Annotated in this window: 46 protein-coding genes and 7 tRNA genes; 41 read left to right on the top strand and 12 right to left on the bottom strand. The window is 60.7% G+C overall.

The window, feature by feature from the left end:
- The first annotated feature begins 210 nt into the window (after positions 1 to 210).
- The 4 genes from argC to ACESWY_RS08395 all read left to right on the top strand — a co-directional run bounded on the left by argC (position 211) and on the right by ACESWY_RS08395 (position 5,100).
- Positions 211 to 1,281, top strand: a complete 1,071-nt coding sequence (argC, locus tag ACESWY_RS08410; RefSeq protein WP_373093452.1) for an N-acetyl-gamma-glutamyl-phosphate reductase — start codon at positions 211 to 213, stop codon at positions 1,279 to 1,281.
- Between the two features lie 135 nt (positions 1,282 to 1,416).
- Positions 1,417 to 2,685, top strand: coding sequence for a bifunctional glutamate N-acetyltransferase/amino-acid acetyltransferase ArgJ (gene argJ / locus ACESWY_RS08405; RefSeq protein WP_373093450.1), 1,269 nt, complete (start codon positions 1,417 to 1,419; stop codon positions 2,683 to 2,685).
- An 81-nt stretch (positions 2,686 to 2,766) separates the two neighbouring features.
- Positions 2,767 to 3,747 carry an acetylglutamate kinase gene (gene argB / locus ACESWY_RS08400; protein ID WP_117583122.1) on the top strand — a complete coding sequence of 327 codons (981 nt, stop codon included), beginning with the start codon at positions 2,767 to 2,769 and terminating at the stop codon, positions 3,745 to 3,747.
- A 69-nt stretch (positions 3,748 to 3,816) separates the two neighbouring features.
- Positions 3,817 to 5,100, top strand: coding sequence for an aminotransferase class III-fold pyridoxal phosphate-dependent enzyme (locus ACESWY_RS08395; protein ID WP_373093448.1), 1,284 nt, complete (start codon positions 3,817 to 3,819; stop codon positions 5,098 to 5,100).
- Positions 5,101 to 5,371: 271 nt separating this feature from the next.
- Here the strand turns inward: ACESWY_RS08395 and ACESWY_RS08390 are convergent.
- Positions 5,372 to 5,447: transfer RNA gene (locus ACESWY_RS08390), tRNA-Val, on the bottom strand.
- 187 nt (positions 5,448 to 5,634) lie between these two features.
- On the opposite strand from ACESWY_RS08390, the gene asnB reads away from it, so the two are divergent.
- The 19 genes from asnB to ACESWY_RS08295 all read left to right on the top strand — a co-directional run bounded on the left by asnB (position 5,635) and on the right by ACESWY_RS08295 (position 30,379).
- Entirely contained in the window at positions 5,635 to 7,515 is a 1,881-nt protein-coding gene (gene asnB / locus ACESWY_RS08385) for an asparagine synthase (glutamine-hydrolyzing) (protein ID WP_161115110.1), read from the top strand.
- Between the two features lie 111 nt (positions 7,516 to 7,626).
- Complete coding sequence (locus ACESWY_RS08380) at positions 7,627 to 9,189, top strand: Mur ligase family protein (RefSeq protein WP_373093446.1); 1,563 nt, start codon at positions 7,627 to 7,629, stop codon at positions 9,187 to 9,189.
- Between the two features lie 107 nt (positions 9,190 to 9,296).
- Entirely contained in the window at positions 9,297 to 10,208 is a 912-nt protein-coding gene (locus ACESWY_RS08375; protein WP_055252310.1) for an HAD family hydrolase, read from the top strand.
- 51 nt (positions 10,209 to 10,259) lie between these two features.
- On the top strand, positions 10,260 to 11,144 hold the full coding sequence (gene murI / locus ACESWY_RS08370; RefSeq protein WP_035137557.1) for a glutamate racemase: 885 nt from the start codon (positions 10,260 to 10,262) through the stop codon (positions 11,142 to 11,144).
- A gap of 54 nt (positions 11,145 to 11,198) precedes the next feature.
- Entirely contained in the window at positions 11,199 to 11,924 is a 726-nt protein-coding gene (gene rph, locus ACESWY_RS08365; protein WP_195232425.1) for a ribonuclease PH, read from the top strand.
- Between the two features lie 140 nt (positions 11,925 to 12,064).
- Positions 12,065 to 12,706, top strand: coding sequence for an RdgB/HAM1 family non-canonical purine NTP pyrophosphatase (gene rdgB / locus ACESWY_RS08360; protein WP_022094898.1), 642 nt, complete (start codon positions 12,065 to 12,067; stop codon positions 12,704 to 12,706).
- Positions 12,707 to 12,709: 3 nt separating this feature from the next.
- Positions 12,710 to 13,156: a D-aminoacyl-tRNA deacylase gene (gene dtd / locus ACESWY_RS08355; RefSeq protein ID WP_373093443.1), complete on the top strand. Its 447-nt coding sequence runs from the start codon at positions 12,710 to 12,712 to the stop codon at positions 13,154 to 13,156.
- A 113-nt stretch (positions 13,157 to 13,269) separates the two neighbouring features.
- Positions 13,270 to 13,566 carry a Veg family protein gene (locus ACESWY_RS08350; protein ID WP_006234957.1) on the top strand — a complete coding sequence of 99 codons (297 nt, stop codon included), beginning with the start codon at positions 13,270 to 13,272 and terminating at the stop codon, positions 13,564 to 13,566.
- A gap of 2 nt (positions 13,567 to 13,568) precedes the next feature.
- Positions 13,569 to 14,465, top strand: a complete 897-nt coding sequence (ispE, locus tag ACESWY_RS08345) for a 4-(cytidine 5'-diphospho)-2-C-methyl-D-erythritol kinase (protein WP_373093440.1) — start codon at positions 13,569 to 13,571, stop codon at positions 14,463 to 14,465.
- 49 nt (positions 14,466 to 14,514) lie between these two features.
- Positions 14,515 to 14,591, top strand: a tRNA-Pro gene (locus tag ACESWY_RS08340).
- Between the two features lie 112 nt (positions 14,592 to 14,703).
- Entirely contained in the window at positions 14,704 to 14,979 is a 276-nt protein-coding gene (gene tatA, locus ACESWY_RS08335) for a twin-arginine translocase TatA/TatE family subunit (RefSeq protein WP_022094895.1), read from the top strand.
- Positions 14,980 to 15,085: 106 nt separating this feature from the next.
- Complete coding sequence (gene greA, locus ACESWY_RS08330; protein WP_006234960.1) at positions 15,086 to 15,556, top strand: transcription elongation factor GreA; 471 nt, start codon at positions 15,086 to 15,088, stop codon at positions 15,554 to 15,556.
- Positions 15,557 to 15,635: 79 nt separating this feature from the next.
- Positions 15,636 to 17,600 carry a lysine--tRNA ligase gene (gene lysS / locus ACESWY_RS08325; RefSeq protein WP_117629265.1) on the top strand — a complete coding sequence of 655 codons (1,965 nt, stop codon included), beginning with the start codon at positions 15,636 to 15,638 and terminating at the stop codon, positions 17,598 to 17,600.
- A gap of 447 nt (positions 17,601 to 18,047) precedes the next feature.
- On the top strand, positions 18,048 to 19,616 hold the full coding sequence (locus tag ACESWY_RS08320) for a threonine/serine exporter family protein (protein ID WP_373093437.1): 1,569 nt from the start codon (positions 18,048 to 18,050) through the stop codon (positions 19,614 to 19,616).
- Between the two features lie 313 nt (positions 19,617 to 19,929).
- Positions 19,930 to 20,478, top strand: coding sequence for a DUF2798 domain-containing protein (locus ACESWY_RS08315; protein WP_373093435.1), 549 nt, complete (start codon positions 19,930 to 19,932; stop codon positions 20,476 to 20,478).
- A 281-nt stretch (positions 20,479 to 20,759) separates the two neighbouring features.
- On the top strand, positions 20,760 to 25,199 hold the full coding sequence (locus ACESWY_RS08310; RefSeq protein ID WP_195520833.1) for an acyl-CoA dehydratase activase: 4,440 nt from the start codon (positions 20,760 to 20,762) through the stop codon (positions 25,197 to 25,199).
- Positions 25,183 to 25,872 carry a TetR/AcrR family transcriptional regulator gene (locus tag ACESWY_RS08305; protein ID WP_373093433.1) on the top strand — a complete coding sequence of 230 codons (690 nt, stop codon included), beginning with the start codon at positions 25,183 to 25,185 and terminating at the stop codon, positions 25,870 to 25,872. Before ACESWY_RS08310 ends, ACESWY_RS08305 begins: the two co-directional genes overlap by 17 nt.
- 192 nt (positions 25,873 to 26,064) lie before the next feature.
- Positions 26,065 to 28,707: an ATP-dependent Clp protease ATP-binding subunit gene (locus tag ACESWY_RS08300; RefSeq protein ID WP_373093431.1), complete on the top strand. Its 2,643-nt coding sequence runs from the start codon at positions 26,065 to 26,067 to the stop codon at positions 28,705 to 28,707.
- Between the two features lie 214 nt (positions 28,708 to 28,921).
- Complete coding sequence (locus ACESWY_RS08295; RefSeq protein ID WP_373093429.1) at positions 28,922 to 30,379, top strand: aminoacyl-histidine dipeptidase; 1,458 nt, start codon at positions 28,922 to 28,924, stop codon at positions 30,377 to 30,379.
- 80 nt (positions 30,380 to 30,459) lie between these two features.
- On the opposite strand, the gene ACESWY_RS08290 is transcribed toward ACESWY_RS08295, so the two are convergent.
- Positions 30,460 to 31,038 carry a manganese efflux pump MntP gene (locus ACESWY_RS08290; RefSeq protein WP_373093428.1) on the bottom strand — a complete coding sequence of 193 codons (579 nt, stop codon included), beginning with the start codon at positions 31,036 to 31,038 and terminating at the stop codon, positions 30,460 to 30,462.
- Between the two features lie 374 nt (positions 31,039 to 31,412).
- Here ACESWY_RS08290 and disA point away from each other — a divergent pair, with 374 nt between their 5' ends.
- The 17 genes from disA to rplA all read left to right on the top strand — a co-directional run bounded on the left by disA (position 31,413) and on the right by rplA (position 42,266).
- The gene (disA, locus tag ACESWY_RS08285; protein ID WP_006234973.1) at positions 31,413 to 32,453 is read left to right on the top strand and encodes a DNA integrity scanning diadenylate cyclase DisA; all 1,041 of its coding nucleotides are present in this window, start codon (positions 31,413 to 31,415) and stop codon (positions 32,451 to 32,453) included.
- Positions 32,453 to 33,181, top strand: a complete 729-nt coding sequence (gene ispD, locus ACESWY_RS08280; protein ID WP_373093426.1) for a 2-C-methyl-D-erythritol 4-phosphate cytidylyltransferase — start codon at positions 32,453 to 32,455, stop codon at positions 33,179 to 33,181. Before disA ends, ispD begins: the two co-directional genes overlap by 1 nt.
- On the top strand, positions 33,171 to 33,665 hold the full coding sequence (gene ispF / locus ACESWY_RS08275; protein WP_006234975.1) for a 2-C-methyl-D-erythritol 2,4-cyclodiphosphate synthase: 495 nt from the start codon (positions 33,171 to 33,173) through the stop codon (positions 33,663 to 33,665). The genes ispD and ispF overlap by 11 nt, the downstream gene beginning before the upstream one ends.
- Positions 33,666 to 33,668: 3 nt before the next feature.
- Complete coding sequence (cysS, locus tag ACESWY_RS08270; protein ID WP_373093424.1) at positions 33,669 to 35,135, top strand: cysteine--tRNA ligase; 1,467 nt, start codon at positions 33,669 to 33,671, stop codon at positions 35,133 to 35,135.
- 143 nt (positions 35,136 to 35,278) lie between these two features.
- Entirely contained in the window at positions 35,279 to 36,193 is a 915-nt protein-coding gene (gene rlmB / locus ACESWY_RS08265) for a 23S rRNA (guanosine(2251)-2'-O)-methyltransferase RlmB (RefSeq protein WP_373093422.1), read from the top strand.
- 3 nt (positions 36,194 to 36,196) lie between these two features.
- Positions 36,197 to 36,874: an NYN domain-containing protein gene (locus ACESWY_RS08260; RefSeq protein ID WP_006234978.1), complete on the top strand. Its 678-nt coding sequence runs from the start codon at positions 36,197 to 36,199 to the stop codon at positions 36,872 to 36,874.
- 224 nt (positions 36,875 to 37,098) lie between these two features.
- Positions 37,099 to 37,173 (top strand) — tRNA-Thr (locus ACESWY_RS08255).
- A 711-nt stretch (positions 37,174 to 37,884) separates the two neighbouring features.
- Positions 37,885 to 37,966: transfer RNA gene (locus ACESWY_RS08250), tRNA-Tyr, on the top strand.
- Positions 37,967 to 37,976: 10 nt separating this feature from the next.
- Positions 37,977 to 38,052 (top strand) — tRNA-Thr (locus ACESWY_RS08245).
- Between the two features lie 3 nt (positions 38,053 to 38,055).
- Positions 38,056 to 38,132 (top strand) — tRNA-Met (locus ACESWY_RS08240).
- Positions 38,133 to 38,228: 96 nt separating this feature from the next.
- A complete protein-coding gene (gene tuf / locus ACESWY_RS08235; protein WP_035137538.1) occupies positions 38,229 to 39,419 on the top strand; it encodes an elongation factor Tu in 1,191 nt (396 codons plus the stop codon).
- 279 nt (positions 39,420 to 39,698) lie between these two features.
- Positions 39,699 to 39,848, top strand: coding sequence for a 50S ribosomal protein L33 (gene rpmG, locus ACESWY_RS08230; protein WP_022093895.1), 150 nt, complete (start codon positions 39,699 to 39,701; stop codon positions 39,846 to 39,848).
- Between the two features lie 13 nt (positions 39,849 to 39,861).
- Positions 39,862 to 39,937, top strand: a tRNA-Trp gene (locus tag ACESWY_RS08225).
- A gap of 76 nt (positions 39,938 to 40,013) precedes the next feature.
- Positions 40,014 to 40,352: a preprotein translocase subunit SecE gene (gene secE, locus ACESWY_RS08220; protein WP_035137537.1), complete on the top strand. Its 339-nt coding sequence runs from the start codon at positions 40,014 to 40,016 to the stop codon at positions 40,350 to 40,352.
- A gap of 3 nt (positions 40,353 to 40,355) precedes the next feature.
- Entirely contained in the window at positions 40,356 to 40,892 is a 537-nt protein-coding gene (gene nusG, locus ACESWY_RS08215) for a transcription termination/antitermination protein NusG (RefSeq protein WP_099432095.1), read from the top strand.
- Between the two features lie 120 nt (positions 40,893 to 41,012).
- Complete coding sequence (gene rplK / locus ACESWY_RS08210; protein WP_022093893.1) at positions 41,013 to 41,441, top strand: 50S ribosomal protein L11; 429 nt, start codon at positions 41,013 to 41,015, stop codon at positions 41,439 to 41,441.
- A 117-nt stretch (positions 41,442 to 41,558) separates the two neighbouring features.
- A complete protein-coding gene (gene rplA / locus ACESWY_RS08205) occupies positions 41,559 to 42,266 on the top strand; it encodes a 50S ribosomal protein L1 (RefSeq protein WP_373093418.1) in 708 nt (235 codons plus the stop codon).
- Between the two features lie 125 nt (positions 42,267 to 42,391).
- On the opposite strand, the gene ACESWY_RS08200 is transcribed toward rplA, so the two are convergent.
- The 10 genes from ACESWY_RS08200 to ACESWY_RS08155 all read right to left on the bottom strand — a co-directional run bounded on the left by ACESWY_RS08200 (position 42,392) and on the right by ACESWY_RS08155 (position 54,434).
- Entirely contained in the window at positions 42,392 to 43,102 is a 711-nt protein-coding gene (locus ACESWY_RS08200) for a metallophosphoesterase family protein (protein ID WP_006234987.1), read from the bottom strand.
- Positions 43,099 to 45,015, bottom strand: a complete 1,917-nt coding sequence (locus ACESWY_RS08195) for a BMP family ABC transporter substrate-binding protein (RefSeq protein WP_373093415.1) — start codon at positions 45,013 to 45,015, stop codon at positions 43,099 to 43,101. Before ACESWY_RS08195 ends, ACESWY_RS08200 begins: the two co-directional genes overlap by 4 nt.
- Before the next feature lie 91 nt (positions 45,016 to 45,106).
- A complete protein-coding gene (locus ACESWY_RS08190; RefSeq protein ID WP_195544454.1) occupies positions 45,107 to 45,874 on the bottom strand; it encodes a mechanosensitive ion channel family protein in 768 nt (255 codons plus the stop codon).
- A 129-nt stretch (positions 45,875 to 46,003) separates the two neighbouring features.
- Complete coding sequence (locus tag ACESWY_RS08185) at positions 46,004 to 48,028, bottom strand: bifunctional metallophosphatase/5'-nucleotidase (RefSeq protein WP_373093413.1); 2,025 nt, start codon at positions 48,026 to 48,028, stop codon at positions 46,004 to 46,006.
- Positions 48,029 to 48,186: 158 nt separating this feature from the next.
- Complete coding sequence (locus ACESWY_RS08180) at positions 48,187 to 48,981, bottom strand: ABC transporter ATP-binding protein (RefSeq protein ID WP_373093411.1); 795 nt, start codon at positions 48,979 to 48,981, stop codon at positions 48,187 to 48,189.
- Positions 48,974 to 49,897, bottom strand: a complete 924-nt coding sequence (locus tag ACESWY_RS08175) for an ABC transporter permease (protein WP_006234992.1) — start codon at positions 49,895 to 49,897, stop codon at positions 48,974 to 48,976. Before ACESWY_RS08175 ends, ACESWY_RS08180 begins: the two co-directional genes overlap by 8 nt.
- 203 nt (positions 49,898 to 50,100) lie before the next feature.
- Positions 50,101 to 51,081: an ABC transporter substrate-binding protein gene (locus ACESWY_RS08170; RefSeq protein ID WP_022093885.1), complete on the bottom strand. Its 981-nt coding sequence runs from the start codon at positions 51,079 to 51,081 to the stop codon at positions 50,101 to 50,103.
- A 160-nt stretch (positions 51,082 to 51,241) separates the two neighbouring features.
- The gene (locus tag ACESWY_RS08165; RefSeq protein WP_373093408.1) at positions 51,242 to 52,027 is read right to left on the bottom strand and encodes a hypothetical protein; all 786 of its coding nucleotides are present in this window, start codon (positions 52,025 to 52,027) and stop codon (positions 51,242 to 51,244) included.
- A 258-nt stretch (positions 52,028 to 52,285) separates the two neighbouring features.
- Positions 52,286 to 53,689 carry an asparagine--tRNA ligase gene (gene asnS, locus ACESWY_RS08160; protein ID WP_022093883.1) on the bottom strand — a complete coding sequence of 468 codons (1,404 nt, stop codon included), beginning with the start codon at positions 53,687 to 53,689 and terminating at the stop codon, positions 52,286 to 52,288.
- 181 nt (positions 53,690 to 53,870) lie between these two features.
- A complete protein-coding gene (locus tag ACESWY_RS08155) occupies positions 53,871 to 54,434 on the bottom strand; it encodes a PTS sugar transporter subunit IIA (protein WP_022093882.1) in 564 nt (187 codons plus the stop codon).
- A gap of 243 nt (positions 54,435 to 54,677) precedes the next feature.
- Between ACESWY_RS08155 and ACESWY_RS08150 the strand changes: the two genes are divergently transcribed.
- Entirely contained in the window at positions 54,678 to 55,580 is a 903-nt protein-coding gene (locus ACESWY_RS08150; RefSeq protein WP_373093405.1) for an alpha/beta hydrolase, read from the top strand.
- Positions 55,581 to 55,794 lie beyond the last annotated feature (214 nt).

Genomic DNA, 55,794 nt, shown 5'->3' with positions numbered 1-55,794 from the left:
TATTGCCCGGCGCCGTCAGGAGCGCCGGGCAATACGGGGCCCGCTCCATTTGTCAATTCCTTCAAGCGAATGTGTCGGGAATGTTTCAATGCATGAATATGCAAGCCATTTACGTGTTAATGCATCTTTTGGTGCTAAAGTTTCAACCCACTTCATAACGACCGCTGCGAAATGCGCATCGGTGCATAAATCGCAGACAAGGAGTCTGATATGTCTTTGAAGGTTGGAATCGTCGGCGCGGCTGGATATGCCGGAGCCGAGCTCATTCGCCTCGTGCTCGGCCATCCCGAGTTTGAACTTGTTGCCATTACGTCCAACGCCGATGCCGGCCAACCGTTGTCTGCGGTGTACCCGAGCTTCACCGGCGTAAGCGATCTTGTCTTCACGACGCATGACGCGCCTGAGCTTAAATCCTGCGACGTCGTCTTCTTGGCCGTGCCGCACACGGCTGCCATGGCACAGGTGCCCGCGCTCCTTGCCGCGGGCGTTTCCTGTTTCGATCTTTCGGCCGATTATCGTCTGAGCGACGCGTCCGTCTTTGAGGCATGGTATGCCGCCGAGCACACGAGCCCCGAGTTGCTCAAGACCCGCGCTTTCGGCCTGCCCGAGCTGTTCTGCCAGGACTTGGAGACCGCTGCATCCGACTACGCTGACGGCAAGTCCGTGCTGGTCGCCTGCGCCGGTTGCTATCCCACCGCAACGAGCCTTGCCGCCGCGCCCGCCGTGCGCGCCGGCTGGGTTGCCCAGAGCGGCCCCGTGATCGTTGACGCTATCAGCGGTGTAACGGGTGCCGGTAAGTCCTGCAACGCCCGTACGCATTTTTGCAGCGCCGACGAGAACTTGGAGGCCTACGGCGTGGGCAAGCATCGCCACACGCCCGAGATTGAGCAAATCCTTGGCCTGACCGATCGTGTCGTCTTTACCCCGCATCTGGCACCGCTCAAGCGCGGTCTGCTCTCCACGGTGACGATGCCGCTTACGCCGCAGGCTATCGATACCTTGACCCTTGAGGACGTCGTCGACCATTACAAGAAGTTTTACGCCGGCCGCACCTTTGTGCGCGTGCTCGATGCCGGCCAGCAGCCCAAGACGGCTTCGGTCGTCGGCACCAACGCCGCCCAGATCGGCCTCGCGCTCAACAAGCGCGCGGGCGTGCTGGTGGCGACGGGCGCCATCGACAATCTGTGCAAGGGCGCTGCGGGCCAAGCGGTCCAGTGCGCCAATATCGTCTTTGGCTTTGACGAGCGACGAGGCTTGCCCACAGTGGCGTGCCCGGTGTAGCACATTCGATTGTTAACGATTTGGTAGTCGGGCATCGAGTGGGGCGCCACTCTTAAGCCGGTCTCATGATCACGACTGGCATGGCGCACCAACCGATGTCCGTTTTTTTGTTTGACATAAGGAGTCATAAAGACGATGAATACCGAGCTGTTTGATATCAAGATTCGCGCCGTCGAGGGTGGCGTCACGGCTGCGGCTGGTTTTAAGGCTGCAGGCATCCACGCTGGGTTCCGCAAGAACCCCGAGCGCCTGGATTACGCGCTTGTCGTGCCCGATAAACCCTGTCCCGGTGCCGGCGTGTTTACCACCAATCGCTTTTGCGCGGCGCCCGTGCAAGTGAGCCGTGCCAACCTGGGTGGTGCCGACAAGGGCTACGGTATCATCGCCGGCGTTTCGGTCAACTCTGGCAATGCCAACGCCGCCACGGGTGAGACCGGCCTTGCATGCGCGCGCGAGACGTGCAGCATCGCATCGCAGGTCATCGGCTGCGAGCCCCAGCAGATTCTGGTTGCCTCCACGGGTGTGATTGGCCAGATTCTGCCGATCGACACGTTTGAGACCGCCATCCCTGCTGCCTACGAGGCGCTCTCCGCCCACGGTGGCGCCGATGCCGCTCGCGCCATCATGACGACCGACACGCACTCCAAGGAGTACGCGGTGTCCTACGTCAGTGAGGCTGCGGGTCATGCAGACAATGTCTATACGGTAGGCGGAATGTGCAAGGGTTCGGGCATGATCATGCCCAACATGGCCACCATGATCGCAGTTATCACCACCGATGCCCCCGTCGACCCGGCGGCACTTCATGCCCTGCTGCTCTCGACCGTCAAGCAGACCTTTAACAAGGTAACGGTCGATTCCGACACCTCGACCAACGACACCTGCATCATGCTTGCCTCCGGCGCCGCTGCCGCAGATGCCGAGTCTATCGTCGAGGGCTCCGATGCCTTTGACGAGTTGGCATTTGCCGTGCACGAGGTGTGCGAGAGCCTGGCGCGCAATATCGCCGCCGATGGCGAGGGCGCATCCAAGCTTGTTACGGTCAACGTTACCGGCGCCGCCAACGACGAGGAGGCCGATATCGCCGCCCGTGCCGTTGCCAACTCGCCACTCGTTAAGACCTGCATCGCCGGCCACGACTGCAACTGGGGCCGTGTTGCCATGGCGCTCGGTAAGTGCGGCGTGAAGTTTAATCAGGAAGACGTTTCCATCGACATGATGGGCATGCCCGTCTGTCGCGACGGTCTGACTGTTCCCTTTGACGAGGACGAGGCTCTACGACGTTTCGAGGCGCCCGAGATCGTGATCTCGGCCGACCTGGGCGCAGGCGACGCGGCAACGACCGTGTGGACCTGCGACCTCACGCATGAGTACATCTCCATCAACGGCGACTACCGTTCCTAGATTCCAGGCACGCTGCGCATCTTGCCGCGATTGCGGACAGCGGAGCACGGCGCGATAACGATACGAAAGACGAGGCAGATTATGAAATTCGCACGCGATTGTCGTTCGAGCGAATCCAACGAAGCAACCGCGCAGCTGCTGTTCGAAGCGCTGCCGTGGATTAAGAACCTGACCGGCAAGACGGTTGTTATCAAATATGGTGGAGCCGCCATGGTTGATGAGCAGCTGCGCCGCGACGTGATGAGCGACATCGTTTTGCTCAAGATCATCGGTATGCGCCCCGTCATCGTGCACGGCGGCGGCAAGGCTATCAACGAGGCGCTGAGCCATTACGATATTCCCGTTGAGTTTAAGAACGGCCAGCGCGTGACCACGCCGGCGACTATGGATATCGTGCGCGAGGTGCTGGGCGGCAAGGTTAACCAGGAGCTGGTTGCTGCCATCAACCACCACGGCAACCTGGCCGTGGGCGTGTCGGGCAGCGATGCCGGCACGCTCATCGCCGAGCCGCTCGACCCCGAGCTCGGTCGCGTGGGCAAAGTGACGCACGTCAACACCGACTATATCGAGCGCTTACTCGATAGCGAGTACATCCCCGTCATCGCTACCGTCGCGGCGGGGGAGGACGGCGGTTTCTTCAACATCAACGCCGACACCGCCGCCGGTGCCGTTGCCGCGGCGCTCCACGCGCATAAGGCGATCTTTTTGACCGATGTCGATGGCCTGTACAAGGACTTTAGCGACAAGGACTCGCTTATCTCCAACCTAACGCTCGACGAGGTCAACGAAATGCTCTACGGCGGCGAGGTCGATAAGGGCATGATTCCCAAACTGCGCGCGGCCGTCGATGCGCTTGCCGGCGGCGTATTTCGTGCTCACATCATCAACGGCACCACGCCGCATTCGCTGCTGCTGGAGCTGCTGACCGATGCCGGCGTCGGTACCGTGATCCATTCCACCGAGACGGCTTACGAGTTCGATACGCATCCGCATCCGCTTTCGACGTTTGCTGCGCGTCTGACCGAAAACCTTGACGAGGTCGAGAAGCTTCAGACGGTCTAGCTGACCCGCAGCCGCCCAATTCCTGCACCCATAGCCCCGCGCCGTCTGGCGCCCAACGAAAGGCATCCCATGTCACTTGCAGCTCAGCAATCGCTTGAATCCCATTACGTTATGCATACCTTTGGCCGCTCTCCGGTCGAGTTTGTCGAGGGTCACGGCATGAAGCTCACCGGCGACGATGGCCGTGAGTACCTCGACTTTCTTGCCGGCATCGGCGTGTGCAGTCTAGGTCATGGCGACCCGGCTGTGCTCTCGGCGCTCGAGGCACAGACCAAAAAGCTCATGCATGTCTCCAATTACTTCTACATCGAGCAGCGTGGACAGGTCGCGGCGCTGCTGTCCAAGCTTGCTAACGACGACGTAGATGGTGCGCGCGTGCTTGCCGATGCCATTGTCGCCGGCGATGAGACCACGGCAGCTGCTCTTGGTGCCCCGGCTGCGGATGAGCAGGTTTGGGAGACCTTCTTTGCCAACTCTGGCGCCGAGGCCAACGAAGGCTCGATGAAGCTCGCGCGCCTGTACGCCAAGCGTGCCGGTAATGGCGGCAACACCATCGTGTGCATGCGCGGCGGCTTCCACGGCCGTACGCTCGAGACCATTGCCGCCACCATGCAGGATTGGCTGCAGGACAGCTTCCGCCCGCTGCCGGGTGGCTTTGTGGCCTGCACGCCCAACGATGTGGACGAGCTGCGTGCGATCTTTAAGCAGCTGGGGAGCGAGATTTGTGCCGTGATGCTCGAGCCGATCCAGGGTGAGAGTGGCGTGCACCCCATGACCGAGGAGTTTATGGCGGCAGCGCGCGACCTGGCGCACGAAGTGGGCGCCGTGCTTATCGCCGACGAGGTCCAGTGCGGCATCTTCCGCTCCGGCAAGCCGTTTGCATTCCAAACCTATGGCGTGGAGCCCGACATCATGAGCCTTGCCAAGGGCATTGCCGATGGCGTGCCCATGGGTGCCGTAGTGGCAAAGAAGGAGATTGCCGACGTGTTTAAGCCGGGGGACCACGGCTCGACCTTTGGCGGTAGCTGCTTGGCCGTCGCGGCGTGCGCCGCGACGCTCTCCGCGCTCGTGCGCGGCGATTATGCCGACCATGCTGCCAAGGTGGGTGCCTATATGGAGCAGGTGCTGGCTAAGCTTCCGCATGTGGTAGAGGTTCGTGGCCGTGGCTTGATGCTCGGCTGCGATCTGGACGATACTGCGGGTGATGCTCACGACGTTGTGGCCCGTGCATTGGGGGCTGGTGCCGTGATTAACGCTACGGGTGCCCATACGCTGCGTTTCCTGCCGCCGCTCGTCTGCGAGGAAGCCGACGTGGACAACCTGATCGAGATTTTGTCGGACGTTTTGGCGTAGCGAGAGTAAAACATAGCCAGTTTGAACGGGTTCCAGATCGTCGGTGCGTCATTTGATGCATGGTTGGACGGTCTGGAACCCTTTTTGCCATAAATCTGCAATGGCCAGGAGAGCCTTTGGACAAAAATGCCAAATATGAGTACTGTCACCAGTTGAATGTCATATTTGGCATTTTTGGCCACGGCCTTCGTGGCAGACGTGTTGGTGGGTCGAATCCCATGCGCCGGGCCAAACAAAAACGGTCCCCTTTCGAGGACCGTTTCCAATTCAATGGTGGGCGATGAGGGATTCGAACCCCCAGCCTTGTGCGTGTAAAGCACCTGCGCTAACCGTTGCGCCAATCGCCCGTGCGGAGAGAGTATAGCAAAACAATCGCCCCATTCACCTCATATCCATTAAAGGTAACCGGCGCGTGTCGGCGCGGAGCTGATTCAGTTGAGATTGCCTGAACATTCCGTCCCTCTTTACGCCCTCGGGTATACTCAAAAGCTACTGATTCGATTTGATGCCCAGCAACAGCAGAGGGGATAGTATATGTGCGGTTTTGTCGGTTTTGTCGGTGGGACGGATAACCAATCCGAGGTGCTCACCAAGATGATGGACCGCATCGTCCATCGCGGTCCCGACATGGGCGGTCAGTTTATCGACGGCCGCGTTGCCCTCGGCTTCCGCCGCCTGTCGATCCTCGACCTGACCGAGGCTGGCGCCCAACCCATGGCCAACGAGGACGGTAGCGTCGTCATTGTCTTCAACGGCGAGATCTACAACTTCCAAGAACTCCGTTCCGAGCTCGAGGCCAAGGGCTACAAGTTCCACTGCGGCGCCGACACCGAGAGCCTCCTGCACGGCTACGAGGAGTGGGGCGAGGCCGTCCTCGATCGCCTGCGCGGTATGTACGCCTTCGTCATCTGGGACAAAAAGAAGAATAAGCTTTTTGGCGCCCGCGACATCTTTGGCATCAAGCCGCTCTATTACTATCCCATGGCCGATGCGGGCGACGGCGCTCCGGGCGTGCTCTTTGGTTCCGAGATCAAGAGCTTCCTGGACTACCCGCACTTCCACAAGGCGGTCAACAAAAAGGCTCTGCGTCCGTACATGACGCTGCAGTATTCGGCGACTGAGGAGACTTTCTTCGAGGGTGTCTACAAGCTGCCGCCGGCGCACTACTTTACTGTCGATATCCCGACCGGCAAGATGAACATCGAGCGCTACTGGGATTGCGATTACTCTGCCGTCGAGAAGCCGTTCGAAGAGTATGTCGATGAGCTGGACGAGGTCGTGCACGAGAGTGTCGAGGCCCATCGCATCGCCGACGTCAAGGTCGCGTCGTTCCTCTCCGGTGGCGTCGACTCCAGCTACATCGCCGCTTGCCTCATGCCCGACAAGACCTTCTCGGTGGGCTTTGACTACAAGAACTTTAACGAGACCAACTACGCCAAGGAGCTTTCCGATAAGCTCGGCGTCGAGAACGTTCGCAAGATGATTACTGCCGACGAGTTCTTCGGTGCGCTCGAGGACATCCAGTATCACATGGACGAGCCGCAGTCCAACCTGTCTTCCGTGCCGCTGTGGTTCTTGGCCGAGATGGCCCGCAAGGACGTCACCGTCGTGCTTTCGGGTGAAGGCGCCGACGAGCTCTTTGGCGGCTACGCCTACTACGAGGACACGGTCCCGGTGCGCAAGTACAAAAAGATGGTGCCGCTGCCCATCCGTCGCGCGCTCGGTAACCTGGCGCTGCATATGCCGTACTTCAAGGGACATAACTTCCTGGTCAAGGGTGCCGAGATCCCCGAGAAGTCGTTCCTGGGACAGGCTCTGGTATGGCCGGAGCGCGAGGTCGACGGCGTGCTCAAGCCCGAGTACAACACCGGCGACGGCGCCTTCGAGCTTGCCGCTCCCATCTATGCGCGCGTGAAGGGTCAGCCCGAGCTGGTCAAGAAGCAGTACCTGGACATGAACATGTGGCTCCCGGGCGACATTCTGCTCAAGGCCGACAAGATGTGCATGGCACACTCACTGGAGCTGCGCGTGCCCTTCCTGGACCGCAAAGTCATGGAGTTCGCCGAGCACATTCCCGACCGCTACCGCATCAACGAGAACGGCAACAAACAGGTACTCCGCCACGCTGCCAACAAGTCGCTGCCCGATGAGTGGGCCACCCGTCCCAAGGTGGGCTTCCCGGTGCCGATTGTCTACTGGCTGCGCGAGCAAAAGTGGTACGACTATGTCAAGGAGTACTTCACCGCGCCGTGGGCAAGCGAGTTCTTCAATACCGACGAGCTCATGCACCTGCTCGATCTGCACTTTGCGGGCAAGGGCGATTTCCAGCGCAAGATCTATACGCCGCTCGTGTTCCTAGTGTGGTACAAGCGCTTCTTTATCGACGAGGGCCAGCCTTCTGTTCAGGCTGCCTAGTCTCGGCCTACGAATGCCTGCGCGTAACGGCTCCTCCGGGAGCCGTTTTTGCGTGGGTGCGTTTCAGTTACTATAAAACCGTCCCTGCCAAATGGCTGAGAAAGGTGAAAGATGCACCATTCGGATTCCGCGACCGTGACCACGGTCGATACGCTTGCCAAGCTTCTCGATGTGTGCGGCGAGCTGCGCGCATCAGAGCAGGTTGACGAGCGTGCCGTGACCGGCTGCTCGTTTGATTCGCGCGCGGTCTCGGCAGGTGACGTATTCTTTTGCAAAGGTGCTGCCTTTAAGCCCGCGTTTTTGAGCATGGCGCTCGATGCGGGCGCCGTCGCATTTGTGTGCGAGGAGTCGCTGGTCGAGTCTCTGGAGCCGCTGGCGAAGGAGAGCGGTGCTGCGATGCTGGTTGTTGATAGTGTTCGCACGGCCATGGCCCTGTTGCCGCCGGAGGTCTACGACCGTCCCGACCACGACGTCAAGATCGTGGGCATCACCGGCACCAAGGGAAAGACCACGGCCGCTTTTATGCTCCAGTCCATCATCAAAGCGGCGGGCGAGTCCTGCGGCATGATCGGCTCGGTGAGTACCGACGATGGCATCGAGTGCTACGAGAGCACCAATACTACGCCCGAGGCCCCCGAGGTCTGGCGCCATATCGCCAACTGCCGCATGTCCGGTCGCCAGTCCATGGTCATGGAGGTCTCGAGCCAGGCGCTCAAGTACCAACGCGTCGAGAATCTGCCGTTTGACGTGGCGTGCTTCCTCAACATCGGCCGCGACCACATCTCGCCGATCGAACACCCCACGTTTGAGGATTATTTTGAGAGCAAACTCAGGATCTTTGACCAGGCAAAGACCGCCGTGGTGAATCTGGGCACCGATGAGGTTGACCGTGTGCTAGAGGCAGCGTCGACGGCCGAGCGCTTGGTGACCGTTGGCGTCGAGCATCCCGAGGCAAGCCTGTGGGCGAGCGATGTCCGCATGCTCGGCTTTAACATCGAGTTCAACTTGCACGGCATGAGCGCCGACGAGCCCGAGGCGGGGGAGAAGGTCCTGCTGGGTATCGCGGGCGACTTTAACGTGGAAAACGCGCTGGTCGCTATCGCCGCTGCGCGCGAGATCGGCATCGGTATCGAGGCTATCAAGAAGGGCCTCTCCAAACTGCGTGTGCCGGGCCGCATGGAGGTCGTGGAGTCGAAGGACGGCCGCGTGATTTGTGTCGTCGACTACGCGCACAACCAGCTTTCGTTCCGTTCGCTTTTCTCGTCGGTCAAGCGCGCGTTTCCCGCTAGCCCCGTCATTGCGCTGTTTGGCGCCGCCGGCGGCAAGGCGCAGGAGCGCCGCGAGCAATTGCCACGCGAGGCCGCACCGTATTCCGACCTGATGATCTTTACGAACGAGGATCCAGCTCACGAGGACCCGATGAAGGTCTGTCGCGAGCTTGCCGAGCATGTTCCCGACGATACGCCGAACAAGATCATCCTCGACCGCGAAGCCGCTGTGCATGCGGCGTTCAAGGCGGCGCGCGAGGAGTACGTCAACCCCGATGCTCCCACCATTGTCTTGCTGCTGGCAAAGGGTGACGAGGAGCTCATGCACGTGGGTGACGAGTTCGTGCCCATCGAGAGCGACCTTTCGTTGGCCAATCGCCTGATCGATGTTACCCAGTTTGACTAATGAACCATGATGGCGGCGGCGCCCTGAGTGCGCTGTCGCCATAAGCGTGTTCCCTCAATCAAAACATGCCGTCCAAGTCCAAACCCTTCTACGTAAACGGAGTAACCATGTCCCACAATACCCTGCCGACCGTCGCTGAGCTTTCGGGCGAGATGCGCGAGCGCTTGGCCAAGGTCAAGTACGTCTTTACCGACCTGGATGCCACGATGCTCGCACCCGGCTCGTGCGTGCTGCGCGACAACGACGGCAACCCCTCGACCAAACTCGTCGAGGCCGTCGTGGCGCTCGCTCGCGCTGGTATTCAGGTGGTTCCCACCTCGGGCCGCAACCGTACCATGATCCACGAGGACGCGCGCGTGCTCGGCCTCAACTCCTACATTGGCGAGATGGGCGGCCTGGTCATGTATGACCTCAAAGCCAACGATTGGGAGTATCTGACCGGCGACATGCCCTACGACCCCTCTTGCGGCCTCACGCCGCACCAGGTGATCGAGCAGACCGGCGTGTGCGAGAAGATCCTCGCCCGCTGGCCGCACAAGATCGAGTATCACAACGACATGTCGACCGGCTACAAATACCGCGAGGTCACCGTCGGCATGCGCGGCGATGTGCCCGACGATGAGGTTCAGGCCATCCTGGACGAGGCCGGCTGCGGTCTGGTGTGGGCCTGTAACGGTCACCTGACGCATCTGTCCAAGCCGACGACGCTCGAGCTCGATCGCGTCGAGGACGGTCGCGCATTCAACATCAATCCGGCGGGTCTCAACAAGGGCGTCGCCATTGCGCGCTTCTGCGAGCACCTGGGGATCGAGCGCGAGGAGACGTTGGCGCTCGGCGACTCCGAGTCCGACTTCTACATGGCCGATCACGTGGGCACGTTCTGCCTGGTCGAGAATGGCCTGACGAGCGCCGGCGCGCCCGAGTTCCTGGCTGCTTGCGAGAACGCTTTCGTTACGCGCGGCAAAATTGTCGACGGTTGGGCGGCGACGGCAGAGCTGCTGGTCGCGGCGCGTTCGTAGCGCGCCGCCGCCGCACTTGGACATGTCTTTTCGAGAGAGACTGGTGAGGTAATGTCCGATATCGAGAATCCGGCAGGCGACACGCGCCCGATTGGCGTGTTCGATTCTGGTTTGGGCGGTCTGACGGTTGCGCGCGCCATCGCGACGGCGCTGCCGCACGAGTCCGTCTACTACTTTGGCGACACCAAGCGCTGCCCCTACGGCACCCGCACCGAGGATGAAGTGCGCTCGTTTGCGTTGCAGGCGGGTCGTTGGCTTTCGAAGCACGACGTCAAGATTATGGTCATCGCCTGCAACACGGCGACCGCTGCGGCCTTGCGTCTGGCCCAGCAGGTGCTCGACGTTCCCGTGATCGGTGTGATCGCGCCGGGTGCCCGTGCAGCAATCAACAGCACGCGTACGCGTCGCGTGGGCGTGCTCGCCACCAACCTCACCATTCGCTCGGGCGCTTACACGCGCGCCATTCAGGATCTAGATGCCGGCGTCGATGTATACGGCTGTCCTGCCTCGAGCTTTGTCGAGGTTGTCGAACACGAGCTCGCCTCGGGTGCACATCTGCAGGAACAGTGGCTTGAGAACGAGGACATCTTCGATACGCCTGCCGTGCGTGCGCTGGTGGGTGCCACGGTTGAGCCGCTGCGCGACCACGGTATCGATACCGTGGTGCTCGGCTGTACGCATTTTCCGCTGTTGGTGGGACCTATCCGGCATGCGCTGGGGCCTGGGGTGCGCGTCGTGAGTTCCGCCGAGGAAACCACGCGCGAGCTGACCGATATCCTCACGCGCCGCGAGCAGCTGGCGGGCGACGCCGCCGAGCCGCAGCATCGTTTTGCCACGACGGCCGATAACATTGCCGAGTTTGCGGTGGCGGGCAGCTTTATCTTTGGTCAGCCGCTCAAGAGCATCGAACATATCGATATCGATGAGCTGAAATAGATGTGAGGCAGCCGCCAAAGCCTTCGCCACATATTTTGCCGAAAGGATATTTCTATGGAGTACATGCAGGTCAACCGCGCCAACGGTCGCGCCGCCAACGAGTTGCGCCCCGTTAAGCTCACCCGTGGCGTCATGAAGCACGCCCACGGCTCGTGTTTGGCCGAGTTCGGCGACACGCGCGTGCTGTGCGCCGCCACTATCGAGGAGGGCGTGCCGGGCTGGCGAAAGGGAGCTAAGGCCGGCTGGGTGACCGCGGAATACGCCATGCTGCCGGCGTCGACCGGCAAGCGCTGCAAGCGCGAGCACGCCAACCGCAAGGGCCGCTCCATGGAGATCGAGCGCCTCATTGGCCGCAGCCTGCGTACCGTCGTCAACATGAAGGCGCTCGGCGAGTACACCGTCACCGTCGACTGCGATGTGATTCAGGCCGATGGCGGCACGCGTACAGCGAGCATCACCGGCGCCTGGGTGGCGCTGCACGACGCCCTCGCCATGTGGGTCGAGGCGGGCAAGATCGAGCGCATCCCGCTTATCGGCCAGGTGGCTGCCATCTCCATGGGCGTTGTCGACGGCAATACGCTGCTTGACCTCGATTATTCCGAGGACAGCCATGCCGAGGTCGACATGAACCTCGTCGCCACCGACACCGGCGAGATGATCGAGCTCCAGGGCACCGGCGAGCAGGCGCCCTTTGACCGCAAACGCCTCAACGCCCTGCTCGACCTGGGCGACAAGGGTATCGCCGAGCTCATCGAGCTTCAGCGCCAAGCCATCGCCTAACCTGCCAAAAGGGACAGGTTTATTTTGGTAGGTTTTATCTGCTGAAATGCTGCGTTGAAAGGTCCGATCGCCTGAGAGGGGAGAGGTCAAGTGCCCAAACGCCCCTCACGCGGCTTGCTATAGAGACAAGGAGGCCAGTCATGGCACTTGAGAAGATTGACATCGACACCCTCGACCCGGCGGCGACCATCGTCGTGGCAACGGGCAACGCCCATAAGCTCACCGAGATCGAGGCCATTTTGGGCAAGGTCATGCCCGAGGTGCGCTTTGTGGCGCTCGGCCAGCTGGGTGATTTTGAGGATCCCGAGGAAAACGGCACGACGTTTTTGGAGAACGCCATCATCAAGGCCCAAGCCGCGGTTGAGGAGACGGGCCTTATGGCCATTGCCGACGATTCGGGCTTGGTCGTCGACGCGCTGGACGGTGAGCCCGGTGTGTATAGCGCGCGCTATGCGGGCGTGCACGGCGACGATGCCGCCAACAACGCCAAGCTTCTCGTTAACCTGGAAGGCGTGGCAGATGAGGACCGCACCGCGCGCTTTATGAGCGTCGTCGCGCTCATCGACACGGACGGTCTGGTTACCTATGGCGAGGGCGCCTGCGAGGGCGTTATCGCGCACGAGGGCCGCGGCGACCATGGTTTTGGCTATGACCCGCTGTTCCTGCCGGTCGACACGCCGGGCAAGACCATGGCCGAGCTGACGGCTGACGAGAAGAACGCCATCAGCCATCGTTTCCACGCGCTCGAGCATCTGTCCGCCAAGCTGACGGGCGAGGAGTAGGCCATGCGTGCGGTGGTGCAGCGCGTGCTCAACGCCGGCGTGACGGTCGACGGCGAGTGCGTGGGCCGCATTGGACGCGGCTACCTGGTGCTGCTGGGTGTGGGCCATGGCGATACGCGTGCCGAGGCCGACAAGCTGTGGGGCAAGCTTCGCGGGCTGCGTATCAACGAGGACGAGAACGGCAAGACCAATCTGGCACTTGCCGATGTCGACGGCGAGGTGCTCGTGGTGTCGCAGTTCACGCTGTTCGCCGACTGCCGCCACGGTCGCCGTCCGTCGTTTACGGATGCCGGCGCACCCGATGTTGCCAACGAGCTCTACGAGTACTTCCTGACGCTTGTGCACGAGGACGTTGAGCATGTGGCGCACGGTATCTTTGGCGCCGATATGAAAGTCGATCTCGTCAACGACGGCCCATTCACCATCGTCTTGGACACCGATACTCTGTAAGTAGCTAATTAGCTACTTGCGTATGGCAACAGCAGGGTGCTATAGTATTAGAGTTTTGTCTATCTTAGGGGTATTATCCCCTTTTTGAATTGCACCTTCTGGAGGCCCTGTTCATGGAAGAGATGGAAGTCAATCACGTCGACGACATTCACGAGAAGCTGACCGATATGGTGGGCGATCGCGTCAAGGTTAAGGCCAACATGGGCCGCACCCGCGTTGTCGAGCGCATGGGCACCATCAAGAGCGTCCACCCCGCCGTCTTCATTGTCGAGGTCGACGAGCGCCGTGGCCGTAAGTCGCGTCAGTCTTACCAGTATATCGATGTCCTCACCGGTCAGGTCGAGCTGTTCGACCCCGAGAGCGGCGAGCATATCTTTACCCCGCTCGGCAATCAGCTCGAGGAGCATTAACGGTGACCGATCGGTCCCTGACTCTTTCCGCGCCGGCAAAGATTAACCTCTACCTGGGGGTTCATACCGAGCGCGATGACCGCGGCTACCACAGGGTCGATTCCCTGATGGCAGCCGTCGGTCTTTCCGATACCGTGACGGTCACGCCGGCGCAGGCGCTGACTGTCCAGACGGTTCCGGCATCAAATTTTCCCATGCAAAAGAATACGGCGTATCGGGCTGCGGTTGCTATGGCCGAGCATTATGGGCGCGAGGCAAACATCTGCGTGACGATTGAGAAGCGCATTCCATTGTGCGCCGGCTTGGGCGGCCCCTCGACGGATGCGGCCGCGGTCATTGTCGCCTTGGCGGAGCTCTGGGGAATTGATCGCACCGACCCCGCACTCGATGACATCGCGCGCGGCATTGGTGCTGACGTCCCGTTCTTTTTGCACGCGAGCCCTGCGTTCTACGTAGGTGGGGGAGACGTGCTGGCAACTGAGTACCCCGCGCTGCCCGCGACGCCCGTCGTGTTGGTCAAGCCGCGCGAGGCGAGCGTTTCGACAATTGAAGCCTATCGACGTTTTGACGAGGCCCCGGTGCCTGCGGACAAGCCCGGCGCGATGGCTTCTGCCTTGCGTGCTGGTGATGCTGAGACGGCATATGCGCTCATCCATAACAACTTGGGTGTCATTTCCGCACAGATGGAGCCGCAGATTAAAACGGTCCTCGACTGGCTGCATAAACAGGATGGCACCGTTGCTGTAGATGTGTGCGGATCGGGTGCCTGCTCGTTTGCCATTTGCGACACCACCGTCACGGCCGAAAGGCTTGCCGACGCTGCCCAGCAAAACGGCTGGTGGTCCTGCGCGACTGAGTTTATTCCCAACACGGTTCAAATCGACGCGCCAAAGAAATAAAAATTTCTCTAGCACGCGGCGAAAATCTTTGTTACTATAGTCGAGCTAACGGGTTGTGGCTCAGTTTGGTAGAGCACTGCGTTCGGGACGCAGGGGTCGCTGGTTCAAATCCAGTCAACCCGACCAGAGCATGAGGAGGGACCGCTTCTTGCGGTCCCTTTTTTTAGCTATTGTTGTGATACCGCGATACCCGCGGTATACTCATTCGAGCTTGTCTCGCTGTATTGTGGAGGTCTACATGTTTGGACTGAGGGCTCCTGAGCTCATCATTATTCTCGTCGTTGTCCTGATTATCTTCGGGCCCAAGAACCTGCCGAAGCTCGGCAAGTCCCTCGGCTCTACCGTCAAGAATATCCGCGAGGGTATGGAGGGCGACGATAAGGCCGAGACCAAGCAGGCCGAGGAGGTCGTGGTCGAGCAGTCCGAGGAGGACAAGGAGATCGCTGAGCTCGAGGCCAAGCTCGCTGCTGCCAAGAAGAAGCAGGCAGAGGACAGCGACGCGGACGCAGAGTAGTCCCATCCCTTTGGGGTGAGCACCTGACCGGCTTGCCCGCAGGCTAGCCGGTCTTTTTCGTTTTGTTGACAGTTGATTGTTTGATCAGAGTTGGGGAGATATCCGTATGGACGCAAGCCAGATCGTACTGACCGCTGAGGGCCGCCAGAAGCTCGTCGAGGAGCTCGCTTGGCGTGAGGGCGATTACGCCAAGGAGATCGTCGAGGACATCAAGGAAGCCCGCGCGTTCGGCGACCTTTCGGAGAACTCCGAGTACGATGCCGCCAAGGACAAGCAGGCCCAGAACGCCGCTCGTATTGCCGAGATCCAGGCCATCCTCGCCAACGCTCAGGTTGCTGCCACCACGGGCGATCTGACCGTCTCCATCGGTTCCACCGTTTCTCTGATTGATCCCAACGGTGAGGTCATGGAAGTCACGCTCGTTGGTACCACCGAGACCAACTCGCTCGAGCACAAGATCTCCAACGAGTCTCCGGTCGGCCACGCCATCATCGGTCACGGCGAGGGCGACTCCGTCGAGGTCGTTACGCCTTCCGGCAAGACTCGCGTCTACACCATCGCCAAGATTGCACGCTAGACCACGGTCCCGCGTAAAGGTATGTTTTCGCTCCCTGGGACCGAATCCTGGGGAGCGTTTTAGTTTGAGGAGCTAACTTATGGCAGAGAACCAGAACGCCGCAGATCAGGCATCGACGCTCAACGACGAGCGCGCCACCCGCCTGGCCAAGCGCGCCGCCCTGTTCGAGGCGGGCCAGAACCCCTATCCCGAGCACTCTGAGCTTGAGGACTACGTTGCCGATATCGAGGCTAAGTACGCCGAGCTTGCCGATGGCGAGGACACCGAGGACGTCGTGAAGATCGCCGGCCGTGTGGTCGCCAAGCGCGGTCAGGGCAAGATCATGTTCATCGTCGTGCGCGATGCGACTGCCGAGATTCAGCTGTTCTGCCGCATCAACGACATGGACGAGGCTGCCTGGAATACGCTCAAGGCCCTCGACCTGGGCGACATCCTGGGCGTGACCGGCGTGGTCGTGCGCACCCAGCGCGGCCAGCTTTCCGTTGCCCCTAAGAGTGCGACCCTGCTTTCTAAGGCCGTTCGTCCGCTGCCCGAGAAGTTCCACGGTCTTTCCGACAAGGAGACCCGCTATCGCCAGCGCTATGTCGACCTGATCGCCAATGATGACGTTCGCGAGACCTTCCGTAAGCGTTCGCAGATTCTCTCCACCTTCCGTCGCTTTATGGAGTCCGACGGCTACATGGAGGTCGAGACCCCTATCCTGCAGACAATCCAGGGCGGCGCTACTGCCAAGCCGTTCATTACCCACTTCAACGCGCTCGATCAGGAGTGCTACCTGCGTATTGCCACCGAGCTGCACCTCAAGCGCTGCATCGTCGGTGGTTTTGAGCGCGTGTTCGAGATCGGCCGCATCTTCCGTAACGAGGGCATGGACCTTACCCACAACCCCGAGTTCACCACGATGGAGGCCTACCGTGCCTTCTCCGACCTCGAGGGCATGAAGGCGCTTGCCCAGGGCGTCATTAAGGCGGCTAACAAGGCCATCGGCAACCCCGAGGTCATCGAGTACCAGGGCCAGACCATCGACCTTTCTGGTGAGTGGGCCAGCCGTCCCATGACCGACATCGTCTCCGACGTGCTCGGCAAGCAGGTCACCATCGACACGCCGGTCGAGGAGCTTGCTGCCGCCGCGCGCGAGAAGGGCCTGGAGATTAAGCCCGAGTGGACCGCCGGCAAGATTATCGCCGAGATCTACGATGAGCTGGGCGAGGACACCATCGTCAACCCCACGTTCGTGTGCGATTACCCCATCGAGGTCAGCCCGCTTGCCAAGCGCTTTGAGGACGACCCGCGCCTGACGCACCGCTTTGAGCTGGTTATTGCCGGTCACGAGTACGCCAACGCGTTCTCTGAGCTCAACGACCCGGTCGACCAGGCCGAGCGCTTTGCCGCTCAGATGGCCGAGAAGGCCGGCGGTGACGACGAGGCCATGGAGTACGACGAGGACTACGTGCGCGCCCTCGAGTACGGTATGCCTCCTGCGGGCGGCATCGGCATCGGCATCGACCGCGTGGTCATGCTGCTCACCAACCAGGCTTCTATCCGCGACGTGCTGCTGTTCCCGCACATGAAGCCCGAGAAGGGTTTCCAGTCCGGTGCCGCTGCCGCCAAGGCTGCCGAGGCCGGCAACGCCGCGAGCCCGTTCGTTAAGTCGCTTAAGCCCACGCTCGATTACTCCAAGATCGCCGTTGAGCCGCTGTTTGAGGAGTTCGTCGACTTTGATACCTTCTCCAAGAGCGACTTCCGCGCTGTGAAGGTCAAGGCATGCGAGGCCGTCAAGAAGTCCAAGAAGCTGCTGAACTTTACGCTCGACGACGGCACCGGCACCGACCGCACCATCCTCTCCGGTATTCACGCTTATTACGAGCCCGAGGACCTGGTTGGCAAGACCTTGCTTGCCATCACCAACCTGCCTCCGCGCAAGATGATGGGTATTCCCAGCTGCGGCATGCTGATCAGCGCTGTCCACGAGGAGGAGGGCGAGGAGCGCCTCAACCTGATCCAGCTCGACGCCTCCATCCCCGCCGGCGCAAAGATGTACTAACTTGTTACGCGGTTCTACGAACCGCGTAACGGCTCGACGCTGCGCGGGCCGCATTTGGACAATCTGACGTTCAACTTCAAGGGCGCGACCTAGGTGGTTACGCGGGTTTACCAACCCGCGTAACCAGTTGACGCTGCGCGCCGCCCAGGGCGACAATTTGTCATTCAAAAGGCAAGGCATGACCAGAAGGTCTATGCCTTGCCTTTTTCATGCCAACTTGTTCGCCCTGGACGGCGCTCGCTGGCGTTGCCAAAACATCGGCGTTGCCGGAGTAGTCATTGGGGACGTTCTTGTTTGACTGGTCATTTAAGAACGTCCCCAATGACTAGGGGGTCTACCGACGCATTGGGGGTTTGCGCCTTCCATGCATGACAGCCGTCTCTTTTATGTTTCCTTTAGCCGTTGCCGCCTAGGATGGGGGTTAGTCGGTAGGAAGGGAGCGCCCGTATGGACGATGTGAGCGAGCGTGCAATCGAAGAGGACATGCTCGATCAGTTCAATTACTTTGATGATGAGGACGAGGAGCTGATCGACCGTCGCGAGCCAGCGCCGCTTGACTCATTTGATCTGGTCGATGAGGAGCCCGGCGAGGACGAGGGCGAATCAACGGAGCCCCCACAGCCTTCGCGCCTTGACTCGCTGCTTTCGAGAGCCCCCCTACACCATGGCGTTCGTGCCGGCGCGCTCCATATGAAAACTGACTGGCACCAGATCGTGACGGCAGGCGATGAACTTGCCGTCGATGCGCCGCTCACCGATAAATCATCCATCATTTGCCGCACCGGCATGCTTATGCTGGCAAGCGGAACGGGTGCCTGGCGCGTGCGCGATACCATGAATCGTGTTGCCGCTGTACTCGGCGTCACGATTCACGTCGACCTGAGTCTTCTGTCGTTTGAGTGCACCTGCATCGAAGATGGTCACTGCTTTAACGAGGTCGTCAGCCTGCCCACAACGGGAGTCAATACCCATCGCATTTGGATGATGGAGAGCTTCTTAAAGGAAATCGAGACGTATGGGCGCCGGTTTACCGTGCACGAATACCACGAGATGCTCAAGACCGTTGAGAGCTCAAAGCCCGATTACGCTCCCTGGCAACAGGGCCTTGCGGCAGCCTGTGCTTGCGGCGCCTTCGTCTTTTTGCTCGGCGGCGGCCCTATCGAGATGGCATGCGCGTTCGTGGGCGCGGGTGTCGGCAACTTTGCCCGCTCCCATATTCTCAAGCAAGGCCTTGGTCAGTTCAGCGCGCTGACGACCGGCGTTGCGCTCGCTTGCGTTTCGTATCTGCTGGCATTGCTCGGCCTTGGCCAGGTCATACCGGGGGCAATGTCGCACCAAGAAGGCTATATCGGCGCCATGCTCTTTGTGATTCCCGGCTTTCCGCTCATTACGGCGGGCCTCGACATCGCCAAGCTCGACATGCGAAGCGGTATCGAGCGCCTTTCATATGCCGTATCGATTATTGTGATGGCGACGCTCGTAGGTTGGATGGTTGCCGAGTGTGTTGGCCTGGCGCCGGACGACTTTGCCCCACTGGGCCTTTCGCCGCTTGCCCTTACGCTCCTGCGCGTGGTGATGAGCTTCGTTGGCGTATTCGGCTTCTCGGTGATGTTCAACAGCCCGGTAAAGATGGCCGCGGCAGCTGGGTTGATCGGCGCCGTGTCCAATACCCTGCGTCTGACCCTTGTCGATGCGCCGACGATGATTCCCTTCCTGGGCCTCAACACGGGAATGCCTCCCGAGGCAGCAGCGTTTATCGGCGCGCTGGTATCGGGTCTGCTGGCAAGCTTGGCCGAAGTCAAGCTCACCTACCCGCGTATCGCTCTCACGGTGCCTTCGATTGTCATTATGGTGCCCGGTCTGTATCTCTATCGCTCTATGTATTACATGTGCACCTTCGACACGGTCAACATGCTCGGCTGGTTTGTGCGCGCAGTGCTCATCGTGGCGTTTCTGCCCGTTGGCTTGGGCGTGGCGAGAACCCTCACCGACCCTCGCTGGCGCCATACCAGCTAATTGGTGCAAGGGGGACAGGTTACTTTGCACCAAATGAGTTGCGGTGAAATAGGGACTGAATTGCTGCTTAAAGGGTCAAAACAGTCCGTATTCCACCGCAACTTATGGGGTCGGGGGATTATCGGTGCCCTGCATCTTCATAAACTCAACGCTTACGAAGCGCAGGCCTTTCATGCTAGGCTGGTTTCACCACATAAGTAGTCGCAGACGCACGTACCACGGGCGGGCGAGATGAAGTCCCAACAGCTCCATCTTGCCCGCCCGTTTTTGTTGCGTGGTGCCGCGGCGTAACACAGAAAGGATTTTGCCCTTTATGCCTATCAACAAACGAGAGAGCCTGCTGTTCACCTTTATCATGTGCTTTTGCATGGTGCTCTGGATGAGCATCTACAACGTTGCCCTGCAGCATGGGGCCATCAACGGCGAGGTTGTTGCCGCCGCGTGGCTCGGCTTCCCCGTTGCCTACATTTTTGCCATGTGCTGCGACTGGTTCGTCGCCAGCCCGCTCGCCAAGGGTTTCGCCTTTAGGTACTTGGTCACGCCGGGCAAGAGCTCGCCGCTTGCCATGACGCTCGCCGTCAGCTCCTGCATGGTCGTTCCCATGGTTATCATCATGTCGCTGTACGGTGCCTGCGAGGGTCTGACGCACATGCCCGGCGGCATCCTTGCGAACCTGTATTCCGTGCCCGCGATCTGGATGATCAACATCCCGCATAATTTTGTGATGGCGCTGCCGTGGAACCTTTTGGTAGCCGGTCCGATTTCCCACTTCGTCTTCCGTCGCGCCTTCCCTGTGGGGACGGTTTTCGAGGAGGAGCATGCCGAGCTCCTGGAGCAGGCTATGGCTCCTGAGTGCGAGTAGCTCGCTTAGGGATCTGCTGAGCGCGGGCGACTTGCTTGGTTGGAGCCCTAAGCGTGGATAGCTCTCTCGGCGACATCGCGGGCGCGAGCGGTGCGCATGACCGGAGGGCCCGTGCTGCTCCGTTGCCCGACGTGCTAGCGCGCAGAACAATCTGTTGGTGCATTCGGCGGCTGCTGAAGCGTTTCGGCAGCCGCTTTTTATACGGAGTTTAAATACAACAGTCTGTTGTATTACGTAGAGTGGTATATCTCTAGCGGGAAAAATGCGAGAGACGGAGCATTATGGCGTTGCTAGTAGGACTGGACGTAGGGTCGACGACGACCAAAGTTTACGCGATGCACGAGGATATGACCGAGGCGTGGTGGGGATATCGCCGCCACGGGGCGTGTCAGACAGCGAGCGTGCGCGCCATGCTCGGCGAGCTCGCCGAGCGCTTTCCCCATGAGTCGCTGCGCGTTGCGGTGACCGGCTCGGGTGCGCGCGATATCGCGACCGCGCTGGGCGCCTCGTACGTTCAGGAGGTGGTCGCCAACGCGCTCGCGATCAGCAGGTTCTATCCGCAGACGCGCTGCGCCATCGAGCTGGGCGGCCAAGACGCCAAGATGATCTTCTTCCGCACCAACGATAAGGGAGACATCGAGGTTGCCGACATGCGCATGAACGGCTCGTGCGCAGGCGGTACCGGTGCATTTATCGACGAGATGGCAAAGCTCATGGGGGTCGGCACCGAATCGGGCGAGTTCGAGCAGCTCGCAAGCCGGGGAACGACCGTCCACGAGGTCTCGGGCCGCTGCGGCGTGTACGCAAAGACCGATATCCAGCCGCTGCTCAACGAGGGCATTCCTACCACCGACCTGGCGCTTTCGGCGCTTCACGCGGTCGCCCGCCAAACGATCGGCGGTCTGGCCCAGGGTATCGACATCGAGCCGCCGGTAATCTTCGAGGGCGGTACGCTCGCCTACAACCCCACACTGGTCCGCGTGTTCCGGGAGCAACTGAATCTATCGGACGATCAGGTTATCGTCCCGCGCGATCCGCAGATCATGGTCGCGCGCGGTGCCGCCCTGTCGCTGACCGACATGTTCGCATCGTCCCAACCGATCGACCTTCCCGACGCTTTTGTCCGGCTGGATAAGCTCGAGACGGTCGCGCCCGCAAGCGGGGAGGGACGTCTTGCCCAGCCCTTTTTTGCCACACCTGCCGAGCAGGCGGATTTTACGGCACGCCATGGCAAAGAGACGCCGGCAAAGGGTCCGGATGCGTATGCGCCCGGAGAGACGGTGCGTGTGGCGCTCGGTATCGATTCGGGGAGCACGACGACCAAGTTCGCCCTGGTCGATGAGGCGGGTGAGCTTGTCGATTCGTTCTACGCGTCTAATAACGGCAGACCGCTCGACGTCGCCCAACAGGGTCTTGTCAGCTTGAAGAACCGCTGGGAGACAGCGGGAGTCACGCTTGCGATCGATGCCGTGGGCACCACGGGATACGGCGAGGAGCTTTTCGCGCGCGCGTTCCACGCCGACTACCATACGGTCGAGACGGTCGCGCACGCCCGCGCCGCGTGCGCATGCGTTCCCGATGCGACCTTCGTGCTCGACATCGGCGGACAGGATATGAAGGCCATCTGGCTCAACCACGGCGTGCTGACCGATATCGTCGTCAACGAGGCGTGCTCTGCGGGCTGCGGCTCGTTCCTCGAGGGTTTTGCCAAAAACCTCGGAATAGCCGTTGAGGATATCGCGACCGAGGCATTTTCGTCCAAAGCCCCCGCCGTTCTCGGCAGCCGCTGCACGGTGTTCATGAACAGCAGCGTCGTTTCCGAGCAGCGGCGCGGTAAGGGTCCGGGCGACATCATGGCCGGTCTCTGCCGTTCGATTATCGAGAACGTGTTCACCAAGGTCATTCGCGTTTCAAATCTCAACCGTCTGGGCGACAAAGTCGTCGTCCAGGGCGGCACGTTCCGAAACGACGCGGTGCTGCGCGCATTCGAGCAGTATCTGGGCAAACCCGTCACGCGTGCGCCCCACCCGGGGCTGATGGGCGCTATCGGTATCGCCCTGCTCGCGCGCGAGGAATGCCGCAAGGGCGACGCCGGCACGTCGTTTATCGGGCTCGATGCCGTGGAGCGCTTCGAGCATCGCGAGTTCGGCGGCGTTACCTGCCGTCGGTGCAACAACCGCTGCCAGCGCGCGGTCGTGGCATTTGGCGACGGCTCGCTTTACGTCACGGGCAATCGCTGCCCGCGCGGCGGCGCCATCTCATGGGATGAGCTCGTGCGCGAGGTTCCCGCGGCGGAGGAGCTGCGTCCGCAGGGTGCTTGCGAGGCACAGGCACCCGGCACGGGGCGCGACCGGACCGCGGCTGCCCCCAATCTCTTTGTCGACCGCGAGAAGCTGCTGTTCGAGTCGTACCCCACGGTTCCCGTCAGCGGGGGGCGCGATGTCACGATCGGCATTCCCCGTGTGCTCGAGTTCTGGGACACCATGCCGTTCTGGTCGACGTTCTTCAGCACGCTCGGCTTTAAGGTGCGCGTCTCGGGACGCAGCACCAAGGCGATGTACGAGCGCGGTCTGGCGCACGTCACATCCGACACCGTGTGCTTCCCGGCCAAGCTCGTCCACGGGCACATCCGCAATCTCGTCGACGCCGGCGTCGACCGCATCTTCATGCCCATCATCACGACGGTGCCCACCGAAAACACCGCCTCTACCAGCGAGTGGATGTGCGCCGTCGTAAAGGGATACCCCTACGTGATGCGCAATTCCGATAACCCGGAGGAGCGTTTCGGCGTTCCGTTCGATACGCCGCTGTTCCACTGGTACGACGAGGGCGACCGAAACCGCCAGCTCAAGGCGTGGTGCAAGGAGACCTTCGATATCGATGCCGACCTGGTTGCCAAGGCGACCGAGCAGGCGGACCGCGCGCAGGAGACGTTTGAGAACCAGCTGCAGCTGCGCGGCAGGCAGGTGCTCGAGAACGTGCACGAGGACGGCGGCTACGCGGTGGTGATCGCTTCGCGCCCGTACCACAACGACCCGCTGGTCAACCACGGGCTGCCCAAGCTCTTCTCTGAGCGCGGCATCCCCGTGCTGACGCCCGATGCGGTGCCGGGGGTCTGCAACGTCGATCTTTCCAACAGCCGCATCGACATCGTGAACAACTACCATGCGCGCATGCTGTCGTGCGCGGTCATCGTCGCATCGACGCCCGAGCTCGAGCTCGTGCAGATGGGCAGCTTCGGCTGCGGCCACGATGCGTATCTCACCGACGAGATCGCGCGCATGATGGGCGAGATGGGCTCCAAGGTTCCGATGATGATCAAGCTCGATGAGAGCGACGTCGCCGGTCCCATGGGCATTCGCGTGCGTTCGTTTATCGAGTCGGTCAACCGTCGTCGCGCGGAGGAGCGTGCCGAGGGCGCCCGGGTGCACGCGGTCCATCCGCTCGACGACCCGTATAAGGTCAAGTACACCAAGCGCGACCGGCACGACAAGATCGCGCTGGTCCCCAACACCTCCCATGCGTTCTGCAGGCTCATGACCGCGGCGATGCGCAATCAGGGCGTGCGCGCCGAGGCCCTTGATATCGGGCGCGAGGATGCCATCCGCCTGGGCAAACGCTATGTGCACAACGACATCTGCTTCCCCGCGCAAATCGTGATCGGCGAGGCGCTCGCGGCACTCGAGAGCGGTAAGTACGACCCGCACGACGTCGCCGTGGTGACTGGCAAGTATATCGGCGACTGCCGCCTGACGCACTACATGCCCCTGCTGCGCCGCGCGCTCGACGACGCGGGATACGACTATGTCCCGGTGCTCACCAACGACGACGTCGATGCCCACAATGCGCATCCGGGCTTCAAGCTCGGCCTTGGCCCGAGCATCCAGATCGCCTACGGTCTTCCCATGATCGATGCCCTCGAGGCCATGCTTAGGCGCATCCGTCCCTACGAGCTCGAGAAGGGCGCGGCGGACGCTGCGTTCGACCGCGCGCTCGATGAGGTTATCGAGGGCATGGAGCGCTCCGGGCTGAGAGGCCAGGCGACGGGCTTCAAACGCGCGCTTGCGATCATGGACGCCGTTCCGTACGACCGCTCGAACCCGCATCCGACCGTTCTCATCGTGGGCGAGTACCTGCTCAATTTCCATCTCGGCGCCAACCACGAGATCGAGCGCTACCTCGAGGACAACGGGCTCGAGGTCATCGAGGCGCGCATGACCGACGTGATCCGCAAGACCTATTTCTACAAGCATGCGCAGTCGCGCGAGTTCCACGTCGACCTGTCGCTGCCCGAAAAGGCCTGGTATGCCACGGCGGACAACCTGTTCGAGCTCGCGCACGACCGTTGCGACCGCCTGGGCGCGGCGAGCCCGCTCTACGAGCCGCCGACGCGCATGCCCGAGCTCGTGCGCGCGAGCGATAAGATCCTGCACCATACGTTCGATGCGGGCGAGGGCGTGCTGATTCCGGCGGAGATTCTCGAGCACGCCAAGCGCGGCTGCCGCAACTTCGTGATCCTGCAGCCGTTCGGGTGTCTGCCCAACCATGTCGTGGGGCGCGGGCTCATCCATGCGCTCAAGGAGCAGTATCCCACGGCGCAGTTCCTGCCGCTCGACTACGATCCCGACGTGAGCTTCGCCAACGTGGAGAACCGTCTTCAGATGCTCATCATGAACGCCAAGGCGCAGGGGTGCGGTGAGGCGCATGGCGAGACCGCGTAAGGACGCCGATGCGCCCGATGCACGCACCCGTATCATCGAGGCGTTTTGGGAGCTCATCGAGAACAACAGCATCTTCGAGCTGTCGGTTGGCGAGGTGACCCGCGCCGCCCAGTGCAATCGCGGAACGTTTTACTACTATTTTCACGATTTCGATGAACTCGTCGCCATCGCCATAGCCCAGCTGCTGCAGGATAACGAGCTCATCACCGATGCCCTCTGGCATTTTTCGAGCGAGGGCGACCTTTCGGCGTTCGACCGGCGCGACGTCCGCTGCCTGCTGCGGCGCATCGTCATCACCATGAGGGCGGGTGCCGCCGAGCAGGTCGTGCAGGGCATCCATACGATCATCATCGACCACGTGAGAGAGATCGTCCACCCCGACGGAGAAGAGCTCAAGGCAGATTCGAGCTTTGCGGTGGGCTTTCTGGTCTCGGGCATCATGAGCTTTGTGATGGCGGTCGGCTTTGCCCGGGAGGGCGGCGAGGAGATAGACCTCGAGCAGCTGGGGGACAGCGCGTGCGCGTACCTGAGGGCGGTCGCCATGCAGACGGTGGAAACGGTCGCGCAAGTCGAGGGCGTCGATACATCCGAGCTGCTCGAACGCGTCTCCAAGGAGGCCGATGCCTATCGCGCATCGCGTGCGACGAGTCCCGACGTGGTGAAAGACGCCTAGGGTTTCTCTTGCGGGGCGCCTGTCGCGCATCGCGCGGTGAGTCCCGCGATGCGGTCATAACCTGCATTCATGTGAGTCAGGTTTATAGATATTCCTCCAGCTGTTAACATAGACAACCTGTGGGTAAAGAGACAAAAGCGCCGCCGACGGGCGGGCGTTTTGATTTCGATGAACTCATGTAAGGAAACGAGCATGTTAGATAGATTTACCGATCGCGCGCGCAAGGTCATGTCCATGGCCAAGCAGGAGGCGCTCGATCTTCATTCAAATAAGGTGGGCACCGAGCACCTGCTGCTCGCGCTTGCCAAGGAGGACGAGGGCATTGCCGCCGAGGCACTGCGTTCACTCGACATCTCCTACGATGACATCATGGATACTCTCAAAGAGGTCCAGACCACGGTCCCCGAGCCCAGCGAGGAGACCGAGGCGGCCAAGCTCGCCTTTACGCCGCTCGTCATCAGCGTGATGGAGCGCTCCTTCCGCGTGGCACGTGAGAACAACCAGACCTACGTGTCGACCGAGCACTTGCTGATTGGCATCGTCGAAGAGGGTAACGGCATGGCCATGGACATCCTCATGCGCCTGGGTGTGTCGTCCGCCTCCATCAAAAAGGCTATCGAGAAACTCACCGCCAAGGACCAGGACAAGAAGCGTCCGCTCGCCGGCGCCGGTGCTGGTCGTCCCGGTGCGGGCCTGCCGTTCTTTAGCGGCTCGGATGCCTCTCAGCAAAAGGGGAGTGGCACCGATACGCTTAAGCAGTTCGCGACCAACCTCACGCAGAAGGCGCGCGACGGCGAGCTCGACCCTGTAATCGGTCGCGAAAAGGAAGTCCAGCGTATGATGGAAATTCTTTCGCGCCGCACCAAGAACAACCCGCTCATCCTGGGTGACCCCGGCGTGGGCAAGACGGCCATCGTCGAGGGCTTGGCTCAACAGATTGCAGCCGGCAACGTGCCCGAGAACCTTATGAACCAGAACATCTGGACGCTCGACCTGCCGGGCCTCGTTGCGGGCGCCAAGTATCGCGGTGAGTTTGAGGAGCGCCTCAAGAACGTGATCCAGGAGGCCACCGAAGCCGACGACGTCATCCTGTTTATCGACGAGATGCACACTATCATCGGTGCCGGTTCTGCCGAGGGCTCCATCGACGCGAGCTCCATGCTCAAGCCCGTGCTCGCGCGCGGTGCCTTCCAGATTATCGGCGCCACCACGGCCGAGGAATTCCGCAAGTACCTCACCAAGGACCCGGCCTTCGAGCGTCGCTTCCAGACCATCGATGTCGAGGAGCCGAGCGTCGAGGACACGGTCAAGATCCTGACCGCGCTCAAGTCGCGCTACGAGGAACACCACCATGTGCGCTATACGCAGGGTGCTATCGAGGCTGCCGCGAACCTTTCCAACCGCTACATCCAGGATCGCTTCCTGCCCGATAAGGCCATCGACCTCATTGACGAGGCCGGTGCCCGCGCTCGCATCGCCGCGAATCGCGCGCCCGAGCCGGTGCGTGAGGCCGAGCATCGCGTGGAGGAGCTTAAGGCCGCCGCGCAGGAGGCCACCGAGAGCGACGACATGAACAAGGCCGCCGAGATCACCGAGCAGCAGAAGGCCGCCGAGATTGAGCTCGCCGAGGCCAAGGCCGCCTGGACCGCCGAGCTCGACGCCAGCCCGCTCACCATCGATGTCTCTCAGATCGCCGACATCGTGTCCGTGACTTCGGGCGTGCCGGTGTCCTCGCTCACCGAGAGCGAGAGCCGTCGCCTGCTGCAAGCCGAAAGCGTGCTCAAGACGCGCATCATCGGTCAGGATGAGGCTGTCGAGGCAGTTGCCAAGGCCGTGCGCCGCAGCCGTTCGCCGCTCAAGGACCCGCGTCGCCCCGGCGGCAGCTTTATCTTCCTGGGTCCCACCGGCACGGGCAAGACCGAGCTCGCCAAGACGCTCGCCGAGTACCTCTTTGGCAGCAAGGACGCGCTCATCAGCTTCGACATGTCGGAGTTCGGCAGCGAGTTCGAGGTCTCCAAGCTCATCGGTAGCCCTCCGGGTTACGTGGGCCACGACGAGGGCGGTCAGCTCACCAAGGCCGTTCGCCGTCATCCGTACTCGGTCGTGCTGTTCGACGAGATCGAGAAGGCGCACCCCGACATCTTCAACATTTTGTTGCAGGTGCTGGAGGAGGGCCGCCTGACCGATAGCCAGGGCAAGACGGTCGACTTCCGCAATACCGTGATCATCATGACGTCCAACGTGGGCGCCCGCGAGATCGCGCAGGATGCGAGCGTCGGTTTTGGCACCACCGGTGAGCAGAGTCTCACGTCGAGCGAGATCCGCGGCCGTGCGATGGGCGAGCTCAAGCGCCTGTTCCGCCCCGAGCTGCTCAATCGTATCGACGATATTGTGGTGTTCCAGAAGCTCTCGGGCGAGAATCTCACCAAGATTGCGCACCTGCTGGTGGACGATCTGCGCCAGCGCCTGATCGCAAACGGCATGAACATCAAGCTTACCGATGCGGCCTACGACAAGATTGTGGCGGAGGGTACCGACCTCACCAACGGCGCGCGTCCGCTGCGTCGTGCCATCCAAAAGCTCATCGAGGATCCGCTGTCCGAGGAACTGCTGGCTGGCGAGTGGGGCGAGGGCGATACCGTCCTGTGCGACGTGGCCGACGGCAAGTTTGTCTTTAGCCACGGCACGGGTGAGATCCCGGCGCCGCGTCCGGCGGGTGCGCTCGGGGGCGATACCGCTCCGGCGGCGCCGCACACCGGAAACGCCGCGCCTGTGAGCAGCGGCGTGAGCTCGGGCCCCGGTGGCATGATGCAAGCCGGCTCTGGCGCGCTGTAGGGCGTGGCGACAATTTGATACGCGCAATCGAGGCGCTCCGGAAAGGGCGCCTCGATTTGTAGAGCTGCGGAAGTTGTGACCGTTACGCTATACGGTCCACCGTTAGCCGATGATGCGAGGGCGCTCGGCGTTTTCGACTGGTTTATGCACGCAAAGTCTGGGAATATACAAGTCGCATGTCTTACTGTCTAACCAGTTGCGCCAAGGAGGCACCATGGACTACAAGATTACCGGCTACGAGCCCGCCCAGCTGTTCCATTTCTTTGAGGAGGTCAGCGCGATCCCCCGTGGGTCTGGCAACGAGAAAGGCATCAGCGATTTCCTGGTCGCGTTTGCCAAGGAGCGCGGTCTCGATGTGTATCAGGACGAGGTCTACAACGTCATCATTCGCAAGCCCGCATCTGCCGGCGCCGAGAATGCCCCGACCGTAATGCTGCAGGGCCACATCGATATGGTGTGCGACAAGTTGGGCTCCGTTGAGCACGACTTTACGACCGATGGTATCGACCTGGTCGTCAAGGACGGCGTCCTCACCGCTAACGGCACCACTCTGGGCGCCGACAACGGTATCGCCGTCGCGCTTATGCTTACCGTGCTCAACGACGATTCGATTGCCCATCCGGCCCTCGAGTGCGTATTCACCACCGACGAGGAGACTGGCCTGGTCGGTGCCGAGACGCTCGACAAGTCCCAGATTAGCGCCCGCACTATGATCAACCTTGACTCCGAGGAAGAGGGCGTTGCCACCGTCAGCTGCGCCGGCGGCGTCGTCGTTACCTACACCTGCCCCATCGTGCGCGAGCACAAGACCGGTAGTACCCTCACGCTCGACATCTCCGGCCTGCTGGGCGGTCACTCCGGCAGCGATATCAACCTGGAGCGCGGCAACGGCAACCTCATCATGGCCCGCATCATCGACCGCCTGATGGTCGCTGGCGAGCCCGCCATCGTCAGCTTTAACGGCGGCACTAAGGACAACGCCATCAACCGTGAGTGCAAGGCTGTTCTGGTCTACGCCGACCACGCTGCCGCCGAGGCCGCGGCCCAGATTGCAAAGGGCATCATCGCCGACGTCACTGCCGAGCTCGAGGTCTTCGACCCCGGCTTTACCTGCACCGTCGAGATTGCCGACAACGCCGAGGTCGAGGCCATGGACCAGAAGTCCGCGCTTGCCCTCATCCGCGCCCTGCGTCTTGCCCCCAACGGTGTGATCCGCCGCAACGTCGCCACCGACGGCTCCGTCGAGGTTTCCTCCAACATCGGTGTGGTTGCCACTTCTGACGACGAGGTCAAGATCATGCTGTCCCCGCGCTCTTCGATCACCTCGCTGCAGAACGAGTTCAAGGACCGTCTGCAGACGCTGGCCGATGTCCTGGGCTTCGACGCCAAGTTCGAGTTTGAGTATCCCGGCTGGAGCTATGCCGAGCATTCGCCGGTCCGCGAAGTCTTTGTCGAGAGCTATCGAGAGCTCTTTGGCTCCGAGCTGCGCATCGAGTCCATTCACGCCGGCCTTGAGTGCGGCCTGTTTGCCGAGGCTCTGCACGGCCTGGACGCCATCGCCGTGGGCCCGACGCTCTCCGATGTCCATACCCCGGACGAGAGCATGGAGCTCGCTTCTGCCGAGCGCTTCTACGAGCTGCTCATCGACGTCCTCAAGCGCCTCGCTGCGTAAAGGTCGCCTTAGTTAAGCCGCTCTAAAACGGCTGGCTATGAAAACGGCCGCTTGGCGTAATGCCGGGCGGCCGTTATTCGTTACAGTGCGAGAATCCCCAGATGCTCAAGCAAGATCTTAAGCCCGATGAGGATGAGCACGACGCCACCCACGATGGTGGCGGGTTTTTCGTAGCGCGCGCCAAAGGTGTGGCCGATCGCTACGCCGGCAACGGAGAAGACAAAGGTCGTGATGCCGATGAGCGATACAGCTGGAACGATGTCGACGGAAAGCGCGGCGAACGAGATGCCCACGGCCAGGGCGTCAATCGAGGTGGCGATGGCGAGGATCAGGTACTCGCCCAGGTCAATCTTTTCGGCATCCTTGCCGTCGCCTTCATCCTCGTCTTCGGTAAAGGCCTCCCACAACATTTTGCCGCCGATAAAGGCGAGCAGGATAAAGGCGATCCAATGGTCGATGGGTCCGATGATGCCCATGAATTGACTGCCGAGCGCCCATCCGATTACGGGCATGCCGGCCTGAAAGCCGCCAAAGAACAAGCCGAGCACCACGGCAACTTTAAGGTTGATCTTCTTCATGCCAAGGCCCTTGCAGATGGAAACGGCAAAGGCGTCCATCGAAAGGCCAACGGCGAGCAATACGAGCTCTGCGAGTCCCATAGTCTGGCTCCCTCTCTGCGGGCGGGCCCGCGTGTACCTCTTGGGGGAGTAACAAAAAAGACCCGTGGCGTACGCGTTGCGCGCACAGCCACGAGTCTCGTTCATTAAGGCAAGCCAGGCCGCATCGGCCAGTGTGTTGACTTGCCGCGCCACCGGAGGCGAACCCGATCACGCGACTACTCCCTCATTTATGCGAATCCCGATGCTACCACATAAGCAGCTCATTTGGATTGGGGCTCTCAGCTGTGTTCGCTCATTCTGTAAGCATCGGATTTTGCGGGCGTCACAGGGGCAAACCGTGAGAAACTTATTGACGTTTATGGAGCGTATACGATGGGAGCGATGCCTTGGATAAGAACGAGCTGCAAAAGCGTATGGAACAGGCCATTCGCCTGACGGCACCTGGCCAGCCGATCCGCACCGCCCTCGACATGATCATTGCTGGTCACCTGGGCGCCCTTATCTGTGTCGGCGACACCGAAAACGTGCTCGCCGCCGGTAACGACGGCTTCCCGCTCAACATTTCGTTTACCTCGAACCGCCTGTTCGAGCTTTCCAAGATGGACGGCGCCATCGTTATCGATGGCGACCTCACCCAGATCCTGCGCGCCAACTTCCACCTCAATCCCGATCCCTCGCTCGCCACGAGTGAGACGGGCATGCGTCACCGTACTGCCGCTCGCATGTCGGTGCTCACCGATGCCATCGTGATCTCGGTTTCGGCTCGCCGTGCCGTCGTTAACGTGTACGTTCACGGCAAGAGCTACGAGATTCAGCCCGTCACCACCATCATGAGCTCGGTCAACCAGCTCGTCGCCACGCTTCAGACCACCCGTCAGTCGCTCGATCGCTCCTTGCTGCGCCTGACGGCCCTTGAGCTCGACGACTACGTTACGCTCGCCGACATCACCGGCATCTTCTCGAGTTTCGAGATCATGCAGCAGGCAAAGACCGAGCTTAAGGATTGCATCGTCAAGCTGGGTAACCAGGGCAAGCTCGTGCAGATGCAGCTCGAGCAGCTCGCGGGCTCCAGCATGGATACCGAATACGACCTGATGATCCGCGACTACGCAAGCGATTCCTCCGAGGCAAACGCCGAGAAGATTCGCGCCGAGCTCGCTCGCATGACGCCTAAGGACCTGTCCGACCCGCAGCATGTGGCGGCGGTTCTGGGTTACGACGACCTGGACGAGGACTCCGTCATGACACCGCTGGGCCTGCGCACGCTTTCGCGCGTGTCCGTCGTGCGCGACGGCGTGGCCGAGAAGATCGTCGACGAGTATGGCTCGCTGCAGGAGCTCATGGACGACATCAGCGAGGATCCGGAGCGCTTGGGCGACTTTGGCGTCAACAACCCTGCCATTCTTGCGGACTCGCTGTACCGCATGAAGGGCACCAAACAGGGGAACGCATAATGGCGCCCGTATGCGCCGTGGTCGTTGCCGGCGGCAGCGGCCAGCGCTTTGGAAATCCCGGCGGCAAGCAGCTCGTTAACGTGGCGGGCCGTCCGCTCATGAGCTGGTCCATCCGCGCGTTCGATCGTAGCGACAAGGTCGGCCATATCGTCGTGGTTTGCCCTGCCGAGCGCCGTGCCGAGATGCGCCGCTTGGCTATCGACCCGTTTGACTATGACACGCCCATCAGCTTTGCCGATGCCGGCGATACTCGTCAGGATTCCACCCGCGCCGGCGTGCACGCGGTGCCGGCGGGTTTCGAATATGTCGCTATCCACGACGGCGCCCGTCCGCTCATTACGACCGAGGCCATCGACCACGCTATCGACGTGCTCGTGAGCGACCGCTCGCTCGACGGTGTCGTGTGCGGCCAGCCCGCGATCGACACGCTCAAGATCGTCGATGGCGACAATATCGTCGAGACGCCGCCGCGTGAGCTCTACTGGGCAGCGCAGACGCCGCAGATCTTTAGCGTCGATGCTATGAAGCGCGCCCATGCTGCAGCCATTGCCGAGGGCTTTATCGGCACCGATGATTCGTCGCTGGTCGAGCGCATGGGTGGGCGCGTCCGCTGCGTCCAGAGCCCGCGCGATAACCTTAAGGTGACGGTGCCCGAGGACCTGCGTCCCGTAACCGCGATTCTGCTTGGCCTCATGGCCGAGGGAGAGGACCTTCCCCATGTTCAGTAACCTGCGCATTGGCCATGGCTACGACGTCCACCGTCTGGTGGAGGGGCGTCGATGTATCATCGGCGGTGTCGACATTCCCTACGAGCGCGGCCTGCTGGGCCACTCGGATGCCGATGTGCTCGCGCACGCCTTGGCCGACGCCATTCTGGGCGCCTGCCGCGGGGGAGACATCGGCAAGCTATTCCCCGATACCGACCCCGCCTATGAGGGTGCCGATTCGATGGTGCTGCTCGCTCGCGTGATGGACTATGCGCGCGAGCTGGGCTTTGAGTTTGTCGATGCCGATTGCACCATTGCCTGCCAGCAGCCTAAGATCACCCCACACCGCGATGCCATGCGTGCCAACCTTGCCCATGCCTTGGGCGTTGACGTCGAAAACGTGGGCGTCGCCGCCACTACGACCGAAAAGCTCGGTTGGGAAGGCCAGGGCGAGGGAATCGGCGCCTGGGCCGTCTGCCTGCTACAGAAAACCGTTAAGGAGTAACGAATGCGTATCTACAACAGCGCTACCCATAAAAAGGAAGAGTTCCAGCCCATCGAGTCCGACAAGGTCCGCATGTACGTGTGCGGCCCCACGGTCTACGACAACATCCACATCGGCAACGCCCGTACGTTCATCAGCTTTGACGTGATTCGCCGCTGGCTCATCGCGAGCGGTTACGAGGTCACGTTCGCCCAGAACCTCACCGATGTCGACGACAAGATCATCAAGCGCGCCAACGAGCAGGGCCGTACGGCCGCCGAGGTCGCGACGGAGTTCTCCGACAAGTTCATCGGCGTCATGCGCGCCGCCAACGTGCTCGATCCCGATGTGCGCCCCCGCGCCACCAAGGAGATCGGCCCCATGATCGCCATGATCAAGACGCTTATCGAGCAGGGCCACGCTTACGCAGCCGATAACGGCGATGTGTACTTTGCCGTGCGCAGCGATCCCAGCTATGGTCAGGTCTCGGGCCGCAACATCGACGACCTTATGGTTGGCGCACGCATCGAGGAGAACGAGGACAAGAACGACCCGCTCGACTTTGCCCTGTGGAAGGCCGCCAAGCCCGGCGAGCCCAGCTGGCCGAGCCCCTGGGGCGAGGGCCGTCCCGGTTGGCACACCGAGTGCGCCGCCATGGTGCATCGCTACCTGGGCACTCCGATCGACATCCACGGCGGCGGCTCCGACCTTGCCTTCCCGCATCACGAGAACGAGTGCGCTCAGGCCACCTGCGCCTGGCACCAGGGCTTCTCCAACACCTGGATGCACACGGGCATGCTGCTGGTAGACGGCGAGAAGATGTCCAAGTCGCTCGGCAACTTCTTTACGCTGGCCGAGGTCCTCGAGCAGCACTCCGCCGCCGCCCTGCGCCTGCTGATGCTGCAGACGAGCTATCGCTCGCCGCTCGACTTTTCTTGGGAGCGCCTGGAGGGTGCCGAGAACTCGCTCACGCGTATCGCCGGTACGGTCGAGAACCTGCGCTGGGCCGCGAACCATGCGACGGCCGATGCCGATGAGGCAGCATCCGAGGCGTTTGCCGCCAAGGCCGCCGAGACCCGTGCCACCTTTAAGGAGTGCATGGACGACGACTTTAACACCGCCGGTGCCATGGGTGCTGTCTTTGGCTTTGTGACCGAGTGCAACCAGTACCTGGAGCAGGCGGGCGATGCTGCCGACAAGGCCGCAGTCCTGGCTGCCGCCGATACGCTGGCCGAGCTGCTCGATACGTTTGGCGTTGAGCTTCCCGAGCCCAAGGTCGAGCTGCCGCTGGGTCTGCTGGGCGTTGCCGCCGGTTTGGTTGCCTATACGGGCGACGACGTGGACGAGGCTGCTGCCAAGATTCTCGAGGCCCGCGCCGAGGCCCGTGCCGCCAAGAACTGGGATCTGGCCGACGCCATCCGCGACCAGCTCAAGGACCTGGGCCTCACCATTGAGGATACGGCCGCGGGCACTCGTATTAAGAGTCTCTAGTATTTGTCGACCGTTCGAGGTGCGGCAGATTGCCTTGAAAGAGGAGGGCATAGACCTGGTGGTCATGCCCGACGATTGAAAGGCAAGGTTCCGTGGCTCGGACGGTCGATTCTTGTTCGTTATCTATTTAAGGAGGCCGTCCTATGGCCGACAATCGCAAGCGTGCGCCTCGTGGCGGCAAGCAGGCTGCTTCTGGCTCGCGTCCGATTCGCCGCAATGATCGCGCTGCCGCTCCCAAGGGCCAGCGCGATCGCACCCAGGCCGCACGTCCGCAGCGCGATCGCAACCGCGACGCTGTCCAGGCTCCCAAGGGCGAGTTTATCGAAGGTCGTCGTGCTGCCGCCGAGGCGCTACGCACTGGTTTTCCCATCAAGTGCGCGCTCATTGCCGAGGGCGGGGAGCGCGATGCCGCCTTGTCGCGCCTGGTCGATGACCTCAACGCCGCGGGCGTCCGCATTAAGTTCGTTCCACGCGCGCAGCTCGATGCGCTGTCGAGCCATGGCGCTCACCAGGGCATTGCGCTCGAGGTTGGCAACTTCCCCTATGCCGATGTCGCCGACATCCTCGACCGCGCGGGCGACGGTCCGGCGCTCGTCATCGTGCTCGACCATGTGACCGACGATGGCAACTTTGGTGCGATCGTGCGCTCTGCCGAGGTCGTGGGCGCGGCAGGCGCCATCATTGCCAACAAGCGCGCCGCCGGTGTGACCGTCGGCAGCTATAAGACTTCTGCCGGCGCCGTCATGCATCTGCCTATCGCGCAGGTGCCCAACATCGCCCGTGCGCTCGACGATCTTAAGGCCGCTGGCTTTTGGGTGGGCGGTGCCTCCGAGCACGCCGAAGGCAGTTGCTGGGATGCTCCCTTCGAGGGCCGCGTGGCGCTCGTCATGGGCTCCGAGGGCGACGGCATCTCGCGCCTGGTGCTCGAGAAATGCGACTTTTTGACCAAGCTTCCCCAGCGCGGCATGACCGAGAGCCTCAATGTTGCCCAGGCGACCACGGCGCTGTGCTTTGAGTGGCTGCGCCGCAACGCTGGCGAGCTCATGGGGGAGGAGTAGCGCATGTCCAAAAAGAACCGTGCCAAGTCCAAGGCCAAGCGCTTTGGCGAGGGCTCGGCCAAGCCGATTGTTTCGGCCGCGACCTATGGCGTGGGCGGCAATGCGTTTGCGCAGGCCATCGCCGACCCGGTCTCGACGGTGCACTCCAACAAGCCCGAGCTGCTGGTGGTCGACGGCTACAACGTGATCCACTGCACGCCGCGCTACGAAAAGCTCGTGTACGACCATTCCGACGATCCGTATTCCAGCGACGTTCACGATATGGCGCGCACCGCCCTCATCAACGACGTCGCCGCCTTTGCCCAGGGCCGTTACGAGGCCGTAATCGTGTTTGACGGCGCGGGCAATATCTCCAGCGAGCGCCCCAACCTACCGGCCCGCGGCGTGCGCATTGAGTTTTCGCCGACGGGTGTTTCGGCCGATACCGTGGTGCAGAAGCTCTGCATCGAGGCACGTGAGGAAGGTCGCGCGTGCTCCGTGGTATCGAGCGACGGCACGATCCAGGCCGTCGTCATGGGCAAGGGCGTTACGCGCATCTCGAGCCGTATGCTGGTAGACGAGATTAAACAGATCGATAACGACGTTCACGAGGCAGAGGAAGCTCCGCAGATCAAGATGACTCTGGGCAGTCGCCTGAGCCCCGATGCCCTGGCCAAGCTCAAGGCGTTGCGCGGACGGTAGGGGAGCATCTATAGAGACCGGTTACTCGATTGGTCAATCCGCTGGCCTGTAGTCAATGGGTTGTGGACTTGCCGCCGCCAAAACGAATAGTTTTTTGTTTTGGCGAACGGATAAAACTATTCGTTCTGGCGAATAGTTTTGAGATGTGGTCGGGTGAAGGGCCTGTTGCGCCTCGTCCGCAATTCCTTTATTCTTAACTGGCTTCGCGCGAAAGCGCCAAGTGTGCCAGTGTGGCGCAACGGTAGCGCAACTGATTTGTAATCAGTGGGTTGCAGGTTCGATTCCTGTCACTGGCTCCATGAGAGTTTCGGGCTCTGTCCCCCTGAGGGACAGGGCCCGTTTCTATTAATGTCGATAAGTCAGCGTGTTTGGCGCCAACCAAGCTTCAGGTTTGTCTCGATTTGTAACACGAAGAAGCTGAAAACCGTTCTTACTGTTACAGAATGAGACGTAAGCGGAGGTCTCTGCGTAATATCTCGACCTGTAACAGATAGGGGAGAAAATGTTCTCTAAATGTTACAGATTGAGACAAAGGCGGGAACGAACCCAGCCGTTCACCTTGGGCGTGGATTATCGGACGTACGAGCGTGGAAAATCTCCCGCTTAGTGAATGAGCGTGGATAATCTGCCACTTTGGATTCGATGACGCGGCAAAGTGGGGGATTACCCACGCTCGATTTCAAACGGGAGAAAATCCACGCTCGAATCTGCCACGGGAGCCCGATCTCGACCTATATATAGGTGCAAATAGGCTGTTATCGAAGTTCGATCCTGAAGGTGTACTCCACTACACCAAAGTGTTACCTTGGGAAACGTCACCTCAGTATCCAAAACCACCGTCCTTCATATCCAAACTCAACAAAACCGCAGGTCACGGCTATATAGATACGCCCGGCACCGTGTATCTAGAGGTTTTCGTTGACAGCCCCCAAGGTGGCATCGTATTATCTTCTTCGTTCGCGGGGGCGGCGGTCCAAAAGACCAAAGGACCTGCGGATACTTGAACGATTGGGAGTTTGCCCGAGTGGTTAATGGGGACGGGCTGTAAACCCGTTGGCTCTGCCTACATAGGTTCGAATCCTATAGCTCCCACCCGTCAAGTGCCTGTATAGCTCAGTCGGTAGAGCACTTCGTTGGTAACGAAGAGGTCACCAGTTCAAGTCTGGTTGCAGGCTCCATCCGGCGGTGTAGCTCAGTTGGTTAGAGCACACGGTTCATACCCGTGGCGTCACTGGTTCGAATCCAGTCACCGCTACCATAGGTAACACGGTGGCTTCTCAATAGTATGTTGAGAGGCCACTATGGTATAAAGGCAAAGTCCCGTCCGGGGACGACCTGTTAAGAGGAGGGCTTTATGGCCAAAGAGAAGTTTGAGCGCACTAAGCCGCATGTTAACATCGGCACCATTGGTCACGTCGACCACGGCAAGACCACGCTGACCGCTGCCATCACCAAGGTTCTCTCCGAGACCGAGGGCTGCAAGGCTGACTTCACTGCGTTCGAGAACATCGACAAGGCTCCCGAGGAGCGCGAGCGCGGCATTACGATTTCCGTCTCCCACGTTGAGTACGAGACCGCTGCCCGTCACTACGCTCACGTTGACTGCCCGGGCCACGCTGACTACGTCAAGAACATGATCTCCGGCGCTGCTCAGATGGACGGCGCTATCCTGGTCATCGCTGCTACCGACGGCCCCATGGCTCAGACCCGCGAGCACATCCTGCTCGCCCGTCAGGTCGGCGTTCCCTACATCGTCGTCTTCCTGAACAAGTGCGACATGGTCGACGATGACGAGCTCATCGACCTCGTCGAGATGGAGACCCGTGAGCTCCTCTCCGAGTACGATTTCCCCGGCGACGACATCCCCGTCATCCGTGGCTCCGCTCTGGGCGCTCTTGAGGGCGACGCCAAGTGGATGGACGCCATTCGCGAGCTCATGAAGGCCGTCGACGAGTACATCCCGACGCCTGCTCGTAACAACGACCTCCCGTTCCTGATGGCCGTTGAGGACGTTATGACCATCTCCGGCCGTGGTACCGTTGCTACTGGCCGTGTCGAGCGCGGTGAGCTCAAGCTCAACGAGCCCGTCGAGATCGTCGGCATCAAGGATACCCAGAACACCGTCGTTACCGGTATCGAGATGTTCCGTAAGTCCATGGACTTCTGCGAGGCTGGCGACAACGTCGGTCTGCTGCTCCGCGGCATCAAGCGTGAGGACATCGAGCGCGGCCAGGTTCTCTGCAAGCCCGGTTCGGTTACCCCGCACACCAAGTTCACCGGCGAGATCTACGTTCTGACCAAGGAGGAGGGCGGCCGTCACACCCCGTTCTTCGATGGTTATCGTCCTCAGTTCTACTTCCGTACCACCGACGTTACCGGTACGGTCAAGCTCCCCGAGGGCACCGAGATGGCTATGCCTGGTGACCACATCACCATCGAGGGCGACCTCATCCACCCGATCGCCATGGAGGAGGGCCTGCGCTTCGCTATCCGCGAGGGTGGCCACACCGTCGGTTCGGGCATCGTCTCCACGATCATTGAGTAAATTAGCTCTTTGATATAGCTGACTTAGAGAACCCGGCACTTATATGGGTGCCGGGTTCTTTTCTGCAATGGATATTGAGCCGTTGCTGGTGTCGAGAGGATCGATAATGGTCCTGGATGCACCGTCGATTAGCTCTCGATGGCTTCATTGATGTGTTCCAAATATGAATGGATCCACCGAGAACCAATTGACTCGAGGTTTTCATTGACAGCACTTACGTGGAGCTGATAAAGTAACAACTCGTGCCCGTACGGGGCGGAAATGAAAGGTTCAGGATACATGCGTACTCTAGTTACTCTTGCGTGCACTGAGTGCAAGCGCCGCAACTATACGACCACCAAGAACAAGTCGACCATGCCTGATCGTATGGAGATCAAGAAGTATTGCCCCTGGTGCCGTCACCACACGCTGCACAAAGAGACTCGCTAGTCTCTAGTCACATACGCCAGTAGTTCAATTGGTAGAGCATCGGTCTCCAAAACCGAGTGTTGAGGGTTCGAGTCCTTCCTGGCGTGCCAGTCATTATTCCGTAAGCTCCCACTTGGGGGCTTACGGTTTACTCATGTATAAGCGCATTGCGCGGAGGTAACCCAAATGGCCAACAAGAAGAACAAGAAGAAGGCTCAGCAGCCGGCACCTGCCAACAAAGCTGCCGCCAACTCCAAGGTTGAGGCCAAGAAGGCCGTTGCCAAGAAGAACGAGAAGGCTGCGAAGTCCAAGAAGAACGAGAAGCCTGGTTTCTTCGCGCGCACCAAGAAGTATTTCGCTTCGGTCAAGTCCGAGATGAAGCGTGTCACGTGGCCCGATAAGAAGGAGCTCGTGAACTACTCGGTTGTCGTTTGCGCTTCTCTGATCGTCGTCGGCGTCGTCATCGCTCTGCTCGATGCTGGCTTTGGCGAGGCTCTTGCTCTGTTCTCTGGATTGAGGGGCTAAACCATGTCTAAGCGTTGGTACGTCGTTCACACTTACTCTGGATACGAGAACCGCGTTAAGTCCGATCTCGAGCATCGCATCGAGACTATGGGCATGCAGGACCGTATCTTTGATATCGAGATTCCTATGGAGCGCGTCACCGAGATTAAAGAGGGTGGCAAGCGTGAGACCAAGGATTCCAAGATCTTCCCGGGTTATGTCTTGGTCCGCATGGAGATGGATGACGATGCTTGGACGTGTGTTCGTAACACGCCTGGCGTCACCGGTTTCCTAGGCGGCAACGGCAAGCCCGCTCCGCTTTCCCGCGACGAGTACAACAAGATGACTCGTCGTCCCGGTAAGGGCGATTCGCCCAAGCGCACCTCGGTTGATATTGAGGTCGGTACGTCCGTCCGCGTCACCGATGGCCCGCTTACCGACTTTGATGGCAAGGTCTCCGAGGTTAACACCGAGGCTGGCAAGCTTAAGGTCACGCTGATGATCTTTGGCCGCGAGACGCCGGTCGAGCTCGACTTTAACCAGGTCGCTGTCATCGCTTAAGTTTTCGTCCGTTCGCGCGAGCGTGCTTCTTCTGTGACTGCTCATCTCAGGAGTGCTTCTAACACGTGCGTGCTTACGATATAGCAAGTACTTCACACTCGTGATTCGAAAGGAATGACCATGGCTGAGAAGAAGGTTGCCAACGTCATTAAGCTCCAGATTCCTGCTGGTGCAGCAAACCCCGCTCCTCCCGTCGGTCCCGCCCTGGGCGCTGCTGGCGTGAACATCATGCAGTTCTGCCAGGCCTTTAACGCCGAGACGCAGGACAAGAAGGGTGACATCATCCCCGTTGAGATCTCTGTCTACGAGGACAAGTCCTTCTCCTTCATCACCAAGACCCCGCCGGCGGCTCACCTTATCAAGAAGGAGCTGAACCTTAAGTCTGGTTCCGCTAAGCCCCAGGCTGACAAGGTTGGTCAGCTCTCCCAGGAGCAGCTCACCAAGATCGCCGAGATCAAGATGCCGGACCTCAATGCCAACGACATTGACGCCGCCAAGAAGATCATCGCCGGTACCGCCCGTTCCATGGGCGTCACCATCGCTGAGTAGCGATTTCTTATGGTAACGACGGGTGCTCCGACCGGGGCGCCCGTTAAATGTGTGCAATAGGGCACACGATACGATGTGGGAGGGCTCACGCCCGTTTAACCACAGGAGGTAATGCACATGGCTAAGCATGGTAAGAGCTATAACGCCGCTGCTGAGAAGATCGACCGCGCCACGCTCTACACCCCCCTTCAGGCTGCCAAGCTCATCAAGGAGCTCGACACCGCCAAGTTCGACGAGACCGTCGAGGCTCACTTCCGTCTGGGCATCGATACTCGTAAGGCTGACCAGAACATCCGTGGTTCCATCTCCCTGCCCCACGGCACCGGCAAGACCGTTCGTGTTGCCGTCTTCGCCGAGGGCGAGAAGGCCCGTGAGGCTGAGGCTGCCGGCGCCGACATCATCGGTTCCGACGAGCTCATCGCCCAGATTCAGAAGGGCGAGATCAACTTCGACGCCGCTATCGCTACGCCGAACATGATGGCCAAGGTTGGCCGCATCGGTAAGATCCTTGGTCCCCGTGGCCTCATGCCGAACCCCAAGCTCGGCACCGTGACCATGGACGTCGCCAAGATGGTCTCTGAGCTCAAGGCTGGCCGCGTTGAGTACCGCGCCGACCGCTACGGCATCTGCCATGTGCCCCTGGGCAAGAAGTCCTTCTCTGAGCAGCAGCTCGTCGAGAACTACGCTGCCCTGTACACCGAGATCCTGCGCGTCAAGCCCTCTTCTGCTAAGGGCAAGTACGTCAAGTCCATCTCCGTGTCTTCCACCATGGGCCCTGGCGTCAAGGTCGATCCCGCTGTCCAGCGTGACTTCCTGGCTGAGTAACTGCTAGTTACTGCCTGAGCAAAGCAAGCATTGCTAAAGAAACCCGATTCCGCCTCGTGTGGGACCGGGTTTCTTGCTATCGCGTCAAAAGCACCATAAAGGGGACAGTGTCCCCTTTATGGTGGTTACCAGGGTGTTCTGGCTGTTGAGGACTCGATGGCATCGTGGCGTTTGAGCTCGCGGCGCATGGTTTGCGAATTGAGCCAGGCTGCCTGCCAGCCACGGATGGGGTAGCGCGTCTGGTCGAGCTCAAACTGCGTATAGCCGCAGGCGTTGATGATCGTCGTTCCACACACATGCTGCCGCTCGCGCTGAAAATCGTAACCGTAGCTTTGGTGTACATGCCCATGCACCATGTAGTCGGCCCCCCAGGATTCAAGCGCCGTGTTAAAGCACTCAAACCCTCGATGCGGCAGATCGTCCAGATCACCCATACCGGCGGCGGGTGCATGGGTAAGCAGAATGTCGCACCCGCCGACCATCCTAACCTTACGCGACAGCTTACGCATGCGCTTGGACATCTCGCGTTCGGTGTACATGTTGGCGCCGTCGCGATAACGCATGGACCCGCCAAGGCCCGCAATGCGAATCCCTCGGTACGTGTACACGCTGTCTTCTACGCAGATACATCCGCCCGGTGCATGACGTGCGTAGCGGTCATCGTGATTGCCACGCACGTAGATGAGCGGTTTGTTGATGACCGTAACCAAAAACTCAAGATAGTCCGGGTCCAGATCGCCGGCGGACAAAATCAGGTCGACGCCCTCAAAGCGTTCCTTGCGAAAGCACTCCCAAAGGCATCGTTCTTCGGTATCGGCTATGGCAAGGATTTTCATAGGGCAGGGACTTTCGGCTCATCGTCGAGCTGCGGAATGGTGCCTACCACGTTATCCGCCAGCCAATTCATCTCGACAATCTGCGTGCTCGGCAGCGGAGGGAAGCCTTCGATCTGTACCACGCCGTTCTGGCTGTGGAGCTCGCCGCCAAAGGGGTTGATGGATCCCTCAACAATGCCGTTACGGAGCAACTGCACGAGTTTGCGCGTCTGGTAGGGTAGGCCCGGAGCGTAACGGATGTCGATAACGCCAGAGCTCATGCCGTACCAGTAGTTGACGGCGCGCACTTGGTTGTCATCGCTGGTCTCGTCCCACGTGCCGTGCAGAAGGCTGCGAACGATGAGCTCGTAGTAGCGCCCCCAGTTCCAGACGGGCATGGCGATGCCGGTAACCTTGCCATCGACCAAGCGGTGAAGCCCGTAGGCAGTGGAATCTTCCAGCGACTTTGACATATCGGCGCCGGTCATGACGCTTACGCCTTCGCGGTACATGGCTTCGGCAAGACCACCGGCGGGAACATCGCCCCAGGTGAGGATGACCTGCGCGCGCGGGTCGAGCAGCGAGGCGCCAATCGCAAAGGCGTTGATCTCGCTGAGTGCGCCCGAGGCGAAGACCGACGCGTGGTAACCGATGCGGTGGTTGTCCGCCATGCTGGCCGCAAGGGCGCCCAGGAGGAACTTGGCCTCGTACATCTTGCCAAAGTACGAACGGACGCTTTGATGGGGAAGGCCGATAGAGCAGTTGAGGAACCGAACCCGGGGATACTCAACGGCAGCCCTGAGCGTGTATTCCATCAGGCGGTGCGAGGTCGAGAAGATGACGTTTGCTCCATGTTTGACAGCCGTTTCCACGGCGGCGTAGAACACATCCGGATCGTGACAGTCCTCGAACGCCTCGGTGCGCACGATACCGCCAAAGTGCTCATCGAGATACTGACGCCCTTGGTCGTGCAGGCTGTCCCAGCTCGACGTCGCACAGGGGAACTCATGGATAAAGGCGATGCGCAGGGGGTTGGCCGTCGAGTAGACGGTCTTGCCCATAAAGAAGTTGAGCACGCCAGCGGTGGACTTGGCGGGCGTTTCTTCCTCGTCGACGCTCGGTGCTTCGACAAGATCGACCTTGTCCTCGTCATTTTTGCCGGCAATGACCAGCTCGCGCCAAATCTTGCACAGGCGGTTTACGACGATATCCGTCGGCGTATCCAGCAGGCGGTCCTGGTTGTACACATTGAGGTACACGAGCATGGCGTCGGCAGGCGTAATGTCCAGGTGGTCGCCGCCTGCGCGAAGGTAGGCGCGCTTAAAGAGCAGGAAGGTGTGGCGCAGGTAGTCGACCTTTTTCTGCGGCCATTTTTCGATAAGGTTCTGACCGAGCATCTTGGCGAGCGTTTCGTAGCTTCCCTCACGCGAGAACTCGATCTCGTATAGGGGGCAGACGCGCCAAAACGCGCAGAATTCACCGTACAGGCGGCTTTCGACGGAATCCCATTTGCCGGGGTAGAGACGGGTGACCTTGGCCGAAACCGTCGGGGCGTCTAGGAATTTGAGGACACTGACGCGTTTGTTGCCTTCTTGGACATAGAACCGATGCATGAACTCGGTGACGATGACGGGGTCGCGATAGCCCTCGGTCACCTGGATGTCGTAGAGGTTGGACCACTTGCGGGCGAACTCGGTGCTAAACGGAAGCAGGGGCATAAAGTTACACGAAAAGGCGGACTGACGGCCCTTGGTGACCGTGCCGACGACCATTTCGAGCGGAATATCCCGCAGGCCGACATTCTCTCGCTGACCTAAGGGGAGCTGAGCAACCAAGCTATCGAGGTCCGTAAGGTATGGATGCTCGCTTTGGCTAATGGCGCGTCGACGTCCTTGCTCGCCGCGCTTGCGTGCTTGACGATAGGCCTCTTCCATGATGTTGCTCCCTTAGTCGTTTAAACAACTATATGAACCATGGTACCACGAATGAAAACCACTACAAAGATGCCTGTCTCTTTTTGGCGGGTTAGGCGATGATGGGGGCGATGGCGCGGATGCAAGCGTCGGCTGCCGTGAAAGTAGTGCTGTCGTCGCTGACGATAAAGATGATCTTGCCCTTGATGCCAAAGTCGCCGATTTCGCTAAAGAGTACGTAGGGCTCCTTGTCAAAGCCCGAGATGGGAAGCACGGCGGCCTTGGTGGCGCTGGTCAGCTCGTCTGCCAGTGCGTCGAGCGAGGCCCACTTGGACGTGTCCTTTACGGCAACGGGCACAGCCACACGCCCAAAGGGCATGAGGTGCACGAGCGTGTTCTTGGAGATGTTGGAGTTGGGCACAATGATGGTCTGTCCACAGGCATCCTCAATCGTTGTGTGGCGCCAAGTGATGTCTTGGACCACGCCGGATACGCCGCCGACCTCGATATTGTCGCCGGGTTTGATGATGCCCATAAAGGTCACCTGCATGCCGCCGATAAGGTTTGACAGCGTGTCCTGAAAGCCGAGCGAGATGGCGATGCCGCCGACGCCAAGAGCGGCGACGAGGGCGTTTGCATTAATGCCAAAACAGTTGTCGAGGATAAAGCTGCCGCCGATCATCCAGATGACGGCGCGCGCGATGTTGATGAAGATACTCGATGCCGGTAGCGGGTTATCGTCTCGGTTAAGCAGATGGTTCAGGGTCTTGGATACGACCTTGGCGGCGACGGCGGTGCCTATCGCCAAGATGACGGCCCAGATGATGTTGTGGACCCACCGTTGCTCAAAGAAATGAAGAATCGGCTCAAACAATTCCATGTAGGGAAAACCTCCTAATGATCGTCCAACCATGATACCCACCAAGAAGCCCATCCGATCAAATTCGGACGGGCTTCTGTGCTCGACATAAGGTTTACGCGGTGGGGCTGCAAGGCCCGGCGGTGTAGCTTAGCGTCGACGCTTCCAGATAATGCCGAGCATGATGACGATGATGCCGCCGATAAGGCACGCGCCAACTACTGCCAGCGTGCGGTCTCCCGTTGCGGCGAGCTTACCGGTCGTCTTCTTGGTGATGACCTTCGTGGTCGTCGTGTCCGTCTTAGGCGAGGGCTTAGGCGTCGGGGCCGGTGTGGGCGTGGGGTCCACGGCAGCGGAGCCAAAGCTGATGGTGCCGGCGAGCCCGGCCATCTTGCTCTCCCAGCCGTTCTGCCCAATCAGTGCCCTCAGCGCCGCCTCGCACGTGCCCCACTCGGTGTACTTGGTGGCGTGTGCAAAGGTGGGAAAATCGGTCGTGTTGGTAATGATGTAGTTGTTGGTGGCGACGGTATAGGTCTTGGCGGGGTCGAGCGTGCTGCCGTCTTTGGTGAGTGTGGCACTCACAATGCGCTTGCCTTCGGGCTGCGTCCAATCAATCGTCACGTTGATGCCGCCAAAGGAGAGAACGCTGCCAGAGTCATCGCGCCACTTGTACTTGTCTTGCGCCTCCTGCTCGGTATGGCCGGCTGCCACGTAGGCTTGCTGAAGCTCGTAGCTGTGATTGCACTCGTCGCTGATTTGTAGCGAGTGCTCGAGCGCTGCGAGGAAGTCCGCGCCGGTCATGGTCCAGGTCTCCACGGTGTTGCCGTAGGGCGAGATGGCGATGACGTTGCCGGCGGTCACGTTGCCCGCCGCGATGCCGCCGCGGATGCCGCCAGCGTTTTCGATAGCGAGGTCTGCGCCCGTCAAGGCAAGATAGGAGCCGCAAATCACGTGGCCGATGGTCTGGGCTTTGGTGGTGTCGTCCTCCTTGCTGGGGCGGAAATCGGTGGTGCGCACCATTTCCCAACCATGCGTGCCTGTGGCGTCCTCGCCGTAGAAATAGTTGGTGGTGGATGTGCCGAGCACCTTGTTCGATTCGTTTTCAAAGGCCTCGTCGAGCGGCTTGATCTTGTTGCGGACGGCTTCAAGGCAGCTTTGGTAGTCGGAGCCCTTGTCGGGGTCTGCCAAAAGGTCGTTGACGTTCTTGGCGGTGTAGAGCTTCTCGTCGCTGCCGTCTGCAGGGACCGTGACCGTGTCATCGTCGGTCGTCTCGGTGCCATTGGTGTCGTACTTGTACGGAATGGAAAGCAGCCCCACCTCGGCAAAGGCGCTGCCTGCCTCGACAACGTGGATCGTCTTGCCGTCGGCTCCCGTCACCTTCTCGTTAAGGTTGATGTGCTCGTGGCCTGCGATAAGGGCATCGATGCCACGGAGCCGTGTGGCAAAGGTCTTGGCGTTGAGCGTATGCGCGATACAGACGACAACGTTGCAGCCCTCCTTGCGCAGCTGCTCTGCCTCGGTATTGATGGCGTTCGTGGCACTCGAGAACGACGTGCCCGCGACCAGGTCCGCGCGCAGCGAGGATCCCAGCGACTCATCCATGGCACCCACGACGCCGACCTTGATTTTGTAGTCGAATGTGGAGTGATCCTCGCTATCCTCCCAGGTGCGATCGAGCGTCTTCGTGATGCTCGAGCTCCATACGCCGCTCGTAGACTTCGCGTTCGCGCAGAGCATGGCGAAGGGCGTGCCGGTGGTGCTGTAGCCGGTCATGGTGCGGAGCTTGTCCGCGCCGTAGCTCCAGTCGTGGTTGCCCGGCGTGGTCGCGTCGTAGCCGTCTACATAGAAGGTGTCCATGAGCTCGGCGATGCTCTTGCCCTCGCTCATGGTGGCGAAGGACTGCCCGTGGAAGGTGTCGCCCGCATCGAGCAAAAGATCGGGGGCGCTGTTTTGGGCGCTATAGAGAACCGCCAGTCCGTCGAAGCCGACGGTGCCGGTGCCCTTGCTTGCGTTGTAGCTGTACTTGTAGCTGCCGTGGATATCGTTGGTGTGCATGACGGCCACGGAGCCGTCAATAGCGACGGGCAGGTTCCCCGCGAAAGCGAGGCTTGGGATGCTTGCGAGCGCGCCGGCAAACAACGCGGCGGCTAACGCAAGGCGGGGGAGTCTTTTCATGGCAGTTTCCTTAGTCCTTAGCCAGAATGTCTGGTTGAATATCGGATTATCGACATAATATGCGAAAACCGCCGCAAGGGCGCTTGTCCCTTAGCGGCGGTTTTGACGTTTGCGCAGATAGAACCTGCCAAAATAAACCTGTCCCTTTTTGGCAGGTTTTAGCTCAGCAGCATGCGGTCGTTGGCAAGCTCGCCGCCCGAGACCTCCTCGAACTTCTGCAGTAGGTCGGCGACGGTGAGCGACTTCTTCTCATCGCCCGCCACGTCGTAGATCACATGGCCCTCGTGCATCATGATCAGACGGTTGCCCAGACGGATGGCGTCGTTCATGTTATGCGTGACCATGAGCGTGGTCAGGTGGTTCTCGTCGACGATCTCCTCGGTCAGGTTGAGCACCTTAGAGGCCGTCTTGGGGTCGAGGGCCGCCGTGTGCTCGTCGAGCAGCAGCAGGCGCGGCCTGGTGAGCGTGGCCATCAGCAGGGTGAGTGCCTGGCGCTGGCCACCCGAGAGCAGGCCGACCTTGGCGTTGAGACGCGTGTCCAGACCAAGGTCCAGGCGCTTGAGCAGCTCAACGTACTCATCTTTCTCGGCCTTGGTGACGCCCCACGAAAGGCCGCGACGCTGGCCGCGACGCTTGGCGAGGGCCAAGTTCTCGGCAATCTGCATGTCGGCAGCGGTACCGCGCATGGGGTCCTGGAACACGCGGCCCAGGTACTTGGTGCGCTGCGACTCGCTCAGGCGCGAGATGTCGGTGCCGTCGAGCTCGATAACGCCCGAATCGAGCGGGTACACGCCGGCGATCATGTTGAGCAGCGTGGACTTGCCGGCGCCGTTGCCGCCGATCACGGTTACAAAGTCGCCGTCATTCAGGGTGAGGTCGACGCCGGTGAGCGCGCGCTTCTCGGTGACGGTGCCCTTGTTAAAGGTCTTCTTGACATGCGAGAGCTTAAGCATCTGCCTCATCTCCCTTCGTGTAGGAGCTGCGGAGCTTATAGCGCTCCCAAACCACGGGCACGCACAGGGCCACAGCGACAATTACGGCGGAGAGCAGCTTCATGTCGTTGGCGTCCATGCCCAACTGCAGCACGATGGCGCGGATAAGGAAGTACACCACGGAGCCAAAGACGGCGGAGGCAAGACGGACGCTAAACTGCGTGAGGCCGCCGGGCAGCAGACGGCCGAGCACCTCACCGATAACAATGGCGGCAAGACCGATAACGATGGCACCGGTGCCCATACCAATGTCGGCATACTTTTGGCTCTGGCAGATGAGCGCGCCCGAAAGGCCGATGAGGGCGTTGGAGAGCACGAGGGCGATCATCTTGGTGGAGTTGGTGTTGACGCCCAGAGCGCGGATCATGTACTCGTTGTTGCCGGTGGCGCGCAGCGCCGAGCCGATCTCGGTGCCAAAGAACCAATACAGGATGGCAACGATAGCCACGGCGAGCAGGATGCCCAAGATGATGGCAACGGTGGACTGCGGCAGACCGGTCATATTGCTGACGGCCGAGAACACGGTGCCCTTGGCAAGAATGGGCGTATTGGACTTGCCCATGATACGCAGGTTAATGGACCACAGGCTGATCTGGGTGAGGATTCCGGCGAGGATCGCGGGAATCTCAAAGACGGTGGTCAAAATGCCCGTGACGGCACCCGCGATGGCGCCGGCGCACATGCCGGCCAGCACGGCGAGCAGCGGGTCGACGTTGTTATTGACGATGAGCACAGCGCAGACGCAGCCGCCGAGGGCAAAGCTGCCGTCGCAGGTCATATCGGGAATGTCGAGCAGGCGGAACGTGATAAACACGCCAAGCACCATAATGCCCCAGAGGACGCCCTGCGAAACGGCGCCCTGCAATGCAATAAGCATGCTTCATACCTCCTAGGATAGGGTGGACACGTGAGTCACCATGATAGCGGTAACAATGTATAAAAGAGCTGCGGACAGACGTTTTGTTTTACCTGAAACAAGCAGGGCGGACGCCGGTCTACAGCGCCCGCCCCTGTGGCTCAGATATTGAATAACGCGGCTAAAGCGCGAGCACGGGCTCTAGACGCATGCCGCGTATGGCATTACGCGTCCAGGGCGGAAAGGTCGATGCCCAGGGCCTCGGCCATTTCGTCGTTCTTGACGACGACCAGGTCCTTGCTCGAGAGGTGCTTGATCGGCATATCCTCGGGCTTGGCCTCGCCCTTCAGGATCTTAACGGCCATCTCGCCCGCGGCGTAGCCCAGGTCCTCATAGTTGATGGAGAGGGTGAACAGGCCGCCGGCCATGCACATACCCTCCTCGCCAGTCACGAAGGGAAGCTTGTTTTCCTTGCAGATCTGGCCGACCTGCGAGGCACCCGCGGCGATGGTGTTGTCGGTGGGGGAGTACAGCGCGTCGACCTTGCCCACGGCAGACTCGACGACGGACTGAATCTCGTTGGAGCTCGAGACGGTGAAGTCAGTGTACTCGAGGCCCAGCTTGTCGAGCTCCTTCTTGGCGGCCTTGATCTGGACGTCGGAGTTGGACTCGGCGGTGCAGTAGAGCAGGCCGACCTTTTTAACGTCGGGCAGGACCTTCTGCATCATCTCGAGCTGCTCGGCGACCGGGGTGAGGTCGGAAGCGCCCGTGACGTTGGTGCCGGGCTTGTCGTTGTCCTGGACCAGGCCGGAGGCGGCGTAGTCGGTGATGGCGCAGCCCACGATGGGGATATCGGCCGTGGCGCCGGCGGCAGCCTGCGCGGCGGGCGTGGCGATGGCATAAATCAGGTTGACGTTGTCGCCCACAAACTTGTCGGCAATGGACTTACACGTGGACTGGTCGTTCTGGGCGTTCTTCTGGTCGATCTTGACCTTAAGGCCGCTCTCCTTGATGGCCTTGACAAAGCCGTCGTTGGCGGCATCGAGTGCGGAGTGCTCGGTGAGCTGCAGAACGCCGATGGTGTAGTCGGAACCGGCGGCAGCAGAGCCGGAACCAGAGTTGCCGCCGCATCCGGCGAGCGGGGCGAGCGCGAGCAGGCCAGCAGAGACCAGAAGGCTCCTGCGGCTGATGGTGATGTCCTTCATATCATTACCCCCAGTATAAAAATGGCTGGAAACACTGCACTGGGACAAAGTGCAAGTGGAACTATAGTAGCGCTGATGTCCATTTTTACAACAGCCTGGCGGGTTTTTTAATACAGAATCGGATGGGCGGTACGGGTAGTCGAATGGGCGGCGGAGGGTCTTATGCGGCGGAGGAGGTGTCGTCCTCGTCTAGGGCGGCGAAGAGCTTCTTGCCGTCGAGGAGACGTGTGGTGACGTTTCTCATTCGGCCAATCTCTACGGTACGCAACGTGTCATCGGCGCCTCGGGCGTCATAGACCGTTCCCAGCAAATAAGAGATGCCGTCTCGTTGCTTGATGGCAAAGGGACGGAGTGTCATCCGTGCTGCTTCGGTTTCGCCACGCGTCGTGACGCTCGAAATATCAAAACTCACCGTGGTTCCGTGGTCGATGGCCTGCTCGACGAGCTCGCACGTGTCGATACGCTTGATGGGCGTGCGTGTTGCCTTGGTAGCCTTGCTGCCTGCGCTCGGAACGGGTTCGGGTGTATCGAGGTAGCCGCGAACGTCGGCACTCGCCATGGCAACTAAGTGCTGCGCCATGCTCTTGCGGATAGCGATAGGCGTGGAGCGGTTGCGCATGACCATACCGTGGAGCCGGATGATCTCTTCGTCGGCGAGCGGACGGGTAAGAAGTTTGTAGCCCACGCCGCGTTTGTACTCAATTTCGTATCCGGCATGGCGAAGCGCGGAGATGGCGGTGTAGATGCTGCGCCGCGCCGCCGAGATGGGCATGCGGGCGGGGTCGTCGGGATGGGCGAGGCGCCGGATCAGCTCATCGGAAAGTATGGCCTTGTCTTCGCCGGTGTTTTCGCTCAAGAGCTGCAGGATGCGAACGGCGCGATAGGCTGCCATCGAGGCGGCGCCTCTCGTCGTGGTGTCGTAGGTTTCAACAGCGGCTTCGGTCATCGTGCCCACGTCCTTTCCGTTTTGGGTGGCGACGGTATGGAGCCTAGGACGTGGGGCTTTCCCAGGGGCGCAGGGCGCTCTGGGCGGTCGGTAGTCGTCGGCAAACGGCGGGTCGAGTTTTCAACAGCCCTGCTCAACTGACCAAAACCTTGCCAAAAGCTTGACGGATGCTGTTGAAAAAAGCGTCTCTCGACCGATGTCGAGAGACGCTTGTACGATGAGCGTTGGCGTGTGGCGACGCGAGCTAGTGTCCGACGATTAGAAGTCGGCGTTGCCCACGGTGCGCGGGTGCGGCAGGACGTCGCGGATGTTGCCCACGCCGGTCAGATACATGACCAAGCGCTCGAAGCCCAGACCGTAGCCGGCGTGCTTGCAGGAACCGTAGCGGCGCAGGTCAAGGTAGTACTTGTACTGCTCGGGATTCATACCCAGGTCCTTGATGCGGGCCTCGAGCAGATCCAGGCGCTCCTCGCGCTGGGAGCCACCGATGATCTCGCCGATGCCCGGCACCAGGCAGTCGGCGGCGGCGACGGTCTTGCCGTCCTCGTTCATGCGCATGTAGAACGCCTTGATCTCGGCCGGGTAGTCGGTCACGAAGGTCGGGCGCTTAAAGTGCTCCTCGGTCAGGAAGCGCTCGTGCTCGGTCTGCAGGTCGATGCCCCAGCTGACGGGGTAATCAAACTGGTGGCCAGCAGCGACTGCCTGCTCCAGGATCTCGACGGCCTCGGTGTAGGTAACGCGGGCAAAGTCGGAGTTGGCGACATGGTCCAGGCGCTCGAGCAGACCCTTGTCCACAAACTTGTTGAGCATATTGAGCTCGTCGGGGCAGGTCGCCATAACGTCCTTGAGGACGTACTTGAGCATGGCCTCGGCGTTATCCATGTAGTCGTTCAGGTCGGCAAAGGCCATCTCGGGCTCGATCATCCAAAACTCGGCGGCGTGGCGCGTGGTGTTGGAGTTCTCGGCACGGAAGGTGGGGCCAAAGGTGTACACGTCGCCAAAGGCCATGGCAAAGTTCTCGGCATTGAGCTGGCCGGACACGGTGAGGCTTGCATGCTTGCCAAAGAAGTCCTGGCTCCAGTCGACCTCGCCGGACTCGGTGAGGGGCGGATTTTTGGGGTCGAGCGTGGTCACGCGGAACATCTCGCCGGCGCCCTCGCAGTCACTCGTGGTGATGATGGGGGTGTTGACGTAGACAAAGCCCTGCTCCTGGAAGAAGCGGTGGATGGCGGCAGCCGCGACAGAGCGGATGCGGAACACGGCGCGGAACAGGTTGGTGCGCGGGCGCAGGTGCTGCTGGGTGCGCAGGAACTCGACGGTTGCGCGCTTCTTCTGCAGCGGGTAATCCGGGGCGCTCGTGCCCTCGACCTCGATGGAGGTGGCAGAAAGCTCGAAAGGCTGGGGCGCATCGGGGGTCAGCTTGACGGTGCCGGTGCAAATGAGTGCGGCCGAGACGTTTTGATGGGCGATCTCGTCGTAGTTGTCGAGTGCCTCGCGGTTCATGACGACCTGCAGGTCGCGGAAGCAGCTGCCGTCGTTGAGCGTAACAAAGCCAAAGTTCTTCATGTCGCGGACGGACTTGACCCAGCCGGCGACGGTGACGGTCTGGCCGCCGAGCGACTCGGCATCGGCATAGAGCTGCGCGATTTTGGTGCGGTTCACGTATCCTCCCATAACGGTTGAATGATAGTTATCCATACAGTTCGATATTCTAGCAGCTCGGCTCATTTGAGCTATACAGATAAAGCATTGGCGGGATGGTTTTTCAAACGAAAAGTGCCCGCGGCCAAATGGTCGCGGGCGCTTGACGAGGTGCCTTTTGGCTGTGTGGCGTGGGGCCTGGCTACTTGGTCTTGGCAACCAGCAGCGGGTCGCCAAGCTTGACGAGCGGGTTGCCGCCGATAAGCGTTCCAGACTCGCCGACATGGTCGATGCTCTTAAGACGATCGAGCTCGGAGACGATGACGGTCACGATGTCCTCGTGACCAGCGGCCTTAATGGCCTCGCGGTCGAAGCTGATGAGCGGCTGGCCTGCCTTGACCACATCGCCCATCTCGACAAAGCGGGCAAAACCCTTGCCGTTCATTTCCACGGTGCCCAGGCCAACATGGATGAACACGCGCAGGCCGTCCTCGGTGATCATGCCGATGGAGTGGTTGGTGACAGTGGTGGCACCGATGCGGCCGTTGGCGGGCGCATAGATGGTGCCGGTAATGGGCTCGATGCCATAGCCCTGGCCAAGCATGCCCGAGGCGATCGTCTCGTCGGGAACCTCGTCCAGGTTGACGAGCACGCCGTTGACGGGGGCATAGATGACGCCTTCGCGGGTGGCGAAGCTTGCTGCGGGCGGAACGGACGCCTCGCCGGTCGAGGTGAAGGTGGACTTAAGCGAATCGAGCAGACCCATAGTTGCCTCCAACTTAAATAGGCGCATATCGCGCGTTTGGTTTGCCGGAAACGTTTCACATGTGTTTCGCGGCTTGGTCAACGCCCCTATTCTACGCTGCTCAACGATACCTCTGAACTGGGATTATGTGATATATCAGTTGAAGGGAAACTTATTGCCGGAGTGTTTCTGCGCCACGGGTTCAAGTGGGGTACGCTTGAAGGCGAAAAACAAGGGCGCATAATTTGCGCGAAGGGAGCACATATGATTGTCGAGAGCCATGCGCTGTGGGGCGAGGAGCCGACCGAGGAATATCCGGCGACATTTACGTATTTGGGTGCCGAGCCGCTGCCCGATAAACCGAATGGCCGCCGCCCTGCCGTGATTATCTGTGGCGGAGGTGCGTTTACGCATATCGCTCCGCATGAGCAGGATCCTGTGGCGTTTGCGTTTTTGGATCACGGTTACCAGGCCTTTGTGCTCAACTATGTCACGAGCTCTACGGGTGACGTGAGCTTTCCGCACCCCCAGGCAGATCTTGCCAAGATGGTCGCCACGGTGCGCGCCAACGCCGACGAGTGGCATGTCGATCCTAAGCGCGTGTGCGTCGTGGGATTCTCGGCGGGCGGCATGATCTGTGCCTCGCTGGCAACGCAGTGGAAGACCGGCCCCTTCGCGGCACTTGCCGGGGCACGTCCGGACGACATTCGTCCCGATGCCGTGGTGCTGGGCTATCCGCTGCTCGACTTTGCCTATGTGCGCGACATGCAGACGCGCGATCCGCGCATTGACTTGCGCGTGCCCAAGACGGGCGGCAAGACGGGGCGCGATTTGCTCAACGACTACCTGTCGATGGTGACGGGTGGCGAGGCAACTGACGAGCATTTGGCCGATATCTGCCCCACCACGCATGTTTCGCGTCAGATGCCGCCGACCTTTGTGTGGGGCGTGTCCGACGACAAGACGGCGCCGATCGCGCAGGTCTACCCGTTTGCGCAGCGCATGGCCGAGGAGGGCGTTGCATGCGAGATGCACGTCTTCGACCAGGGTGGTCACGGCCTTTCGCTCGGCAACGCCAACACCGCGGTCGACAACGAGGACAAGCAGGTGGCGGTCCGTCCCTGGATCTGCCTAGCCTTCCGCTTCCTGGAGCGCCACGGGTTTTAGTTCCGGCGTTTTACCAAACGCCGTAACCACTTGACGCTGCAAGCCCGCCAGGGCGGCAATCTGCCTTTCAACTTCGGCGGTATGACCAGAAGGTCAATGCCGCCTCGCTTCAAGGCACCTTGCTCGCTCTGGCGGGCTTTCGCTCATATGACCCAATCCGCTGTCAAGAGCCACAATGGCCCCGCCGACCGCTTGCAATCGGTCGGCGGGGCCT

This window comes from Collinsella aerofaciens ATCC 25986 (genome assembly GCF_964237925.1).
GTDB classification, from domain to species: Bacteria; Actinomycetota; Coriobacteriia; order Coriobacteriales; family Coriobacteriaceae; genus Collinsella; species Collinsella aerofaciens_BJ.
Note: the sequence above shows the minus strand (reverse complement) of the source record. Positions and strands in the feature narration are given on the sequence as shown.

Coding starts and splice junctions, on each gene's coding strand:
- ACESWY_RS08260 (WP_006234978.1), top strand. CDS start 36,197: ATGTCCAAAAAGAACCGTGCCAAGTCCAAGGCCAAGCGCTTTGGCGAG.
- ACESWY_RS08305 (WP_373093433.1), top strand. CDS start 25,183: ATGGCGAGACCGCGTAAGGACGCCGATGCGCCCGATGCACGCACCCGT.
- rplA (WP_373093418.1), top strand. CDS start 41,559: ATGGCTAAGCATGGTAAGAGCTATAACGCCGCTGCTGAGAAGATCGAC.
- ACESWY_RS08290 (WP_373093428.1), bottom strand. CDS start 31,038: ATGGGACTCGCAGAGCTCGTATTGCTCGCCGTTGGCCTTTCGATGGAC.
- ACESWY_RS08200 (WP_006234987.1), bottom strand. CDS start 43,102: ATGAAAATCCTTGCCATAGCCGATACCGAAGAACGATGCCTTTGGGAG.
- ACESWY_RS08175 (WP_006234992.1), bottom strand. CDS start 49,897: ATGCTTATTGCATTGCAGGGCGCCGTTTCGCAGGGCGTCCTCTGGGGC.
- rpmG (WP_022093895.1), top strand. CDS start 39,699: ATGCGTACTCTAGTTACTCTTGCGTGCACTGAGTGCAAGCGCCGCAAC.
- ACESWY_RS08165 (WP_373093408.1), bottom strand. CDS start 52,027: ATGACCGAAGCCGCTGTTGAAACCTACGACACCACGACGAGAGGCGCC.
- ACESWY_RS08150 (WP_373093405.1), top strand. CDS start 54,678: ATGATTGTCGAGAGCCATGCGCTGTGGGGCGAGGAGCCGACCGAGGAA.
- ACESWY_RS08350 (WP_006234957.1), top strand. CDS start 13,270: ATGGAAGAGATGGAAGTCAATCACGTCGACGACATTCACGAGAAGCTG.
- argB (WP_117583122.1), top strand. CDS start 2,767: ATGAAATTCGCACGCGATTGTCGTTCGAGCGAATCCAACGAAGCAACC.
- ACESWY_RS08375 (WP_055252310.1), top strand. CDS start 9,297: ATGTCCCACAATACCCTGCCGACCGTCGCTGAGCTTTCGGGCGAGATG.
- tuf (WP_035137538.1), top strand. CDS start 38,229: ATGGCCAAAGAGAAGTTTGAGCGCACTAAGCCGCATGTTAACATCGGC.
- ACESWY_RS08155 (WP_022093882.1), bottom strand. CDS start 54,434: ATGGGTCTGCTCGATTCGCTTAAGTCCACCTTCACCTCGACCGGCGAG.
- dtd (WP_373093443.1), top strand. CDS start 12,710: ATGCGTGCGGTGGTGCAGCGCGTGCTCAACGCCGGCGTGACGGTCGAC.
- ACESWY_RS08300 (WP_373093431.1), top strand. CDS start 26,065: ATGTTAGATAGATTTACCGATCGCGCGCGCAAGGTCATGTCCATGGCC.
- lysS (WP_117629265.1), top strand. CDS start 15,636: ATGGCAGAGAACCAGAACGCCGCAGATCAGGCATCGACGCTCAACGAC.
- argC (WP_373093452.1), top strand. CDS start 211: ATGTCTTTGAAGGTTGGAATCGTCGGCGCGGCTGGATATGCCGGAGCC.
- ACESWY_RS08310 (WP_195520833.1), top strand. CDS start 20,760: ATGGCGTTGCTAGTAGGACTGGACGTAGGGTCGACGACGACCAAAGTT.
- disA (WP_006234973.1), top strand. CDS start 31,413: ATGGAACAGGCCATTCGCCTGACGGCACCTGGCCAGCCGATCCGCACC.
- nusG (WP_099432095.1), top strand. CDS start 40,356: ATGTCTAAGCGTTGGTACGTCGTTCACACTTACTCTGGATACGAGAAC.
- rdgB (WP_022094898.1), top strand. CDS start 12,065: ATGGCACTTGAGAAGATTGACATCGACACCCTCGACCCGGCGGCGACC.
- ACESWY_RS08195 (WP_373093415.1), bottom strand. CDS start 45,015: ATGGAAGAGGCCTATCGTCAAGCACGCAAGCGCGGCGAGCAAGGACGT.
- ACESWY_RS08180 (WP_373093411.1), bottom strand. CDS start 48,981: ATGCTTAAGCTCTCGCATGTCAAGAAGACCTTTAACAAGGGCACCGTC.
- murI (WP_035137557.1), top strand. CDS start 10,260: ATGTCCGATATCGAGAATCCGGCAGGCGACACGCGCCCGATTGGCGTG.
- rlmB (WP_373093422.1), top strand. CDS start 35,279: ATGGCCGACAATCGCAAGCGTGCGCCTCGTGGCGGCAAGCAGGCTGCT.
- cysS (WP_373093424.1), top strand. CDS start 33,669: ATGCGTATCTACAACAGCGCTACCCATAAAAAGGAAGAGTTCCAGCCC.
- rplK (WP_022093893.1), top strand. CDS start 41,013: ATGGCTGAGAAGAAGGTTGCCAACGTCATTAAGCTCCAGATTCCTGCT.
- ACESWY_RS08380 (WP_373093446.1), top strand. CDS start 7,627: ATGCACCATTCGGATTCCGCGACCGTGACCACGGTCGATACGCTTGCC.
- ispF (WP_006234975.1), top strand. CDS start 33,171: ATGTTCAGTAACCTGCGCATTGGCCATGGCTACGACGTCCACCGTCTG.
- secE (WP_035137537.1), top strand. CDS start 40,014: ATGGCCAACAAGAAGAACAAGAAGAAGGCTCAGCAGCCGGCACCTGCC.
- ACESWY_RS08395 (WP_373093448.1), top strand. CDS start 3,817: ATGTCACTTGCAGCTCAGCAATCGCTTGAATCCCATTACGTTATGCAT.
- ispD (WP_373093426.1), top strand. CDS start 32,453: ATGGCGCCCGTATGCGCCGTGGTCGTTGCCGGCGGCAGCGGCCAGCGC.
- ACESWY_RS08185 (WP_373093413.1), bottom strand. CDS start 48,028: ATGAAAAGACTCCCCCGCCTTGCGTTAGCCGCCGCGTTGTTTGCCGGC.
- rph (WP_195232425.1), top strand. CDS start 11,199: ATGGAGTACATGCAGGTCAACCGCGCCAACGGTCGCGCCGCCAACGAG.
- ACESWY_RS08190 (WP_195544454.1), bottom strand. CDS start 45,874: ATGGAATTGTTTGAGCCGATTCTTCATTTCTTTGAGCAACGGTGGGTC.
- tatA (WP_022094895.1), top strand. CDS start 14,704: ATGTTTGGACTGAGGGCTCCTGAGCTCATCATTATTCTCGTCGTTGTC.
- ACESWY_RS08170 (WP_022093885.1), bottom strand. CDS start 51,081: ATGAAGGACATCACCATCAGCCGCAGGAGCCTTCTGGTCTCTGCTGGC.
- ACESWY_RS08320 (WP_373093437.1), top strand. CDS start 18,048: ATGGACGATGTGAGCGAGCGTGCAATCGAAGAGGACATGCTCGATCAG.
- greA (WP_006234960.1), top strand. CDS start 15,086: ATGGACGCAAGCCAGATCGTACTGACCGCTGAGGGCCGCCAGAAGCTC.
- ACESWY_RS08315 (WP_373093435.1), top strand. CDS start 19,930: ATGCCTATCAACAAACGAGAGAGCCTGCTGTTCACCTTTATCATGTGC.
- ACESWY_RS08295 (WP_373093429.1), top strand. CDS start 28,922: ATGGACTACAAGATTACCGGCTACGAGCCCGCCCAGCTGTTCCATTTC.
- argJ (WP_373093450.1), top strand. CDS start 1,417: ATGAATACCGAGCTGTTTGATATCAAGATTCGCGCCGTCGAGGGTGGC.
- asnB (WP_161115110.1), top strand. CDS start 5,635: ATGTGCGGTTTTGTCGGTTTTGTCGGTGGGACGGATAACCAATCCGAG.